Annotated in this window: 57 protein-coding genes, 1 pseudogene and 1 riboswitch (1 of these 59 only partly in view); of the genes and pseudogenes, 29 read left to right on the forward strand and 29 right to left on the reverse strand. The window is 75.8% G+C overall.

Annotation, left to right across the window (positions count from 1 at the left end; translation table 11 throughout):
- On the forward strand, positions 1-354 hold the final stretch of the coding sequence (locus ACYQBY_RS07840; protein ID WP_459643295.1) for an acetamidase/formamidase family protein. 942 nt of this gene lie to the left of the window's left edge; only the last 354 of its 1296 coding nucleotides appear in the window; its start codon lies off the left edge, out of view; the stop codon is at positions 352-354.
- Positions 355-362: 8 nt separating this feature from the next.
- Here ACYQBY_RS07840 and ACYQBY_RS07845 read toward each other — a convergent pair whose 3' ends face one another.
- Together ACYQBY_RS07845 and ACYQBY_RS07850 are read right to left on the reverse strand one after the other, a co-directional pair.
- Positions 363-512, reverse strand: a complete 150-nt coding sequence (locus tag ACYQBY_RS07845) for a hypothetical protein (RefSeq protein ID WP_459643296.1) — start codon at positions 510-512, stop codon at positions 363-365.
- A 183-nt stretch (positions 513-695) separates the two neighbouring features.
- Positions 696-2093: a TonB-dependent receptor gene (locus ACYQBY_RS07850; protein ID WP_459643297.1), complete on the reverse strand. Its 1398-nt coding sequence runs from the start codon at positions 2091-2093 to the stop codon at positions 696-698.
- 152 nt (positions 2094-2245) lie between these two features.
- Between ACYQBY_RS07850 and ACYQBY_RS07855 the strand changes: the two genes are divergently transcribed.
- Positions 2246-3373: an NAD(P)/FAD-dependent oxidoreductase gene (locus ACYQBY_RS07855; RefSeq protein WP_459643352.1), complete on the forward strand. Its 1128-nt coding sequence runs from the start codon at positions 2246-2248 to the stop codon at positions 3371-3373.
- On the opposite strand, the gene ACYQBY_RS07860 is transcribed toward ACYQBY_RS07855, so the two are convergent.
- The 5 genes from ACYQBY_RS07860 to ACYQBY_RS07880 form a co-directional block, all read right to left on the reverse strand.
- Positions 3357-4196 (reverse strand): anti-sigma factor, encoded by an 840-nt coding sequence (locus ACYQBY_RS07860; protein ID WP_459643298.1) that lies wholly within the window; start codon positions 4194-4196, stop codon positions 3357-3359. The genes ACYQBY_RS07855 and ACYQBY_RS07860 overlap by 17 nt on opposite strands.
- On the reverse strand, positions 4183-4851 hold the full coding sequence (locus ACYQBY_RS07865; RefSeq protein ID WP_459643299.1) for an RNA polymerase sigma factor: 669 nt from the start codon (positions 4849-4851) through the stop codon (positions 4183-4185). Before ACYQBY_RS07865 ends, ACYQBY_RS07860 begins: the two co-directional genes overlap by 14 nt.
- Before the next feature lie 79 nt (positions 4852-4930).
- On the reverse strand, positions 4931-5647 hold the full coding sequence (locus ACYQBY_RS07870) for a class F sortase (protein ID WP_459643300.1): 717 nt from the start codon (positions 5645-5647) through the stop codon (positions 4931-4933).
- Positions 5644-6456: a DUF4397 domain-containing protein gene (locus ACYQBY_RS07875; protein ID WP_459643301.1), complete on the reverse strand. Its 813-nt coding sequence runs from the start codon at positions 6454-6456 to the stop codon at positions 5644-5646. The genes ACYQBY_RS07870 and ACYQBY_RS07875 overlap by 4 nt, the downstream gene beginning before the upstream one ends.
- A gap of 238 nt (positions 6457-6694) precedes the next feature.
- The gene (locus ACYQBY_RS07880) at positions 6695-7126 is read right to left on the reverse strand and encodes a pyridoxamine 5'-phosphate oxidase family protein (protein WP_459643302.1); all 432 of its coding nucleotides are present in this window, start codon (positions 7124-7126) and stop codon (positions 6695-6697) included.
- Positions 7127-7358: 232 nt separating this feature from the next.
- On the opposite strand from ACYQBY_RS07880, the pseudogene ACYQBY_RS07885 reads away from it, so the two are divergent.
- Positions 7359-8019, forward strand: a pseudogene (locus ACYQBY_RS07885) (thymidine kinase).
- A gap of 15 nt (positions 8020-8034) precedes the next feature.
- On the opposite strand, the gene ACYQBY_RS07890 reads toward ACYQBY_RS07885, so the two are convergent.
- Both ACYQBY_RS07890 and ACYQBY_RS07895 read right to left on the reverse strand, forming a co-directional pair.
- Positions 8035-8826 carry a GPP34 family phosphoprotein gene (locus ACYQBY_RS07890; protein WP_459643303.1) on the reverse strand — a complete coding sequence of 264 codons (792 nt, stop codon included), beginning with the start codon at positions 8824-8826 and terminating at the stop codon, positions 8035-8037.
- Between the two features lie 27 nt (positions 8827-8853).
- Complete coding sequence (locus tag ACYQBY_RS07895) at positions 8854-9618, reverse strand: SDR family NAD(P)-dependent oxidoreductase (protein WP_459643304.1); 765 nt, start codon at positions 9616-9618, stop codon at positions 8854-8856.
- A gap of 87 nt (positions 9619-9705) precedes the next feature.
- Here ACYQBY_RS07895 and ACYQBY_RS07900 point away from each other — a divergent pair, with 87 nt between their 5' ends.
- The 3 genes from ACYQBY_RS07900 to ACYQBY_RS07910 all read left to right on the forward strand — a co-directional run bounded on the left by ACYQBY_RS07900 (position 9706) and on the right by ACYQBY_RS07910 (position 13448).
- On the forward strand, positions 9706-10305 hold the full coding sequence (locus tag ACYQBY_RS07900; RefSeq protein WP_459643305.1) for a DUF1802 family protein: 600 nt from the start codon (positions 9706-9708) through the stop codon (positions 10303-10305).
- Positions 10306-10454: 149 nt separating this feature from the next.
- Complete coding sequence (locus tag ACYQBY_RS07905; RefSeq protein WP_459643353.1) at positions 10455-13055, forward strand: MGH1-like glycoside hydrolase domain-containing protein; 2601 nt, start codon at positions 10455-10457, stop codon at positions 13053-13055.
- 48 nt (positions 13056-13103) lie between these two features.
- On the forward strand, positions 13104-13448 hold the full coding sequence (locus ACYQBY_RS07910; protein WP_459643306.1) for a bifunctional 3-phenylpropionate/cinnamic acid dioxygenase ferredoxin subunit: 345 nt from the start codon (positions 13104-13106) through the stop codon (positions 13446-13448).
- A 42-nt stretch (positions 13449-13490) separates the two neighbouring features.
- Here the strand turns inward: ACYQBY_RS07910 and ACYQBY_RS07915 are convergent, their stop codons facing one another.
- Positions 13491-14369 (reverse strand): hypothetical protein, encoded by an 879-nt coding sequence (locus ACYQBY_RS07915; protein ID WP_459643307.1) that lies wholly within the window; start codon positions 14367-14369, stop codon positions 13491-13493.
- A gap of 443 nt (positions 14370-14812) precedes the next feature.
- Here ACYQBY_RS07915 and ACYQBY_RS07920 point away from each other — a divergent pair, with 443 nt between their 5' ends.
- The gene (locus ACYQBY_RS07920) at positions 14813-15214 is read left to right on the forward strand and encodes a hypothetical protein (protein WP_459643308.1); all 402 of its coding nucleotides are present in this window, start codon (positions 14813-14815) and stop codon (positions 15212-15214) included.
- A 194-nt stretch (positions 15215-15408) separates the two neighbouring features.
- Positions 15409-18003: a putative bifunctional diguanylate cyclase/phosphodiesterase gene (locus tag ACYQBY_RS07925; protein ID WP_459643309.1), complete on the forward strand. Its 2595-nt coding sequence runs from the start codon at positions 15409-15411 to the stop codon at positions 18001-18003.
- Positions 18004-18031: 28 nt separating this feature from the next.
- Here the strand turns inward: ACYQBY_RS07925 and ACYQBY_RS07930 are convergent, their stop codons facing one another.
- Positions 18032-20032 carry a M13 family metallopeptidase gene (locus ACYQBY_RS07930; protein ID WP_459643310.1) on the reverse strand — a complete coding sequence of 667 codons (2001 nt, stop codon included), beginning with the start codon at positions 20030-20032 and terminating at the stop codon, positions 18032-18034.
- 67 nt (positions 20033-20099) lie between these two features.
- Between ACYQBY_RS07930 and ACYQBY_RS07935 the strand changes: the two genes are divergently transcribed.
- The 7 genes from ACYQBY_RS07935 to ACYQBY_RS07965 all read left to right on the forward strand — a co-directional run bounded on the left by ACYQBY_RS07935 (position 20100) and on the right by ACYQBY_RS07965 (position 25129).
- Positions 20100-20504, forward strand: a complete 405-nt coding sequence (locus ACYQBY_RS07935; RefSeq protein WP_459643311.1) for a tetratricopeptide repeat protein — start codon at positions 20100-20102, stop codon at positions 20502-20504.
- Positions 20505-20603: 99 nt separating this feature from the next.
- The gene (locus ACYQBY_RS07940; RefSeq protein WP_459643312.1) at positions 20604-21122 is read left to right on the forward strand and encodes an EXLDI protein; all 519 of its coding nucleotides are present in this window, start codon (positions 20604-20606) and stop codon (positions 21120-21122) included.
- 125 nt (positions 21123-21247) lie between these two features.
- Entirely contained in the window at positions 21248-22255 is a 1008-nt protein-coding gene (locus tag ACYQBY_RS07945; protein WP_459643313.1) for an ATP-binding cassette domain-containing protein, read from the forward strand.
- On the forward strand, positions 22252-23055 hold the full coding sequence (locus tag ACYQBY_RS07950) for an ABC transporter permease (RefSeq protein ID WP_459643314.1): 804 nt from the start codon (positions 22252-22254) through the stop codon (positions 23053-23055). The genes ACYQBY_RS07945 and ACYQBY_RS07950 overlap by 4 nt, the downstream gene beginning before the upstream one ends.
- A gap of 75 nt (positions 23056-23130) precedes the next feature.
- Positions 23131-23625 (forward strand): GNAT family N-acetyltransferase, encoded by a 495-nt coding sequence (locus ACYQBY_RS07955; protein WP_459643315.1) that lies wholly within the window; start codon positions 23131-23133, stop codon positions 23623-23625.
- A 43-nt stretch (positions 23626-23668) separates the two neighbouring features.
- On the forward strand, positions 23669-24505 hold the full coding sequence (locus ACYQBY_RS07960; RefSeq protein ID WP_459643316.1) for an aldo/keto reductase: 837 nt from the start codon (positions 23669-23671) through the stop codon (positions 24503-24505).
- Between the two features lie 45 nt (positions 24506-24550).
- Positions 24551-25129, forward strand: coding sequence for a TerD family protein (locus ACYQBY_RS07965; RefSeq protein ID WP_459643317.1), 579 nt, complete (start codon positions 24551-24553; stop codon positions 25127-25129).
- A gap of 47 nt (positions 25130-25176) precedes the next feature.
- Here the strand turns inward: ACYQBY_RS07965 and ACYQBY_RS07970 are convergent, their stop codons facing one another.
- Both ACYQBY_RS07970 and ACYQBY_RS07975 read right to left on the reverse strand, forming a co-directional pair.
- Positions 25177-25380 (reverse strand): PIN domain-containing protein, encoded by a 204-nt coding sequence (locus ACYQBY_RS07970; protein ID WP_459643318.1) that lies wholly within the window; start codon positions 25378-25380, stop codon positions 25177-25179.
- Positions 25381-25707: 327 nt separating this feature from the next.
- Complete coding sequence (locus ACYQBY_RS07975; RefSeq protein WP_459643319.1) at positions 25708-26346, reverse strand: TetR/AcrR family transcriptional regulator; 639 nt, start codon at positions 26344-26346, stop codon at positions 25708-25710.
- Between the two features lie 87 nt (positions 26347-26433).
- Here ACYQBY_RS07975 and ACYQBY_RS07980 point away from each other — a divergent pair, with 87 nt between their 5' ends.
- The 4 genes from ACYQBY_RS07980 (at position 26434) to ACYQBY_RS07995 (ending at position 29452) form a co-directional block, all read left to right on the forward strand.
- A complete protein-coding gene (locus ACYQBY_RS07980) occupies positions 26434-27102 on the forward strand; it encodes a flavodoxin family protein (protein WP_459643320.1) in 669 nt (222 codons plus the stop codon).
- Positions 27103-27128: 26 nt separating this feature from the next.
- Entirely contained in the window at positions 27129-28130 is a 1002-nt protein-coding gene (locus ACYQBY_RS07985; protein WP_459643321.1) for a DMT family transporter, read from the forward strand.
- A 389-nt stretch (positions 28131-28519) separates the two neighbouring features.
- Positions 28520-28885 (forward strand): hypothetical protein, encoded by a 366-nt coding sequence (locus ACYQBY_RS07990; protein ID WP_459643322.1) that lies wholly within the window; start codon positions 28520-28522, stop codon positions 28883-28885.
- 78 nt (positions 28886-28963) lie between these two features.
- Positions 28964-29452, forward strand: a complete 489-nt coding sequence (locus ACYQBY_RS07995; RefSeq protein WP_459643323.1) for a hypothetical protein — start codon at positions 28964-28966, stop codon at positions 29450-29452.
- Here the strand turns inward: ACYQBY_RS07995 and ACYQBY_RS08000 are convergent.
- Entirely contained in the window at positions 29449-30393 is a 945-nt protein-coding gene (locus ACYQBY_RS08000; protein ID WP_459643324.1) for a hypothetical protein, read from the reverse strand. The two genes, ACYQBY_RS07995 and ACYQBY_RS08000, sit on opposite strands and share 4 nt — an antisense overlap.
- A 61-nt stretch (positions 30394-30454) precedes the next feature.
- On the opposite strand from ACYQBY_RS08000, the gene ACYQBY_RS08005 reads away from it, so the two are divergent.
- A complete protein-coding gene (locus tag ACYQBY_RS08005) occupies positions 30455-31168 on the forward strand; it encodes a hypothetical protein (protein ID WP_459643325.1) in 714 nt (237 codons plus the stop codon).
- Between the two features lie 125 nt (positions 31169-31293).
- On the opposite strand, the gene ACYQBY_RS08010 is transcribed toward ACYQBY_RS08005, so the two are convergent.
- From ACYQBY_RS08010 to ACYQBY_RS08020, 3 genes are all read right to left on the reverse strand, one after another.
- Positions 31294-31659, reverse strand: a complete 366-nt coding sequence (locus ACYQBY_RS08010) for a hypothetical protein (RefSeq protein WP_459643326.1) — start codon at positions 31657-31659, stop codon at positions 31294-31296.
- 26 nt (positions 31660-31685) lie between these two features.
- Positions 31686-32597 (reverse strand): DMT family transporter, encoded by a 912-nt coding sequence (locus ACYQBY_RS08015; protein WP_459643327.1) that lies wholly within the window; start codon positions 32595-32597, stop codon positions 31686-31688.
- A gap of 89 nt (positions 32598-32686) precedes the next feature.
- Positions 32687-34234 carry an APC family permease gene (locus tag ACYQBY_RS08020; RefSeq protein ID WP_459643328.1) on the reverse strand — a complete coding sequence of 516 codons (1548 nt, stop codon included), beginning with the start codon at positions 34232-34234 and terminating at the stop codon, positions 32687-32689.
- A gap of 158 nt (positions 34235-34392) precedes the next feature.
- Between ACYQBY_RS08020 and ACYQBY_RS08025 the strand changes: the two genes are divergently transcribed.
- Positions 34393-35439 (forward strand): LLM class flavin-dependent oxidoreductase, encoded by a 1047-nt coding sequence (locus tag ACYQBY_RS08025; protein ID WP_459643329.1) that lies wholly within the window; start codon positions 34393-34395, stop codon positions 35437-35439.
- A gap of 63 nt (positions 35440-35502) precedes the next feature.
- On the opposite strand, the gene ACYQBY_RS08030 is transcribed toward ACYQBY_RS08025, so the two are convergent.
- From ACYQBY_RS08030 to ACYQBY_RS08050, 5 genes are all read right to left on the reverse strand, one after another.
- The gene (locus ACYQBY_RS08030) at positions 35503-36093 is read right to left on the reverse strand and encodes a universal stress protein (RefSeq protein WP_459643330.1); all 591 of its coding nucleotides are present in this window, start codon (positions 36091-36093) and stop codon (positions 35503-35505) included.
- A complete protein-coding gene (locus tag ACYQBY_RS08035; RefSeq protein ID WP_459643331.1) occupies positions 36090-37610 on the reverse strand; it encodes an MFS transporter in 1521 nt (506 codons plus the stop codon). The genes ACYQBY_RS08030 and ACYQBY_RS08035 overlap by 4 nt, the downstream gene beginning before the upstream one ends.
- Before the next feature lie 300 nt (positions 37611-37910).
- Positions 37911-39122: a hypothetical protein gene (locus ACYQBY_RS08040; protein ID WP_459643332.1), complete on the reverse strand. Its 1212-nt coding sequence runs from the start codon at positions 39120-39122 to the stop codon at positions 37911-37913.
- Positions 39112-39660 (reverse strand): SigE family RNA polymerase sigma factor, encoded by a 549-nt coding sequence (locus ACYQBY_RS08045; RefSeq protein ID WP_459643333.1) that lies wholly within the window; start codon positions 39658-39660, stop codon positions 39112-39114. Before ACYQBY_RS08045 ends, ACYQBY_RS08040 begins: the two co-directional genes overlap by 11 nt.
- Positions 39661-39850: 190 nt before the next feature.
- Positions 39851-40162, reverse strand: coding sequence for a hypothetical protein (locus ACYQBY_RS08050; protein ID WP_459643334.1), 312 nt, complete (start codon positions 40160-40162; stop codon positions 39851-39853).
- Between the two features lie 299 nt (positions 40163-40461).
- Here ACYQBY_RS08050 and ACYQBY_RS08055 point away from each other — a divergent pair, with 299 nt between their 5' ends.
- Positions 40462-41397, forward strand: coding sequence for a DUF4349 domain-containing protein (locus ACYQBY_RS08055; RefSeq protein WP_459643335.1), 936 nt, complete (start codon positions 40462-40464; stop codon positions 41395-41397).
- 14 nt (positions 41398-41411) lie between these two features.
- On the opposite strand, the gene ACYQBY_RS08060 is transcribed toward ACYQBY_RS08055, so the two are convergent.
- Positions 41412-42140 (reverse strand): DUF72 domain-containing protein, encoded by a 729-nt coding sequence (locus ACYQBY_RS08060; RefSeq protein ID WP_459643336.1) that lies wholly within the window; start codon positions 42138-42140, stop codon positions 41412-41414.
- A gap of 38 nt (positions 42141-42178) precedes the next feature.
- Between ACYQBY_RS08060 and ACYQBY_RS08065 the strand changes: the two genes are divergently transcribed.
- Positions 42179-43069, forward strand: a complete 891-nt coding sequence (locus ACYQBY_RS08065; protein WP_459643337.1) for a DUF1353 domain-containing protein — start codon at positions 42179-42181, stop codon at positions 43067-43069.
- A 3-nt stretch (positions 43070-43072) separates the two neighbouring features.
- Here ACYQBY_RS08065 and ACYQBY_RS08070 read toward each other — a convergent pair whose 3' ends face one another.
- Positions 43073-43417 carry a VOC family protein gene (locus ACYQBY_RS08070; RefSeq protein WP_459643338.1) on the reverse strand — a complete coding sequence of 115 codons (345 nt, stop codon included), beginning with the start codon at positions 43415-43417 and terminating at the stop codon, positions 43073-43075.
- Between the two features lie 242 nt (positions 43418-43659).
- Here ACYQBY_RS08070 and ACYQBY_RS08075 point away from each other — a divergent pair, with 242 nt between their 5' ends.
- The 3 genes from ACYQBY_RS08075 (at position 43660) to ACYQBY_RS08085 (ending at position 46081) form a co-directional block, all read left to right on the forward strand.
- Positions 43660-45006: a vanadium-dependent haloperoxidase gene (locus tag ACYQBY_RS08075; protein ID WP_459643339.1), complete on the forward strand. Its 1347-nt coding sequence runs from the start codon at positions 43660-43662 to the stop codon at positions 45004-45006.
- Positions 45007-45074: 68 nt separating this feature from the next.
- Positions 45075-45773, forward strand: a complete 699-nt coding sequence (locus ACYQBY_RS08080; RefSeq protein ID WP_459643340.1) for a hypothetical protein — start codon at positions 45075-45077, stop codon at positions 45771-45773.
- Positions 45774-45910: 137 nt separating this feature from the next.
- Positions 45911-46081, forward strand: a complete 171-nt coding sequence (locus ACYQBY_RS08085) for a hypothetical protein (RefSeq protein WP_459643341.1) — start codon at positions 45911-45913, stop codon at positions 46079-46081.
- A gap of 47 nt (positions 46082-46128) precedes the next feature.
- Here the strand turns inward: ACYQBY_RS08085 and ACYQBY_RS08090 are convergent, their stop codons facing one another.
- A complete protein-coding gene (locus ACYQBY_RS08090; RefSeq protein WP_459643342.1) occupies positions 46129-46617 on the reverse strand; it encodes a C40 family peptidase in 489 nt (162 codons plus the stop codon).
- Between the two features lie 4 nt (positions 46618-46621).
- Positions 46622-46776: riboswitch (cyclic di-AMP (ydaO/yuaA leader) on the reverse strand.
- 133 nt (positions 46777-46909) lie between these two features.
- Here ACYQBY_RS08090 and ACYQBY_RS08095 point away from each other — a divergent pair.
- Positions 46910-47035: a hypothetical protein gene (locus tag ACYQBY_RS08095; protein ID WP_459643343.1), complete on the forward strand. Its 126-nt coding sequence runs from the start codon at positions 46910-46912 to the stop codon at positions 47033-47035.
- A gap of 89 nt (positions 47036-47124) precedes the next feature.
- Positions 47125-47901: an alpha/beta fold hydrolase gene (locus ACYQBY_RS08100; protein WP_459643344.1), complete on the forward strand. Its 777-nt coding sequence runs from the start codon at positions 47125-47127 to the stop codon at positions 47899-47901.
- Between the two features lie 3 nt (positions 47902-47904).
- Here ACYQBY_RS08100 and ACYQBY_RS08105 read toward each other — a convergent pair whose 3' ends face one another.
- On the reverse strand, positions 47905-49275 hold the full coding sequence (locus ACYQBY_RS08105) for a VWA domain-containing protein (protein WP_459643345.1): 1371 nt from the start codon (positions 49273-49275) through the stop codon (positions 47905-47907).
- A gap of 69 nt (positions 49276-49344) precedes the next feature.
- Positions 49345-50028, reverse strand: a complete 684-nt coding sequence (locus ACYQBY_RS08110; protein WP_459643346.1) for a hypothetical protein — start codon at positions 50026-50028, stop codon at positions 49345-49347.
- 118 nt (positions 50029-50146) lie between these two features.
- On the opposite strand from ACYQBY_RS08110, the gene ACYQBY_RS08115 reads away from it, so the two are divergent.
- Positions 50147-50656, forward strand: coding sequence for an N-acetyltransferase family protein (locus tag ACYQBY_RS08115; RefSeq protein ID WP_459643347.1), 510 nt, complete (start codon positions 50147-50149; stop codon positions 50654-50656).
- Between the two features lie 191 nt (positions 50657-50847).
- On the opposite strand, the gene ACYQBY_RS08120 is transcribed toward ACYQBY_RS08115, so the two are convergent.
- On the reverse strand, positions 50848-52152 hold the full coding sequence (locus tag ACYQBY_RS08120) for an aldehyde dehydrogenase family protein (RefSeq protein WP_459643348.1): 1305 nt from the start codon (positions 52150-52152) through the stop codon (positions 50848-50850).
- A 238-nt stretch (positions 52153-52390) separates the two neighbouring features.
- A partial coding sequence (locus ACYQBY_RS08125) for a SpoIIE family protein phosphatase (RefSeq protein WP_459643349.1) occupies positions 52391-52691 on the reverse strand: 301 nt, incomplete at its 5' end.

The raw sequence follows: 52691 nt of genomic DNA on the forward strand, positions 1-52691 counted from the left end.
ACCGCGATGGAGGGTTCGCTGCGCGCCACGTTCCGCCTGTCGGTGGTGCGCCCGGGTGCGGGGGCGCCGGCCCAGACGGCGACCTACCCGTTCGCGGAGACGGCGCGGCACTGGATCCCGATCGGCCTCAGCGACCCGGACGGCCCCGAGGGCGGCGTCAACGGCACGGACCTCGACGAGGCGATGCGCACGGCGGTGCGGCACGCGATGGCGTTCCTCACCGAGGACCTGGGCATGGAGGGGCCGGTGGCGTACGCGTACCTCAGCGCCGCCGCGGACTTCCAGGTCTCCCAGGTGGTGGACCGCACCACGGGCGTGCACGGGCTGATCCGCAAGGCGGACTTCGGGCGCTGAGCCCTCCGTCAGCCGGCCGCGGGGCCGTCGAGGAGGTCGTCCGCCTCGGCGGCCTCCTCGGCGCTCGCCACCTCCGCGGCGGGCTGGTCGACGCCGGGCCGGAACGCCGAGGACGGCTCGTCGTCGGGCTCGGCCGGGGGCAGGGGCTCCTGGGACACGGGTCCTCCTCGGTGCGGGACGGGGTCGCGGGCGTGGGCGCCCGGCCCGGGGACGTCGCTCGCGTCGCGGGGACGTCCGGTCGCGCGACACCGGCACGTCGCGCGCACGACGTCCCCGCCGAGAGGGGGCACCCGCGCGCACGACGTCCCCGCCGAGAGGGGGCACCCGCGGGCCGGGCCGCCCTAGCGCTTGTACCCGAAGAACGCCCGCTTGACGATCATCGCGGCGACCTCGACGGGCACCATCGACTCCCAGGTGTCGTCACCGCTCGCGATCCGCCGCAGGACGTCGCGGCTGAAGATGGGCAGGTACTCCTCGCGGAAGTTGTCGAGGTGCACGAAACTGCCGCGCCGCGCCATGAAGTCGTACAGCGGCTGCAGGTCGGGCCCGACCTCCACGTCGTCCACGGTCAGGACGGTGCCGTGCGGGCTCTGCATGGGGTACACGAACAGCTTCAGGTCGTTCTTGAACAGCCGGCCGAAGCTCTCCAGGATGCCGCCCTGCATGTGGGCGTGGTTCTCCTCGCGGAAGAGGTCCAGCAGGCTGGGCACGCCCATGACGATGCCGATGCGCTCGCTGGTGCGCTGCGCGATGTACGCGGCCAGGCGGTTGTAGTCGGCGTAGTTGGAGATCAGCACGGGGATCCCGCAGGCGCCGAGGAGGTCGGCCCGGGCGAGGAAGTCGCGCCGGTCCACCTTGTCGCTGTCGGCCATGAGGTTGCGCATGGTGAGCTCGGCGAGGGTGAGGACGGGCTTGCCCTGCACGGCGGGGTCCTGCGCGAACTTCTCGCAGGCGCTCTCCAGCATGTCGATGTTGACGACGGTGGGCGGGCGGAAGCTGCCGCGCTCGACGAGGACGGCGTGCTTGCGCAGGGCCTCGCTGGGCTGGAGGACCTCCCCGTCGGAGCCGAACATCGCGACACCGGACAGGCCGAGCTGCACGAGCTGCAGCGCCATGATGCGGTTGTCGACGCTGCGGAACTCGATGCCGCGGAACTGGACGAGGTCGATCTCGATGCGGCCCGTGGACAGCCTGTCCAGGAGGGCGGCGAGGATCTGGTCGGGCTCGTGCCGCTGGAAGAAGGCCGCGTGCAGGAGGTTGACCCCGACGATGCCGAGGGCCTCCTGCTGCTGGGCGGCGGACTCGTCGAGCATCCGGACGTGGATGACGATCTGGCTGGGCTCGTCGTGCGGGTGGGCCTGGAAGCGGACGCCCATCCAGCCGTGGCACTCGTTGCCGCCCTTGTAGCTGCGGGCGACGACGGTGTCGGCGAAGGCGAAGAAGCAGGTGTCGTCGCCGCGGCTGTCGGACAGGCGCTCGATGTTGAGGGACAGCTCGTGCTCGAGCATCGCCTGCAGGCGCCCGCGGGAGACGTACCGGTCGGACTTGCCGTAGACGGCGTCGCTGACGGCCATGTCGTAGGCGGACATGGACTTCGCGACGGTCCCGGCGGCACCTCCGGCGCGGAAGAACCAGCGCGCGACCTCCTGCCCGGCGCCGATCTCGGCGATGGTGCCGTACCAGCGGGGGTCGAGGTTGATGCGCAGGGCCTTCTGCAGGGTGTCGGCGGCGATCTCCATCGGGGTCCCGTCCTCTCGGTGCGCCGGTGCGGAGCGGCGGAGCACCTCCATCCTGCTGAACGCTGCTCCATTCTGCTACGTGGCGACTGCGCTGGGTCGTGAAATGGCCGCCCGGGGCCGTCGGCGGCAGGATGCGGCGCGTGCCGGAGCAGATGTGGGACGTGGCCGTCGTAGGGGCCGGTCCCGCCGGCAGCGCCGCCGCGCTGGCGGCGCTGCAGGCGCGCCCCGGTGCCCGCGTGCTGCTGCTGGACCGTGCGGACTTCCCCCGCGACAAGCCCTGCGGGGACGGCATCGCCCCCCACGCCCTCGACGTCCTCGCCGGCCTGGGCGTCCCCCACGCCGCCGCCGGCTACGCGCCGGTGCACCGCCTGGAGCTGGGCTTCCCCGGTGGGCCGGTCGCCGCGGGCACGATGGCCCGGCCCGCGCACGTGGTCCCGCGGCGGGTGTTCGACGCCCGCCTGGTGGAGGCGGCCGTGCGCCGCGGCGCCGTGCTGCGCCGGCACCGGGTGCGCGAGGTCGAGGTCCACCCGGACCGGGTGGTGCTGGACGGCACCGCGGCGCGGGTGGTGGTGGGCGCCGACGGGGCGCACTCGCTGCTGCGGCGGGTGGCGGGGGCGCCGGCGCCGCGCCGGGTGGCCTTCGCGATCCGCGGGTACGCCCCCGCCCCGGACGCCGCGGCGCAGGTCATCGCGTTCGGCACGGCCCGCTGGCCCTCGTACGCCTGGTCCTTCCCCGTCGGCGACGGCCGCGCCAACGTCGGCTACGGGGAGCTGCTGGCGCCGGGGCAGACGCTGAGCCGGGAGGTGCTCGTCGCGGGCGTGGAGGAGCTGCTGCCCGGCGCGGGATCGGGGGCCGGGGACTGGCGGGCGCACCACCTGCCCCTGTCGACGGGCCGCTCCCGCCAGCCGGACGGGCGGGTCCTGCTCGCCGGGGACGCCGCGTGCCTCATCAACCCCGTCACGGGTGAGGGCATCTACTACGCGGTGCTGTCGGGGTCGCTGGCCGGGCGGGCCGCGGTCGCGGCGGAGGACCCCGGCGCCGGCTACCGCCGCGTCCTGTCGGCCGCGCTCGGCGGGCACCTGCGCTCCACGGACGCGGCGGCCGCCCTCAGCCGCTCCCCGCGCGCCCTGACCGCCGCGGTGCGGGGGGCGCGCGCGGACCCGGGGGTATTCGCGGACCTGGTGGAGCTGGGGCTGGGCGCCGGGCTGCTGACGCCCCGTGCGCTCGGCGGGCTGGTGCGCGGTGCGGTGGCCGGCTCGCGCCTCAGCCCTCGAGGGTGAGGGTGCCCCGCAGCACGCTGTCGCTGGAGTGACCCGGGTCCCCGTCCAGCGGCTCGCGCGAGACGTCGACCACGGCGAAGCGCTCCAGGTCGACGCCCGCGGGCAGCGGCACCCGCGCCGAGGGGCCCACGACGGCGCCGAGCGACACGAGCCCGCCCTCGGGCGAGAGCAGCCACACCTCGTAGAAACCGCCGTCCGGGTCGGGCAGGTCGCGGACGTCGACGGCCAGCTCGCGGTGGTCCCCCACCGCCAGCACCCGGGCCGAGCCCGCGCCCGCCCGCGCGAGGGGGGCCAGGTCGGCCCGGGCCAGCGCCACCGGCCCGGGGGCGTCGCGCTCCGGCGTGCGCCCGCCCAGGGCGAGCCCGGCACCGAGGCCGCCGGCGAGGCCGGCGAGCAGCGCGGCGGCGACGGGCAGCCAGCGGCGGCGCCCCGCGGTGCGCGGGGCGGGGAAGGCCACGACCCGCCCCCCGGGTCCGGGTGCGGCGGAGGTCGCCTCGTCGGCGGGCGCGACGGGAGGTGCCTCGTCCGCGGGCGCGACGGGAGGTGCCGCCTCCGCGGGCGCGGGGTCGGCGGCGGCCTCCCAGGAGGTCCCGGTCTGCGCCGCGATCGCCTCCCACGTCCCGGCCGGGGGCGGGACCGGCACCGGCTCCGCGCCGCGGCCCGCGCGGACCACCCGCCGCCACGCGTCCAGCTCCGCCGCGCAGCTCCCGCAGGACGTCACGTGCGCGGCCGCCCCCGGGCCGGCGTCCTCGCCCAGCGCCAGCAGCACCAGGTCGTCCTCGGGCACGTGGAGGGACGGGGCGTCCCGCTCAGGAGGTCGCATCGCCGGCCTCCAGACGGTCGCGCAGGCGCCGCAGGGTGCGGCGCAGGTGGCTCTTGACGGTGCCCACGGGGAGCGCGGTCCGCTCCGCGATCTGCACGTGGGTGAGGTCCTCGAAGAATGCCATCCGCACCAGGGTGCGCTGCGGCTCCCCGATCCGCTCCAGCTCCTCCAGGACGAGCATCCGGTCCAGCAGCTCCTCCTGCGGCTCCGTGCCCCGCCCGTCCGAGGCGTCGCGGGCACCGGTGAGGGTCACCGGGTCGGTGGCGACCTCCTCGTGCACGTGCCGGGCGCCGAGGGCGTCGGCGATGCGGTGGCGGGTGATGCCCACCAGCCAGGCGGGCAGCGGGCCGCGGGACGGGTCGAACCCGGCGCGCGACTGCCACGCGGAGACGAACACCGCCTGCACGACGTCCTGGGCGTCGGCCGGCCCGAGGGCGCGCAGCGCCAGCCCGTGCACGAGGGCGCCCCACCGCGCGAAGGCCTCCGCGAGGGCCTGCTCCTGACCGGCGCGGAAGGCCAGGGCGACGGCGGCGTCGTCGTCGGGTGCGCCGCCGGCCGGTGCCCCCGGCGCGGACCGGGCCGCACCCGGGGGGCCGGCGCGGAAGGCGACGACCTCGCCGTCCTCGCCCGGCAGGTGCGGGGAGGGCGGCGGCATGGGCGAACCGTACGGCAGCCTCGCGGCACCCCGGGGCGGGCCCACCACACCGGCTCGCGACCCGTCGAGCGGCACCGGGTCAGCCGAGGGGCTCGGCGACCACCACGACGTTGTCGCTGTAGGTGCGCTGTGCCGCATCCCAGTCGCCTCCGCACGTGACGAGCACCAGCCGGGCGGGGCCGGTGCGGCGGAACAGGTCCGCCGCCGGCAGCCGGTCCTTGGGGAACGACTCCCGCGCGGTGATGCCGAACCGGCGTTCGGAGCCGTCCGCGTACCGGATGCGCACCACGTCCCCGCGCCCGGCGCGGGCCAGGTCGAACAGCGCACCCGGACCGTCGGCGTAGGTGTCGACGTGCCCGGCGAGGACCGCGGAGCCGGGTGCGCCCGGCACCGGTCCCCACCGGTACCAGCCGACGTCGTCGCCGTCGGCCGGCACGTCGAGGGCGCCGTCACCGCGCACGCCCACCGGGACGACGTCCGCGTCCAGCCCGAGGGCGTCCACGACCACCGCCACGGGCAGGGGCAGGGGCACAGGAGGGGGCACGGGAGGAGGCGCGGCGGAGGGTGCGGGTGCGGACGGGGTGGGCCCGGTGCCCGCCGGGAGGGGGTCGGCGGGCACCGGGAGCAGGGGCGCGGTAGGGGCGGGGGCGGCGGCGGGCGCGGCCAGCGCCGCCCGCACGTCCCCGTCGGCCGGGGCGTCCCCCCGCCACGACGACAGCACGAGCACCGCCCCCGCGAGGGCCGCCGCCGCCGGTGCGGCGCGCCGGGCGCGCCGCACCGCGGCGGAGCGGCTCACGCCCGGACGCGGGACGCCCTCGCGCGGCCGGCCGCCACGGCCGCACCGGCCAGCAGCAGCACGCCCGCGGCGGTGGTCCAGCCCACCGGTCCGTCCGCCAGGCCCCCCTCGCCGGCGGGCACCCCCGTCGGGGCGGAGCCGACGCCGTCGACCGTGCGGGTGAGCAGGGCGAGGTTGCCGTCCTGCGCGGAGCCCCACGCGTACACGACCGTGCGGGTGCCCTCGGCGAGGGTCAGGTCGGCGGGGCCGATGGCGACCTGGTCGGTCCCGGCGAGCACGACGTCGGCGCTCACGGTTCCCGCCGGGACGGTGGCGGAGGCCTCCCGCGGGTTCTCCAGGCCGGGCAGCACCGGCTGCCCGCCGGCGCGCACGTCGACGGCGGGTGCGGCGGCGACGTGCCGCACGGTGAGGCCGGCCTGGCCCGCGGGGACGGCCGAGGTGTCCTCCACGAAGGGCGTCAGGGTCGGCTGCCCGGAGGCCGACAGGTGCGCCGCGACGGTGATCGTCGCCCCCGCGGGCACGGCCACGTCGTCGGCGGAGACCGCGGGCTGCGCGGTGGCGGGGTCGGCGCCCGCCGGGAACACGGCGAGGTCGTAGGAGCCGGCGGGCAGGCTGAGGGGGCCGGCGGAGGTGCCCGGGCGGAAGTCGCCGGCCACCTCCTGGCCGTTGGCGTACACGTCGACCGTCAGCCCCGGGACCGCGTGCAGGACCGTGACGCTGGCGTCGCCCGAACCCGCGGCCGAGGCGGGGGCGGCGGCGAGGAGCAGGGGCAGTGCGGCGGCCGCAGCGGCGGCGAGCGTGGTGCGCATGGTTCCTCCTGGTGACGTGGCGGGTCCTGGTGGACCGCCTCGCCCCTCCTTCCGGCGGGAGGCCGTTCCCGGATGCACCGCGGCGCCACCGGGTGCTGTGGTCCCCGTCACACCGGCGGGGCCGCCGCGGACGGTACCGGCGCGACCGCCGCGGGCGGCACCGGCGGGACGCCCGTGGACGGCGAGGAGGGCCCCGCTCGGGTGAGCGGGACCCTCCTGGCGACCGGGGCGAGGGAGGTCAGACGCCGAGCAGCGCCTCCGGGGTGCTCGGGCTGGCGGCGCCGGCGAGCATGCGGCGGCCGGTCAGCTTCTGCAGGCGCAGGTGGATGACCTGGCTGCTGTCCTCGGGAGCCCAGGTGCCGAGCTCACCGCTGAGGCGCTGGGAGTCCTCCAGGGGGAGGATCCGGGCGCGCCCCACGGCGGTGACGCTCCAGCCGGTGCGCTGGTCCACGTCGACGACGTGGACGTTCAGCGCGATCGTCGCGTTGGCCACGGCACGGGCGAAGATGCTGTCGGCCGTGGTGCGGATGAGGACCTCGTCGCCGTCGACCAGGTAGTTGACGGTGCGGATGGCGGGCAGGGCGTGCTCGGTGTACGCGATCACGCCTACGCTCCGCGACGCGAGCAGCTCCTTGCACTCCGGTGTGCTGATCTCCTGCGTGCTCCCCATGTCCGGTTCCTTCCCTCGCGCCCCGACGCGCCGGGCCCGCCCGGTGCGGGACAGGTCGTTACCGACACGTTAAGTACCCCACCGTAAGCGGAGAGGTACCATTCTGACTAGATCCGCTACCGCCCGCGCACCCGCCCCGACCTGCGGAAACGCTTTTCTCCACCCTGCACCGAACGCTCCGGCAGGCGCGCCGTGACGGCCCGGCCGCCGCGGCTGCGGCAGGATGGCGCCCGTGGCGGAGCTGGTGTTCTTCTCGGGGACGATGGACTGCGGCAAGTCGACCCTCGCGCTGCAGATGGACCACAACCACGCCGCCCGGGGCCGCCGCGGGCTGCTGTTCACCCGCTTCGACCGCGCCGGCGACTCCGTGATCTCCAGCCGCCTCGGGCTGCGCCGCGACGCCGCCGAGGTCCACGACGGCACCGACTTCCTCGCCGAGCTGACGTCGCGCTCGGCCCGCGGCGAGCGCGTCGACTACGTCGTGTGCGACGAGGCGCAGTTCTACTCCCCCGAGCAGGTGGAGCAGCTCGCCCACCTCGTGGACGACCACGACGTCGACGTGTTCGCCTTCGGGATCACCTCGGACTTCCGCACGCGCCTCTTCCCCGGCTCGGCCCGGCTCGTGGAGCTCGCGGACCGGGTGCAGGTCCTCCAGGTCGCCGCGCTGTGCTGGTGCGGGGCCCGCGCCACCCACAACGCGCGCACCGTGCACGGGGAGATGGTCGTCGAGGGCGAGCAGGTCGTCGTCGGGGACGTGCACGCCGACGCCGCCGAGGCCCCCCGTGGAGTACGAGGTGCTGTGCCGGCGCCACCACATGCGCCGGCAGAGCGCGGCCTCGGCGCCCGTCGCCCGGCAGGCGCGGCCCGCGGACGCGGTGGGCGCGGGGGCCTGAGCGCCGCCGGCGGCCTCAGCCACCACCGTCCCCTCCACCCCCTCCTCCGCCGTCGCCGCCACCACCACCGTCGCCGCCGTCGCCCCCGCTCCAGCCGCCGCCGTCCCAGCCGCTCCCCCAGTCGCCGGAGCCGGAGTCGTCGCCCGTCCACCGCGCGCCCCGGCACAGGTGCCGCACCACGTCCTCGAGGTCCTCCAGGGCGGCGAGCACGCCGGGCGGCACCTCCCGCGAGCGGCCCAGCAGCGCCACCACCTCCGCGGCGGGGAGCCGGCCCGTCGCCTCCCGCACGTATGGCCCCGCACCGGCCAGGGCGCCGGCGGCCGCGAGCAGGCACACCAGGGTCGCCGCGCGGGGCTCGGCGGGCCGGCCGGCCGTCACCAGCGCCGTCGCCAGGCGGCGCTCCACGCCGTCGCGCGCCGCGGGCGCGCACACCGGCCAGCGCACCACCGGGAACAGCCCCAGCACCCTCCGCCGCCGCTCCTCCAGCACCCCGGCCGCCGCGAGGGCGTCCACGGCGGGGCGCCACTGCCCCGGCGCCGCCAGGGTGGCCACCTGCCGGGGCAGGACCTCCCGCGACTTCGGGGTGCACCGCTCCCACGCACGGTGCAGCCGCGGCGCGGGCGGCTCACCCGCGCCGGGCGCCCAGCGCAGCCTGCGCACGGCCGGGTCGGGCACCACCGCACCGTCCAGCAGCAGCCCGGCCAGCAGCGCCCCGGCCAGCAGGGCGTCCGCGGACCGGGCCGGCAGCCAGCGGCGGCCCGTGGTGGCGTGGACGAGCAGGACGGCGGCCTCGTCGGCGAGGATCACGGCACGGACGCTAGCGCCCGGCGGTCCTCACCAGAGGGTGTAGCCCCCGTCCGCCACGAGGACGGAGCCGGTGATGAAGCTGGCGGCGTCGCTGGCGAGGAACACCACGCTCGGGGCGATCTCCTCCGGCGAGGCGTAGCGCTGCTGCGGGGCGTCCTCGATCCAGTGCCGCCGGAACTCCGGGCGGTCGACCGGCGCCATGTCCGTCTTCACGTAGCCCGGGGCGACCGCGTTGACCCTGATGCCGAGCGGTGCCCACTCCGCCGCCAGGGACCTCGTGAGCTGGTGCACCGCGGCCTTGGAGGCGTTGTACGCGGGCTGCATCTGCGGCCGGTTCACGATCATGCCGGAGATGGAGCCGATGTTGACGATCGAGCCGCGCCCGGCTTCCCGCATGACGCGGCCCACCGCCAGGCTCGTCCTCCACAGCGCCCGCACGTTGAGGTCCATCACCGCGGCCCACTCCTCGTCCGTGACCTCCCACGACGGCGCGTGGTAGCAGGTCCCGGCGTTGTTCACGAGCACGTCCAGGGACCCCAGCGCCTCGTGCGCCTCGGCGACCGCGCGCTCCAGCTGCGCGTCGTCGGTCAGGTCCGCGTCCACCCGGACCAGGTCCAGCCCGGCCGCGCGGGCCTCCTCCACCACGGCCTGGGTGCGCTGCCCGTCGCGGGCGAGGACCGCCACCCGCGCCCCCGCCTGCGCCAGGGCCGTCGCGAACGCCTTGCCGAGACCCTGGTTGCCGCCCGTCACCAGGGCGGTGCGGCCGGAGAGGGAGAACACGTCGTAGCTCATGGGACCTCGCTTCGTCGCCGGATCCGTCCGCTCGCGCGGCGCGCGGGCAGTCTCCACCCCTGCCGCGCCGTCCTCCAGACTGGGGTGGTGAGCACCACCGGGACCCTCGTGCCGGCCCTGAAGGAGTGGGGGGCCGTCGCGCACGCCCTCCTCGACGGCCGGCAGGCGCTGCTGCTGCGCAAGGGCGGCATCCACGAGAAGCGGTTCGAGGTGGGCGCCTCCCGCTTCCTGCTGTTCCCCACCGTCGCGCACAGCCACGCGGGGTCGGTGCGCCCGGAGCACCACGACCTGCTGCCCCTCGGCGAGGCCGACGCCGGCACGGACGAGCTGGTGCTGCGGGTGGGCCTGGAGGTCTTCGCCGTGGTGCCCGTCGAGCGGCCCGAACAGGTGGACGACCTGGTGGACCTGCACATCTGGACCCCGGAGTCCGTGCGCGCCACCCGCGTCGACTTCCGGCCCCGCCACCGCCTCACCGCCCTCGTCGTGCGCGCCGTGGAGCTGGGAGTACCGCCCGCGCGGAGCGCAGGGGGAGGGGCACCGCTGCGGCTGCGCCGCCTGCCCGAGCACGGCGGCTGCCGCAGCTGGCTGGAGCTGCCCCTGGCGTGGCCGGAGGGCGGCGGGCGCGTCGTGCACGACGACGGGCACCTCGCCTCGGTCGCCGCGCGGGTGCGCGAGCGCGTCGGCTGACGCACCTCGGGAACACACCGTTCACACCGACGGGGCAGGATGGGCACGTGAGCTCCCGTCGCTGGCCCGACCAGTCCGGCCCCGGCCGCTACCCCAGTGCCGAGCACGCCCGCCTGGCCGCCTCGGCCGGTGACGACGCGCCCTGGCGGATGTGGGGGCCGTACCTGGCGGGCCGGCAGTGGGGCACCGTGCGCGAGGACTACTCCGCCGACGGGGACGCCTGGACCTCCTTCCCCTTCGACCAGGCCCACGCCCGCGCCTACCGGTGGGGCGAGGACGGCCTGGGCGGCATCTCCGACCGCTACGGCTTCCTCAACTTCTCCGTGGCCCTGTGGAACCGCCGCGACCCGGTCCTGAAGGAGCGCCTCTTCGGCCTCACCAACGGCGAGGGCAACCACGGCGAGGACGTCAAGGAGTACTGGTGGTCCGTGGACGGGACCCCCACCCACTCCTGGATGCAGTGGATGTACCGCTACCCGCAGGCGGAGTTCCCGTACCAGCAGCTGCGCGAGGAGAACGCCCGCCGTGGCCGGGACGAGCGCGAGTACGAGCTCGGCGACACGGGCGTGCTGGACGGCAACCGCTTCTTCGACGTCATGGTCAGCTACGCCAAGGCGTCCCCGGACGACGTGTGCATCACCGTCAGCGCCACCAACCACGGCCCGGACCCCGCGCCGCTGGACCTGCTGCCGCAGATCTGGTTCCGCAACACGTGGGCGTGGGGCTGGGACCCGCGGCAGGGCACCATGAGCCAGATGCTGCCCCCGACGCTGTCGGTGGCGGGCGTCGAGGCCGTCGAGAGCGAGCACGCCCACCTCGGGCGGTACTACCTGGCCGCCGAGGGCTCCCCCGAGGTGCTGTTCTGCGACAACGAGACCAACCGGGTCGGGCTGTTCGGGGCGCACCGCAACCGCACCCGGTACACCAAGGACGGCATCAACCAGCGCGTCGTGTTCGGCTCGCGCACGTCCGTCAACCCCGCGCGCAGCGGCACCAAGGCCGCGTTCTGGTACCGGTTCGACGAGGTCGCGCCGGGGGCGACGGTGACGGTGCGGCTGCGGCTGTCGCACCTGCCGCCGTCGTCGTCCACGTTCGGCCCCGGCTTCGACGACGTGCTGGAGGAGCGCCGCACCGAGGCGGACGAGTTCTACGACCACGTCATCCACCCCCGGGTGCAGGGCGAGGACCGGCACATCGCGCGGCGCGCCTACGCGGGGCTGCTGTGGTGCAAGCAGCTGTACCGCTACGACGTGCGCCAGTGGCTCGACGGGGACCCGTCGGGCGACCCGCCGCCGGAGGAGCGCGCCGAGCCCGGGGCTCGCAACACGGCGTGGCGGCACCTGTCCATCGCGGACGTGATCTCCATGCCGGACGAGTGGGAGTACCCGTGGTTCGCCGCGTGGGACCTCGCCTTCCACGCCATCCCCCTGGCGCACGTCGACCCGGACTTCGCCAAGGAACAGCTCGTGCTCATGTGCCGCGAGTGGGCGATGCACCCCAACGGGCAGCTGCCGGCGTACGAGTGGGCCTTCGGGGACGTGAACCCGCCCGTGCACGCGTGGGCGGCGTGGCACGTGTACCGGATCGACGGCTACCGCGACCAGCAGTTCCTCATCCGGGTCTTCACGAAGCTGCTGCTGAACTTCTCGTGGTGGGTGAACAACAAGGACGCCGACGGCTCGTACATCTTCGAGGGCGGCTTCCTCGGGATGGACAACATCGGCCTGTTCGACCGCTCCGCCCCGCTGCCCCCGGGCTTCCGGCTGGAGCAGTCCGACGCGACGAGCTGGATGGCGTTCTACTGCCAGCAGATGTTCAAGATCGCGCTGGAGCTGTCCCGGCACGACCGGGCGTGGGAGGACGCCGCGACGAAGTTCCTGGAGCACTTCCTCTCGATCGCGCAGTCGATGAACTCGTTCGGCTCGCACAGCCGGTCGCTGTGGCACGAGGAGGACGGCTTCTTCTACGACGTGCTGGTCCGCCCCGACGGCAGCGCCGAGCCGATGCGGGTACCCTCGATGGTCGGGCTGCTGCCGATCCTGGGGGCCACGGAGGTGCCCTCCTGGATCGCGGAGGAGTGCCCGGACCTGACGCGGCGGCTGCGCTGGCTGCAGCACCGCCGCCCGGACGTGACGGGGCCGCTGATGTCGCGCTCCACCCCGGAGGGCCGGCGGATGCTGCTGTCGCTGCTGGACCCGGAGCGGCTGCGCTCCATCCTCACCCGCATGTTCGACCCGGGGCAGTTCCTGTCGCCGTTCGGCATCCGGTCGCTGTCGGCGGCGGTGAAGGACACGGTGCACACGGAGGTCGGGGGCAGGAGCTCCTCCATCGAGTACGAGCCGGGTGAGTCCCGCACCCCGCTGTTCGGCGGCAACTCCAACTGGCGGGGGCCGGTGTGGTTCCCGGTGAACGTGCTGCTGGCGGACAAGCTGCGCACGTACGGGCGGCACTTCGGGGACTCCTTCACGGTGGAGGTGCCGGCGGGGTCGGGGATGCACCTGACGCTGACGGAGTGCGCCGACCTCATCGACGACGGCCTGGTGTCGCTGTTCCGCCCCGTGGACGGGCGCCGTCCGACCGACGGGAACCGCATCGAGGCGAGCGACGACCCGCTGTGGCGGGAGCACCCGACGTTCAGCGAGTACTTCGACGGCGACACCGGCGAGGGGCTGGGCGCCACCCACCAGACGGGCTGGACGGCGCTGGTGGCCCACCTGCTGAACCCGCGCCTGCCCCCCGGCCCCGTCTGAGCCCGACCGGGCCGGAACGAGGCCCCGAGCACCACGAGGAGGATGCCCATGCCCGCGCAGACGACCCCCGGGGACGGCGACGTCGTCGCCTGCACCCTGGACGAGCTGCCTCCCGGTGAGGTGGTCCGCCTGGACCTGGAGGTCCCGGTGGCGGTGTTCAACGTCGACGGGGAGCTGTACGCCATCGACGACACCTGCACCCACGCCGAGGCGTCGCTGTCGGAGGGCGAGGTGTGGGAGTGCGCGGTGGAGTGCCCCCTGCACGCGGCCGAGTTCGACCTGGTCACCGGGAAGCCGTCCGGGCCGCCGGCGATCCGGGCGGTGCGCACGCACGCGGTGTCCGTGGTGGACGGCGACGTCGTGGTGCACGTCGGGACGCCCCGCCCCCGCTGAGGCGGCACCGGGCTCCCTCGCGGGGGAGCCCGGTGCGGGGTCTCAGGCCGCCCGCAGGCCCGCGTCGCCGGGGGTGGTGAGGGCGAGCAGCAGGTCGCGGCCCTGCCGGCAGCGGGGCAGCGCCCGGGAGGCGGGCCGGGAGGGACCGGCTCCGGTGCCGGCGCAGTCGGCGGCACGCAGGGTGAGGTCCTCCCAGCGGCGCGCCGGGTACAGCGCGTCCAGGTCGGCCCCGCAGCCGGTGGCGGAGCGGCTGAGCAGCCGGCGCTGGGCCGAGGCGTCGAAGGCGAGGACGGACCGCCCGCCCGTCACGGCCAGCAGCCGGGGCGCGACGTCCCGCAGGGAGGCGGTGCGGGGCACGTCGGTGCCGGCGGGACAGCAGCAGAGGTGGCCGGACACGCAGGGGTGCAGGTCGACGAGGACGTGCAGCAGGGCGGCGCCGGTGGCGGCGTCGAGCACGGCGATCTCGAGGGCGGGGCTGCCGGGGTCGGGGGTGCAGGCGGCGAGGAGGACGGCGGCGCCGGGCGCGGTCACCCGCCGCGCCCAGCGGCGGGTCTCCCCGGCGAGCTCGCGGGCCTGCCGGCGCTCGGCGCCGAGCAGGTGCCACGCCCGCTCCAGGGGGCGGCGGGAGGTGTCGGCGGCGGCGGCCAGGTGCTCCCGGACGGTGCCGGGCACCTCCGGCGTCTGCGGACGGGATCCCTCCAGCGCCTCGAAGGCGGCCCGCAGCTCGGCGAGGGCCTCCTGCCGGGCGACGCCGAGCACGTTGCCGCAGCGCCGCGCCTCGGCGGCGAGACGGCGGTGGAAGGCGGCGTCCTGGTGGGGTTCACCGCCCCACCACTCGGCGGTCCCGGCGGGGCTGAGCAGGACCCGGCCGCTGCGCCGGTCGCGCGAGCCGAGGACCACGGGTACGTCCGCGGCGATCACCCAGGGCCGCCCACCCCGGTGGGTGGGGGTCGCAAGGGTCCGCACGGGAGCGATCCGAACGTCCATCGTGCACCTCCGTCGGTGCTGTCCGTCGTGCTGGTGCCGGGCCGTGTCCTCGACGCCGACAGGAGCGACGCTACGCCCCGCCGCCGACACTCTCGCGCCGGCGCCACGGTGTGCGTCACCCCTCCGGAGAGGCTTCCCCACCCCCCGGATACGCCGTCCGGAGGACCGGATCGACCAAGGGGTCACGTAGAGCGACCAGAGGGGCCCGATCGGGCGGAGCCGTCCGACGCCTGCCATATTTGGTGACTCTCAGCTACCTCGATCGTCGGACAAGCGCCCGAACGGGTGACGGGGAGGCGAATGGCGTTTAAGGAATCTCGCTCTGTGCCGATGACTACACCAGGTTGCTAGTCCGGCACAGTCAGTAAGGAGCAGACATGTCGCACCGCGGTGTCACCTGGAAGGGCCCTCGTCTGGCCGCCCTCGCGCTCGGCGCCGTCATCGCCGCCGCGCCCGTCGCGACCGCGACCAGCGCGCTGGCAGCACCTTCCGGGACCACGGTCGGCACGGGCACCAGCGCCCAGGACTCCACCACCGACCGCTCCCGCTGGGCGAGCACCACGGACCGCTCCCGCTGGGCGAGCACCACGGACCGCTCCCGCTGGGCGAGCACCACGGACCGCTCCCGCTGGGCGAGCACCACCGACCGCAGCCGCTGGGCGAGCACCCCGACGTCCGCCACGGTCTCCACCACCGGCTCCACCGCGGACCGCTCCCGCTGGGCGAGCACCACGGACCGCTCCCGCTGGGCCAGCACCGAGCGCTCCCGCTGGGCCTGAGCCCGCGGCACCACACCTTCCCGGCAGGCCCCACCGCGCACCGCGCGGTGGGGCCTTCGTCGTCGTGCGGGACCGATCTGCCGCGCTCCGCTGTGTGACGATATGGCTACGCGGGTAGGACTGGAGCGAACCGGCCACCGACTGCGCCCCACCCGGGGACCGCACCGGCAGCCGGCCGCGCGCGAGGAGGTGCCATGGCTGCTGGCGGCGAGGCGCCGACGTCCGGGCACGTGCCCGGCGAGGAGGAGGCCGGCAGGCGGCGCGGGGGTCCGTTCACGAACCCCACCGCCCTCACCGTCGCCCTCACGCTCGCGCTGGCGAGCGTCGGTGCCCTCCTCTCCTCCCGGCTCCCGCACGAGGCGCTGCTGCCCGGCCCCAGGGGCACGGCCGGGCTGCTCGTCCTCCTCGGCCTCGGTCTGGCCTTCTACCTCACCGAGCTCGGCCAGGCGCTGGTCGAGATCCGCCGTCAGGCGTACGCCTTCTCCCTCGCGGGCATCCCCCTGCTCCTCGGCCTGCTGTACGTGCCGCCCCACGAGCTCGTCCTCGTCCGGGTCCTGGCCACGAGCATCGCCTTCGCCGTGCAGCGGGCACCGGCGCTGAAGTTCGCGTACAACACCGCCGCCTACCTGCTCGACACCGCCCTCGTCCTCACGCTGGTCCACGCCCTGCTCCCCGAGGGGGCGGGGCTCGACCTGCGCACCGCCCTGGTCTGCTACGCCAGCCTGGCCGTCATCGACCTGCTGATGGCCGGTTTCGTCATGCTCGCCATCCTCATCAACCAGGGACCTCCCCAGCGCGAGGAGGTGCTCGAGGCGCTGATGTCCGCGGCCGCCTTCGTGGGCATCACCACCACCCTCGGCTTCATCGCCGCCGCGCTGTTCAACGCCGGGCCCCTCGGCCTGGCGCTGCTCACGGTGTTCGTGGTCGTGACCGCCCTCGTCTACCGCGGCTACCTCGTCCTGCGCAGGCGCCACCAGTCCCTCGTGCTCGTCCAGGAGTTCATCGAGCAGGGCGAGGGCCCCGGGACCGCCGAGGAGGTGGCCCAGCGGCTGCTCACCCACGTCCGCACCCTCGTGCGCGCCACCCGCGTCCAGCTCACCCTCACCCCCACCGGCACCGGGCGCGGCACCGGCCCGGCCACCTGCACGAGCGTCGACGAGAGCGGCACCGTGCTGCTGCGCGCCGGTGAGGACGTGGCGGCCGAGTGGCCCGCCCTCTACGCCTCGCACGGGGGCGAGGCCGTGCTCCTGGACTCGCGCACCCACTCCCCCGGCGCCCGCCGGTGGCTGGACGAGCACGGGATCCGCGACGCGCTCGTCGTGCCGCTGGCGCGCTCCGAGACCCACGGCGTCCTCGTCGCCGTGGACCGGCTCGGCGACATCCCCAGCTTCACCCTCGACGACCTGTCCCTCCTGCAGGCCCTCGCCGGGCACCTCGCCGTCGCCGTGCACAGCCGCCACCTCGTGCAGCGGCTGCGGGACGACGCCACCCACGACTCCCTGACCGGCCTGCCGAACCGGGCCCTGCTCGCCGAGCGCACCGGTGAGGCCCTCGCCGGTGGCGGCACCGACACCGGCCCCGCGATCGTGCTGCTCGACCTCAACCGCTTCAAGGAGGTGAACGACGCCCTCGGCCACCACGTCGGCGACCAGCTCCTGCAGGTGGTCGCCCGGCGCCTGCAGGACACCGTCCGCCCGGACGCGACCGTGGCGCGCCTGGGCGGTGACGAGTTCGCGGTGCTGCTGCCGCGGTGCGAGAGCCCCGAGCTGGACGCCCTCTCCGTCGCGCAGCGCATCGTCGACACCCTCAGCCCGCCCGTGGACCTCGACGGGGTGACCGTCAGCACCGACGCCAGCCTCGGCGTCGCCGTCGCCACCGAGGGGCAGGACCACACCGACCTGCTGCGCCACGCCGACACCGCCATGTACGCGGGCAAGACCGCCGGCACCCGCGTGATGCTCTACACCCCCGCGCTGGACCGGGGCCGGGCCGAGCGCCTGGCGCTGCTGACGGACCTGCACGCGGCGCTGGAGCGGGGGGAGCTGCACCTGAGGTACCAGCCGAAGCTGGACCTGGCCCGTGGCGCGGTGACCAGCGTGGAGGCCCTGGTGCGCTGGGCGCACCCGGCGCTGGGGCCGCTCACCCCCGACGCGTTCATCCCGCTCGCGGAGTCCACCGGCCTCATCGACCAGCTCACCAAGGTGGTGCTGGCGCAGGCCCTGGAGCAGTGCCGCGCCTGGCAGGCCGCGGGGCTGGACCTCGCCGTCGCGGTGAACCTGTCCGCGCGCAACATCAACGACGTGTCGCTGCCGGAGCACGTCGCCGGCGCCGTCGTGGAGGCCGGGCTGCCCGCGAGCAAGCTCATCCTGGAGATCACCGAGAGCAGCGTGATGGGCGACCCGGAACGCACGGTCCCCGTGCTGGAGCGCCTCGCCGCGATCGGGGTGACCCTGTCGCTGGACGACTTCGGGACGGGGCACTCCAGCCTGTCGTACCTGCAGCGCCTGCCGGTCCGGGAGCTGAAGATCGACCGCTCGTTCGTGCGGGGGATGTCGCTGCCGCGGGAGGCGCAGGCCAGCGCGATCCTGGTGCGCAGCATCATCGGCCTGGGCCGCAGCCTGGACCTGCGGATCGTGGCGGAGGGCGTGGAGAACGCCGAGACGCTGGAGCAGCTGCGCGACTACGGCTGCGACGTCATCCAGGGCTACTACGTGGGGCGGCCGCTGCGCGCGGAGGACGTCGAGGCGGCCGGGCCCTTCCCCGTCCTGACGAGGAAGGGCCGCGGCTGACCGGGCCCGCGCACGGGCCCGGCCGGGCTCACCAGATGCGGACGCGCTCCGCGGGGTCCATCCACAGCTCGTCGCCCTCGCGCAGGCCGAAGGCCTCGTGGAACTCGTCGAGGTTGCGCACGACGGCGTTGCAGCGGAACTCCGGCGGGGAGTGCGGGTCCACGGCGAGGCGGCGGGCGGCCTCCTCGGGGCGGACCTTGCCGCGCCAGACGGCGGCCCAGCCGAAGAACAGCCGCTGCCGGCCGGTGAGGCCGTCGATCACGGGCGGCTCCTGCCCGTCGAGGGCGATCTCGTACGCCTTGTGCGCGATGGTCAGGCCGCCGAGGTCGCCGATGTTCTCCCCGACCGTCAGGGCGCCGTTGACGCGCTGGCCCGGCACCTCCTCCGGCTCCAGGGCGTCGTACTGGGCGATGAGCGCGGCGGTGCGCTTGCCGAACTCCTCGCGGTCGGCGTCGGTCCACCAGTCGGAGAGGTTGCCGTCGCCGTCGTACTTGGCGCCCTGGTCGTCGAAGCCGTGGCCGATCTCGTGGCCGATCACGGCGCCGATGCCGCCGTAGTTGGCGGCGTCGTCGGCGTCGGGGTCGAAGAACGGCGGGCGCAGGATCGCCGCGGGGAAGACGATCTCGTTCATGCCCGGGTTGTAGTAGGCGTTGACCGTCTGCGGGGTCATGAACCACTCGTCGCGGTCCACCGGCCCGCCGAGCTTGCCGAGGTCGTAGCGCAGGTCGAACTCGTTGGAGCGGCGCACGTTGCCCAGCAGGTCGGCGCGGTCCACGACGAGGTCGGAGTAGTCCCGCCACCTCGCCGGGTGGCCGATCTTGGGGGTGAACTTGCCGAGCTTCTCCAGGGCGCGGGTCTTCGTCTCCTCCGTCATCCAGTCCAGCGCGGCGATGTCCTGCCGGTAGGCCTCGATGAGGTTGGCGACGAGCTCCTCCATGCGCGCCTTGGCCACGGGCGGGAAGTGCCGCTCGACGTAGAGCCGGCCGAGCGCCTCCCCCAGGGCCCCCTCCACGAGCGCGACCCCGCGCTTCCACCGCTCCCGCAGCTGCGGCGTCCCGGACAGGGTGGTGCCGTAGAAGGCGAAGTTCTCGTCGACGAACGCGGAGGACAGGTAGGGGGCGGCCCCGTGGACGATGCGCCACTGGAGCCACTCGCGCCACTGCGGCACGCGCTCGGGGGTGAGCAGGCCCGACAGCCCGGCGAGGAAGCCCGGCTGGCGGACGACCACCTCGGCGAGGGCGGACTCCTCGATGCCGGCGGCGTCCAGCCACGCGGCCAGGTCCACGGTGGGCAGCAGCTCCTGCAGGCCGGCGCGCTCGACCCTGGTGTAGGTGAGGGTGGCGTCGCGGTTCTTCACGCGGTCCCAGTGGTGGGCGGCGACGGCCGTCTCCAGCTCCAGGACCCGCGCGGCGGCACCCTCGGGGTCGGGCAGGCCCGCCAGCTCCAGCATGCGCCGGACGTGCTCGCGGAACTGCCCGCGGATCTGCGCGTACTGCTCCTCGCGGTAGTAGGACTCGTCCGGCAGGGAGAGCCCGTACTGGGTGAGGTGGAGCAGGTAGCGGTCGGACTGCTTGGAGTCGGTGTCGACGTAGAAGGCGAAGGGGCCGTTGACGCCGACCCGCTGCAGCCGGCCCCAGGTGCGGACCAGGCCGGCGACGTCCTCCACCTGTGCGGCGAGGGCGAGCTCGGGCTCCAGGGGGGAGGCGCCGAGCGCCTCGACCGCGTCGGTGTCCATGAAGCTCGCGTAGAGGTCGCCGATCCTGCGTGCGTCGCTGCCCTCCGGGGCGCCGGAGGCGGCGGCCTCCTCGACGATGGCGCGGACCTCCTCCTCGGACTGGTCGCGCAGGCGGATGAACGCCCCGTCGAGCGCCCGGTCGGCCGGGATCTCCGCGGTGCTGAGCCAGGCGCCGTTGACGTGGCGGTAGAGGTCGTCCTGGGGGCGGGTGCCGGGGTCGAGGGCGCTGAGGTCGATCCCGGACGGGCGGGTGGCGGTTCCTGTCGGGCCGATCACGTCGGTGCCGGAGGTCATGGTCCGAGCATAGGTCGACCACCGGAGCACGGCCGGGCGGGAAGGACGCGCACCCCGCGGATGTTGTGTGAGCGATCACCTACACCGGGAGGACGCCGTGGACACCACCCTCGACCTCTACCGCGCCGCGCAGGGCTGGCTGCGGGAGGGGCAGCCCCGTGAGGCCGTCCGGCTGCTGGAGCTCGCCGAGGAGCGCTCCCCCGGCGAGCCCGCCGTGCGCCGGCTCCTGGCCCGCGCCCTGTTCGACTTCGCCGCCCTGGGCCGCGCCGAGGAGCTGGCCCGCGGGCTCGTGGCGGCCGACCCCTCCGACGCGGGGGCGGCCCTGCTGCTCGGGCGGACCCTGCAGCGCCGCGGTGACGCGGAGGCCGGCCGGTGGCTGCGCCTGGCCGCGGCGATGGACCCGGTGCTGGCGGGCGCCGGGACCGGGGTGCTGCGCAGCGGTGAGGGCGTCGTGAACCTCGTCGACGGCTGAGCGGGCGCACAGGAGGGCCCGGCGCACACCGGGCCCTCCCGCGGCTCTTCCGATATACGTATATGTATGTTTATATGGGCGCGGAGGTTACGATGAACCGTGCCCAACAAGACGATCTACGTCGCCGAGGGCGACCTGCCCCTCTTCCAGCGCGCCCAGGAGCTCACCGGCGGCAACCTCTCGGCGGCCGTCAGCACCGCGCTGCGACGCCTCGTCGACGCGGAGGAGGCGAAGATGGAGGGCTTCGAGGAGATCACCGTGCGGGTCGGCCCGGGCCCCGGCCGCCGCCAGCGCTTCACCGGCGTGCTCCTCGTGGAGTGGAGCCGCTCCACCGCCGAGCGCACCGAGCGGTTCCGCGTCTACCGCACCCGCAGCGGCAGGTTCGCCGTCCACCTGGAGAAGTCGCCCGAGACCCTGTGGAGCGCCGGCCCCGACGGCCAGGCGCGCGGCTGGCGCAAGCACTTCAGCAGCGACCAGCAGTGGGGGACGACGGCCGCCACCGCCACCCTGGAGGTCGTCGACGACCTCGACGCCCTGCGCGCGGTGGTCCCCGAGGAGCTGCACGTCCACGTCGCGGCCCTGGCCGCCGAACCCGTCGTCGAGGACCTCGACATCTGACGCCCGCCGGCACCTGACGCCCACCGGGCACCCGCACACCTCACACCCCGCGCCGCGGCGCGGCCCCACCCGCCCGAGCCGCCGCGCGCCGCGCCCCGGTGGCCCCGCCCTGCCCGGAGGCAGCCGTGCACCCCCAGCCCACCCCACCCCCCCGGTCCCCCTCGCCCGTCCCCCGCACCGCCCTGCGCACCACCGGGCTGCGCAAGGCCTACGGCGGGCGCACCGTCCTCGACGGCCTCGACCTCACCGTCCCCGCCGGCAGCGTCCTGGCGCTGCTCGGGCCCAACGGGGCCGGCAAGACCACCACCGTGGACGTCCTCTCCACCCTCGTGCCCGCCGACGGCGGCACCGCGCAGGTCGCGGGGCACGACGTCGCCACCGAGCCGGCCGCCGTGCGCGCGGCCATCGGCGTCACCGGCCAGATCTCCGCGGTCGACGACCTGCTCACCGCCCGGGAGAACCTCGGGCTGATGACCCGCCTGCTGCACCTCGGCCGGGCGGCCGGGCACCGCCGCACCGCGGAGCTGCTGGAGCGCTTCGACCTCGCGGACTCCGCCGACCGGCCGGTCTCCACGTTCTCCGGCGGCATGCGGCGCAAGCTCGACCTCGCGATGACCCTCGTCGGCGAGCCGGAGGTCGTCTTCCTCGACGAGCCCACCACCGGGCTGGACCCCCGCAGCAGGCGCGCCCTGTGGGACGTCGTCCGCGCGCTCGTCGCCGGCGGCACGACCGTCCTGCTCACCACCCAGTACCTGGAGGAGGCCGACGAGCTGGCCGACTCCGTCGCCGTCCTCGACGCCGGGCGGGTCGTGGCCTCCGGAACCCCCGCTGAGCTCAAGCGCCGCGTCGGCGGGGGCAGCACCCGCGTCCACCTGCGCGACGGCGCCGGGCTGGCCGCCGCCGTCCGCGCGTTCCCCGAGGGCGTGCCCGACGAGGCCGCGCTCGCGCTCGTCCTGCCCGGCGGCGGGGACCCCCGCGCCGTGCGGGCGGTGCTCGACCGCCTCGACGCCCACGACGTGCCCGCCGAGCACGTCGAGGTCCGCACCGCCGGCCTCGACGACGTCTTCCTCGCCCTGACGGGTGGCGCCCCCGCCCCCGCCGCGGGCGCCGTGCGCGAGGAGGTGGCCCGGTGAGCGCCGCCACCCTCGCCCTGACCGACTCCGCGACGATGCTGTCGCGCTCCCTGCTGCGGATGCGGCGCTACCCGAGCCTGACCGTGATCCTCGTCGCGATGCCCGTGGTGCTCCTGCTGCTCTTCGTGTACGTCCTCGGCGGCACCCTCGGGGCGGGCCTGCCCGGCGGGGCCGACGCCGGCGCGGACGGCCGTGCGCGGTACCTCGACTACGTCACCCCCGCCCTCGTCGTGGCGGCCGCCGCGGGCGCAGCCCAGGGCACGGCGATCTCCATCGCCATGGACCGCACCGCGGGGATCGTCGCCCGCTTCCGCACCATGGCGATCGCCCCCTCCTCGGTGCTCGCCGGGCACGTCCTCGGCAGCGTCGTGCAGTCGTTCCTCGCCATGGGGGTCCTGCTGGGGGTGGCGGTCGCGCTGGGCTACCGCCCCGCCGCGGGGGTGGCCGGGTGGGCGGCCCTCGTGGGCGTGCTCCTGCTCCTCGCCCTCGCCCTGACGTGGCTGTGCCTGGCGCTCGGTCTCGTCAGCGACAGCGTGGAGACGGCCAGCAACCTGCCGATGCCCCTGGTGCTGCTGCCCTTCCTGGGCAGCGGCTTCGCTCCGGTGGAGTCGATGCCCGCCGGGCTGCGCTGGTTCGCCGCCCACCAGCCCGCCACCCCGGTCATCGAGACCGTCCGGGGGCTGCTGGCGGGGAACGCCGACGGGAGCACCGCGGCCACCGCGGTGGCCTGGTGCGCGGTGATCGCCCTGGCCGGGTGGGCGTGGGCGCTGCGCGCCTTCCGGCGCAGCGCCGCACGCTGACCGCGACCCCGCCCGCCACCCGGCGCGGGGCCCCCCCCCCCCCCCCCCNGGGCGCGTCGCCGCTACCGTCGGCCCGTGCCCTGGCTCCCGGAGGACTTCCGCCACCCCGAGCGCGTCGAGCTGCCCACCGGGCACCACCTGCGCCCGATCCGCGCCGACGACGTCGGCCTCGACATGCCCGCGGTGACGGGCTCGCGCGAGCGGCTGTGGGCCCTGTACGGCGAGGCCTGGGGATGGCCCCCGGAGGGCATGACCCACGAGCAGGACCGCGCCGACCTCGCCCGCCACGAGGCGGAGATCGCCGCGCACGAGTCGTTCAACTACGCCCTCTTCGACGAGGGCGAGACCGCGCTGCTGGGCTGCGTCTACGTCGACCCCACCCGCAAGGAGGGCCACGACGCCGAGGTGTCGTGGTGGGTGGTGGACGAGCTCGCCGGCTCCGACGTCGAGGCGGCCCTGGACGAGCTGGTCCCGCGCTGGCTGGGCGAGGCGTGGCCGCTGCGCGCGCCCGCCTTCGTGCCGCGCGACGTGCCGTGGGCGGAGTGGGCGCGCAGGCCGGAGCGCGGCTGAGCGAGGTGTTGCGGGCAACCGCTTGCCGCAGCAGGGTGGGGACGTGAGCGCCGTCCCCGCCCTGCGCCTCAACACCGGCGCCACCATCCCCCGGCTCGGCCTCGGCACCGCCCGCGCCGACGACCCCACGACCCGCCGCACCGTCGCCCGCGCCCTGGAGCTCGGCTACCGCCTGCTCGACACCGCCTCCCGCTACGAGAACGAGCGCGGCGTCGGGCAGGGCATCGCCGACTCCGGCCTCCCCCGCGAGGAGGTGTTCGTCTCCACGAAGCTGCGCGGGGACGACCAGGGCTACACCTCCGCCAAGGAGGCCCTGCACGGCAGCCTGGAGCGGCTCGGCCTCGACCACGTCGACCTCTACCTCGTGCACTGGCCGCTGCCCCGCCTCGACCGGTACGTGGAGTCCTGGCACGCCATGGAGGAGCTGCGCGCCGAGGGCCTGATCCGCGCCATCGGGGTGTCCAACTTCCTGCCCGAGCACCTGGACCGGCTGGAGCGCGAGTCCGGCACCGTCCCCGCGGTCAACCAGGTCGAGATGCACCCGCGCCTGCCGCAGGAGGCCCAGCTCGCCGACGACGCCCGCCGGGGCATCGTCACCGAGGCGTGGTCACCGCTCGGCGCCGGCAACGACCTGCTGGAGGAACCGGCCCTCGTGCGCACCGCGGAACGCCTCGGCGTCACCCCCGCGCAGGTCGTCCTCGCCTGGCACCTGCACCGCGGCGTCGTCACCTTCCCCGCCGCGTTCGAGGAGGACCTGCTGCGGCAGAACCTCGCCGCCCTGGACGTGCGGCTCGACGACGAGGCCCTCGCGGCGGTCGCCTCCCTGGAGAGCGGGGAGCGGGTCTCCGGCCAAGACCCCGCGACCTTCGAGGAGTTCTGAGGTCGGGTAGCGTCGCCCCACCGGAACGGCACGAGGGAGCACGACATGGGAGTCAGCCTCGCCAAGGGCGGCAACGTCTCGCTGACCAAGGCCGCCCCGGACCTGCGCGCCGTGAGCGTCGGCCTCGGCTGGGACGTGCGCACCACCACCGGACAGGCGTTCGACCTCGACGCCTCCGCCCTGCTGCTCGGCGCCGACGGCCGGGTCCTGTCCGACGCGCACTTCGTCTTCTACAACAACCTCACCAGCCCCGACGGCTCCGTCGTGCACACCGGGGACAACCGCACCGGTGAGGGCGAGGGCGACGACGAGGTCGTCGAGGTGGACCTGTCCCGGGTGCCGCAGCAGTGCCAGCGCATCGTGTTCGCCGTGTCCATCCACGAGGCGGACGCCCGCCGGCAGAACTTCGGGCAGATCCACAACGCCTTCATCCGGGTCGTGAACCTCGACGACGGCGAGGAGCTCGTGCGCTTCGACCTGAGCGAGGACGCCTCCACGGAGACGGCGATGGTGTTCGGCGAGGTGTACCGGCGCGGGGTGGAGTGGAAGTTCCGTGCGGTGGGCGCCGGCTACGCCAGCGGCCTGCGCGGCATCGCGGGCGACTTCGGCGTCAACGTCGAGTAGGGCGCGCCCGGCGGTGCGGCCGCCGCCGACCCGCCGCGGGCGGCACGTCAGGGCCTCGTCACCGCGAGCAACGCCTCCAGCCCTCGGTGGTCGTCGGGGTTCGAGGTGACCAGCGCGAGGTCATGAGCCCGGGCGGTGGCGGCGATCATGAGGTCCAGGCGGCGAGGCCCGGGCTCGCGACCGTTGGCCACGGCTGCTGCGGCGATGTCGTGGCGGCGCTGTCGGACCGCCCGCTCCACCGGGTCGGTCACGCTGTCGATCCCCCCTGCCAGTGGCTGGTCGTCCTCACCACGCCACTGTGGGAACGAACTGCTACGGGTGGTCGGCTCCACCGTCCCCGGGAGGATGATCAAACGCTCCCGCGCCCTGCGGGCGCGATCATGGGCGACCCGAACGCACTCATCTCACGGGTGGTGTCGGGTCTGCCGGTGAACGGATGCTCAGCCGGACACCACGACGCAGATCTCGGGTTCAGCTCCCACCTGGCTGAGCCGGCGGCGAGCGGCGCGGGTTGCCGGCCTCCTGCGGCCCGGCTTCCGGGACGGGGCGGCGCGTGGGGCGGGTGGCGCTGAGCGAGGTCAGGAAGTGGTCAGCGCGCCGGTGGTCGCGCCGGTCAGCGCGTCGGGTACGCCCAGGAGAGCGCCTACTGCAGCGTGCAGGCCGACGAGGACGCTGGTGTCGTCGTGCAGGCGAGCGAACAGCACCAAGCCCTCGATCTGGGCGACGACCGCCCGGGCGGTGGTCGTCGAGGCGACGTGGCCGGGCACGTCGCCGGCGGCGGCGGCCTCCTGCAGCACGTGGAGGACCTGGGCGACCTGGGCGTCGAAGATGTCGCCCAGCCGGGCGCGCAGGTCGCCTTGTTCGGCGTCGAGCTGGAGGGTGATGTTGGCGAGGGTGCAGCCGCGCACCGTGCCGGTGGCGTACTTGGTCTCCTCCTGCGTGCGCACGTAGTAGTCGAGCAGCTCCCGCAGCCGCCGCAGCGGGGGCTGTTCCGCGTGGAGGATGCGCAGGCAGTCCGCTTCCTGGGCCGCCCAGTGGGCGTCGATCGCGGCGCAGGTGAGGGCCTGCTTGGACTCGAAGAAGTGGTAGAAGCTGCCCTTGCGGACGCCGGCGTGGGCGCAGATGTCGCTGACACCGACCGCGTGGTAGCTGCGAGCTGCGATCAGGCCACGTGCCGCGTCGACGAGCCGTTGCCGTGCATCGCTGGTGCGTCCCATGTCTCCAGAGTAGACGGTCGGTCAAGTATTGACGGCTAGTTGACCGACCGTCTAGCTTGCTCGGCACCTGCCACCCGAGGAGAGACCATGACGCCCACCGCGTCCCCCGCCGTCCCCGCCCAGACCACTCGCGGCGGTGACCGCTCGACCTCCGTGGTCATCGCGTACCACAGCGGTTACGGGCACACCGCCCGCCAGGCCGCGGCGGTGCGTGACGGAGCCGCCTCCGTCGCCGGCGTCGCCGCCGAGCTCCGTGACGTCGGCGTCCTCGACGAGGACCTCTGGGCCGCACTGGAGGCTGCCGACGCCATCGTCTTCGGCTCCCCCACCTACATGGGCAGTCCCTCGGCCGTCTTCCAGGCCTTCGCCGAGGCCAGCGGTGGTGTCTGGGCCCGGCAGGGCTGGAAGGACAAGGTCGCCGCCGGCTTCACCAACTCCGCCGGGATCAGCGGCGACAAGCTCAACACCCTCACCTCCATGGCAGTGCTCGCCGCCCAGCACGGCATGCACTGGGTCAACCTCGCGCTGCCGCCCGGCTGGCTCTACCGCAGCGACGGCGACATCGACGATCTCAACCGCCTCGGCGGGTTCCTCGGGGCGATGGCCCAGTCGCCCTCCGACGCCGGGCCCGACACGTCCCCCTCCTCCGGTGACCTGCGCACCGCTCACCACCTCGGCCGGCGCGTCGCTGAGGTCACCGCGCAGCTCACCCGCAACCACCGGTCCACGGACCTCGCGGGCACGGCCGCGGGATGACGGCCGTTCCGGCGCATCCCGGCGCGGTGGTCGACACCGCGCCGGGGCCGGGCGCTCCCCGCACCGGGCGGACCGGCACCGCCACCGGCGTCCTGGCCGCCCTCTTCTCCGTGATCGTCTGGGGCGCCATGTTCCGCGTCTCGGCCGGGATGCTCGACGCGATCGACCCCTTCCACCTGACCCTGATCCGCTACGGCACCGCGGCAGTGCCCTTCACCGCCCTGCTGGTGTGGAGGGAGGGCTGGTCGGCGCTGCGTTTCGAGGGGCGGTTCGCCCATCTCGTCGTGCTGGGCGGGGCGGGGTTCGCCGGCTTCAACTTCCTCGTCTACCTCGGCCTGCAGTCCTCCCGCCCGCAGAACGCCGCCATCATGATGGCGACCTTCCCCCTGCTGACGAGCGTCGTCGTCTGGCTCCGGTTCCGACACCGACCCTCCCGGGCCACCACGGTGGCGGGGCTGGCAGCCGTGGCCGGGGCCCTGCTGGTCATCACCCGCGGCCACCCGTCGAGCCTGGTCGACATCCTCGGCCGGGGCGATGTGCTCATCCTCGCCGGAGTCCTCTGCTGGGTCGTCTACACCATGGGTCCTGCCGACCTTCCCGGCCTCTCGCCGCTGCGCTACACCACCCTCGCGGTGCTGGCGGGCCTGCTCCCCGTCGCTGCCGGCACCGCGGTCGCCACCTGGGCGGGCCTCGCCACCACGCCGGGCGGCGCCGAGCTGCGTGCGCATCCGGCGCAGCTGCTCTACATGGTCCTGCTGGCTGCCGTCCTCGCGACCAGGTCGTGGTCGTCGGCGAGCAGGATCCTCGGCGCGCACGACACCGCGCTCTTCATGAACCTGGTGCCCGTCACCGCCTTCACCGTCGAGATCGCCCTCGGCTATCGACCGAGCCCACTGGAGATCACCGGCGGACTCCTCGTCCTGGGCGCACTGCTGGCTCACAACCTGCACGGACGCCGCCGCCCCGACCCGCAGGTCACCACGGAGCGGGGACATCCTCCCCGCCGGGATCCATCACCGCGGCCGTGACCGGACCGTGCCCCGCCCGCGTCGCCTCCGCCTGCCGGAACACCCCCACCGGCACCTCCGCCACGACCGTCTCGTCGACGCCCACACGACACCATCGCTCCACGGACCGCTGAGGAGCGGACGATCCACCGGATCCGCCGATGTGCGGACACGAGCTGGGCCGGTGGAGACGAGCGAGACGCACACCTGCCCTGCTTGCCGCGTCTGCGGTGCGCCGGCGCACGGAGGAAGCGATGAAGTCGCCGGCGACGTGTCGGGCCGCGATCGCGGCCGCGGTGCTCCTGACATGCACCAGTGCCGTGCCAGCGGTTGCGACGGACGGCAGCACGTCCGCGAGGATCCGCGCAGACGCCCGGTCCGCACCGCTGTGGGTCGGGCGGGAGTGGCGCGTGCGCACGGTCCGGGTCGACGAGGTCGAAGTCCACGTGTCCCCGCGCGGCGAAGCGCGCGTGACCTTCAACCGGGACGGCACCTTCATCTTGAACGACGGCTGGACCGGCTGGTCCGGTCGCTACCGCAGGACGGCAGATGGCTTCATCGTGGACCCGGAGGTGAGCACGAACTTCGGCCCATCCGGGCTCCGCAACGAGCACATGGCCGTGAAGACCGCCGTCCTGGCCCTCACAGGCCTCGACCACACCCAGGACCCTTCACGTACCGGCCCGCTCACGCCCGAGCCCACCCCGGTCGAGGCACGACCGCACCACGGCCCGCTCACCCTCACCACTGAGCGCTACCGGCTCCTGCTCACCTGACTGTCACGCCCGCTCACGCCGCGGGTGGTGCGCGAAGCTGACGTTCGACGCATCCACCCGGAGCTGAGGAGCCTGCTCGTGGACGAGCCCGAGGACCTCTCCGCTGCGGCCGCCCCGGGTGACGAGCAGCCTCCGAGGACGTCGCCGGAGCACGCCGAGGGCCCGGCGGGCGTGGCGCCCTCCTGGCACGGGCAGCGCGAACGGATCGTCAGCGCCCTCGGCGGGGACGAGTACGCCGGCGTGCTGACCCAGCCCGGCGAGCACCTCGTGGTGCTCGTTCCCCGGGCGCAGGACCCCGGACGAGTGCTGGCCAGGGCGCGGGCGGCGTCGTCGAGGCCGGCGCCGGTCCGGCCGGCGCCGGGGACCGCGCCCCGGCGCCGCGGCGGAGGCCGCTGCTACTGGCAGGCCTCGCAGTCCGGGCCGGCGTCGATGGCGCAGGCGCTGACACCGGAGAGGAAGTCGTCCTCCTCCTCGACGGCGGGCGCGGTGGTGGTGGGGTCGGCCACGGGGATCTCCTCGGGTCTCGGGCCGGTGCGGGCCCGGCGCTGGTGCGGGTGGACAGGCTAAGCGCCGCGGAGCGCGGGGAATTCCGCCACGCCGGTGCCGGCCCACGTGAAGCCGGCGCCCGCCTCGGCCACCGGCTCCCCGCGCACGCCCGCGGCGAGCAGCGCGAGGTACGCCGCGCCCGCCTCGTCGTTCACGGCCCGCTCGGGGACCAGCACGGGGTAGGCCCGCGGCGGCAGCGCCCCGGCCGGGCGCACGTCGACGTGGGCGACGTCGAGGCCGCGGGCGTGCAGGAGGTCGGCCATGGCGTAGTCGGTGCGGGAGTCGCCCACGGTGCGCCAGCGCAGCGGCAGCTCCCCGTCCGCGGCGAGCAGCTCCAGGGCGCGCTCGGCACCGAGGTCCTTGCCCAGGCGCACGGACTCCACGTCCACCGCGATGATCGTGGGGTCGACGCGGTAGGGCACCCGCCCGGCGGCGTCGGGCCGCACGTCGTCGTCGAGGCGGACCCCGAGGCCGGCGGCCGCGCAGGCGTCGAGGACCTCGGCCTGGAAGCGCTCCTGCGCCGGGGCGTACCCGTCGGCGCCGACGTCGACGCGCTGCTCGACGGAGACCATGGCGCGCTTGGTGCGGTCCACGAACATCGTGCCGGTGTACCGGGCGGCGACGATCCCCTCCACGAGGTCGTGCACCTGCCGCGGCACGGCGAGGGTGTCGTCGACGGAGACCTCCCCGGGGCCCGCGGCGCCCACGCCGAACCAGACGGCGCCCTTCTCGCAGACGGCGTGCACCCGGGCGTGGGCGGGCAGGCCCGCGGCGAGCAGCGGCGCGACGACCTGCTCGCGGCAGAACGCGTCGGAGCGGCCGGTGTTGAACACGAGCGGGACCCCGGCGGCAGCGAGGGCGACGAGGGAGGCGAGCAGGCCCGGCTCGCGCACGGTGCGGGTCAGCGGGCTGGAGACCGGCCCGTCCACGTCGAGGAGGAGACCGAGGGGAGGTGGGGGCACGCGCCGATCATCCCGGACGCCGTCCGCGTGTGGCGCACGCGTGCCCGGGTACGGGCGGGGCATGCCGGACCAGCAGAGCGCCGTCCCGTTCGTCTCCACCCTGCCGCCCGCTCCCGCGCCGGGGGCCGCGGAGCGCCCGCTGCTGGCCGCGGTGGGCACGGCGATGGGCGCGGCGATGGCGGTGGCGGGGCGGCTGCGCGGGGACAAGGCCGTGCACGCCCGGGGCCGCACCGTGTCCGGGACCGTGCACCGGCACGGCCTGGCGGAGCCGGCGGGGGTGCCGTGGCTGGACGTGCCGGGGGAGGACGCGGCGGCGGTGCGCTTCTCCCGCGGCGGTGGGCTGCCGGAGCACCTGCCGGACCTGCTGGGCCTGGCGGTGCGGGTGAGCGGCGCCGACGGCTCCCCGCACGACGTGCTGATGTCCTCCAGCGCGGGGCGCTCGCCCGTGGCCCGGCACCTGCTGGCCCCGGGGCGGGACCCGCTGGCGGCGGTGTACACGAGCGTCGTGGCGTACTCGTGCCCGGCCGGGCCGCTGCTGCTGGGGGCGCTGCCGGAGGGCGGTGGCTCGTTCACGCTGGCGGTGGCGTCCCCGCGGGGGCCGTGGCGGTCGTTCGCGCGGCTGGAGGTGGACCGCTCGGCGGTGCTGCCGGACGTGGCGTTCGACGCGGTGGTCAACCAGGTCCCGGGGCTGGTGCACGGGCCGCGGATGGCGTCGCTGCGGCGGCCGGCGTACGCGGCGAGCCGGCGGGTGCGCCGGGCGCGGCTGGACTCCTGAGCGCGACCGGGCGCGCGGCTGACCCGCCCGGGTGACGGGTACCCGCCGGACGTGGATTCCGCTGCGGTGCCCCTGCCCGCCTGCCGATCCCTCTCCTGAGGGGTCGGCAGACCACCGAACCATGATCACGCGTCACCTGCGGTGACGTGGTGGCCCGGCAGGGTGATCGCTTCTGCAACGTTGCCGGAAACGGGCGAACGGGCGGTGGTGAACGGGTTAACGTCGTCCTGTCCGACCCGCGGCGCACGATGCCGCGGGCGGTCGCGGAGCGCAGGACGCAGGGCGGAGGAGACGGCATGAGCAAGGCGGTGCGGCAGCTGTCGCGGCACGTTCCCGGGGTCGGCGTGGCCGTCGGCGTCCTGGTCTTCGTCTCCGGCGTGCTGGGCCTGGCCGTCCGGGGCGGCCCCGACTCGGCGGACGCCAGCCTCCTGCCCGCGCTGCAGCTCCTCCTCGGCACCGCCCTCGTGGTGCGCTTCACCGTGGGCGCCCACCGCACCCGCGGCGCCGGGGACGCTCCTCAGCGCGCGCGGCGGGTGAGCGCCACCCCGCCCAGGGCGAGCGCGCCCCCGGCCAGCGCCAGCGGCGGCGGCACCTCCCCCAGCAGGGGCCACGCGGCCAGGACGGTGAAGGGCGGCACGACGTACGTCGTGACCCCGAGGCGGCCGGCGTCCGTGCGGGAGAGGGCGTAGGCCCACGTGACGAAGGCCAGCGCGGTGGGCACCACGCCGAGGTAGACCAGCCCCGCCGTGGCGGCGGCCGGTGCGGCGAGGAGCTGCCCGCCCAGGCCACCCGCGAACGGCAGGCAGGCGAGGGTCCCGACGGCGCAGGCCAGGAACGTGACCTGCAGGGCGGGCAGCCGGCGCAGGACCGGCTTCTGCGCCAGGACCCCCACCGCCCAGGTGGCGGCGGCCAGGAGGCAGAGCAGGGCCCCGGCGAGGTCGGTGCCCGACCCGCGGCTGGTGGCGGCCCCGATGACGAGGGCCCCGGCGAACGCCACGGCGGCGCCGGTGAGCAGCCGGCGCGGGAAGCCCTCCCCGAGGAACGCACCGGCCAGCAGGGCGATGAGGACCGGCCCGACGCTGACGAGCATCGCGGCGGTGCCCGCGTCGAGCCGCTGCTCGGCGGCGTTGAGGGCGACGTTGTAGACGGCGAACCAGGAGACCCCGCAGACGGCAGTGAGCGCCCACTCCCGCCGGGTGGGCCGGACCCACCTGCGGCGGGCGGCCACCACGAGGCCGAGCGCGAGGGTGCCGACGGCGAGGCGGCCGAGGGCGAGCTCACCGGCTCCGAAGTCGTCGCGGACCGCGCGGATGGCGAGGAACGCCGAGGCCCACGCCAGCACGGTGACCAGCACGGCGGCGAGGACCGCGGGTGCTGGGCCGGCGGGAGGGGGTGCCGTCTGGCGGCGGGTCGGGGCCGGGGAGGTCATGCCCCGACGCTAGGCGGGCCGGGACCCGGCTGTCGCCGCGGTTCTCGCCACATGCGCCACGGATCCTGCCGTCTCAGGGGCGTACCGGCTCAGAGCCCGCCGATGGGCGGCTCACCGGTGTCCGGCACGAGGATCGGGGTGTCCTCCCGCAGGGTCCGGCCCTGGAAGAACGCCCGCAGCCGCAGCGCGCACAGCGCCATGAGCGGCACCCCGAGCACCAGCATCCCGACCCCGATGACGAACACCCCGCCGACCGGCCCGAACGTGGTGTCGCCGTAGTCGGCGGCGGCCATGTCGACGGCGCTCTGCACGAAGGCCCACAGCATCGCCAGGCCCCCGAGCAGCGGCAGGACACCGCGCAGCAGCAGGTCGCGCACCGAGCGGGTCAGGGTGCGCCGGAAGTACCAGACGCACGCGAACGCGGTGATGCCGTAGTAGAACGCCACGGCCAGGCCGAGGCTGGCGATGGTGTCGGCCAGCGCGTCCTCGCTGACGAGGGAGAGCACGAGGTAGAAGAAGACCGCCGCCGCGCCCATCACGACCGTGGCGAAGGAGGGGGTGCGGTAGCGCGGGTGGACGCGGCCGAAACGCTCGGGCAGCGCCCCGTAGACCGACATCGCCAGCGCGCCGCGGGCCGTGGGCAGGATCGTGGTCTGCGTGGACGCCGCGGCCGAGACGGCCACCGTCAGCAGCAGCACCGCCGAGACCACGGGGCCGCCGACGGGCCCGCCGAGGACGGTGAGCACGTCCTCCTCGTTCTCCTCGTTGCCCAGGCCGATGCCGGTGTCGCCGAACCCCGCGTACGCCTGCACGGCGACGGCGACGAGCAGGTACGTGGCCAGCAGGAGCACCGTGGCGAGGAGGGCGGCCCGGCCGGGCGTGGAGTCCGCGTCGCGGGTCTCCTCGGTGACGGCCAGGCAGGCGTCCCAGCCCCAGTAGATGAAGACGCAGAGGATGACGGCCTCGGCGACGGCGGAGGCGCTCAGCCCGAGCGGGGAGAACCACTGCAGCCGCGGGTACACCGCCTGCTCCCCCGCGGCGCCGCTGTACACGAGGTACAGGGCGCCGAGCGCGACGAACCCGAGGACGACGAACTGCACGATGACGAAGACGTTCTGCAGCCGCTCGGAGATGACGATGCCGCGGTAGGAGACCCAGGTCATCGCGACGATGACGAGGACCCCGAGGCCCACCTTCACCGCGGTGCTCTCGGCGGCGTCGCCCAGGCCGAGGACGCGCAGCGTGTAGACCCCGGCGACCTCCGCGACGTTGGCCAGCACGATGATCGCGGAGACGGCGACACCCCAGCCGCCCATCCAGCCGACCCAGGGCCCGAAGGCCTTGGTGCCCCAGGTGAAGGTGGTGCCGCAGTCGGGTGCGGCGCGGTTGAGCTCCCGGTAGGCGACGGCGACGAGCAGCATCGGCAGGAACGCGAGCAGGAACATCGCCGGGGCGCGGTCGCCGACGGCCGCGACGACGAACCCGAGGGTGGCCGCGAGGCTGTACGCGGGTGCCGTCGCGCCGAGGCCGATGACGGTGTTGCCCCAGAGGGTCAGCGCACCCGGGGTGAGGCCCTTGCCGGGCGCCGGTGGCGGGGCCTGGCTCTCGGAGCCGCTCGTCGTCGGTACCTGCGTCATGGACGTCCCGCCCTCCCTGCCCGCGACGGCCGTCGTCGCACCGGGACCAAGCTTCGCAGCGCCCGGGCGGTGGGGTGGTGCGGGAACAGCCCGGCACCACCTATCGTTGAAGGCTCAAGCAGACGGGAGGGTCCCGGGCTGCGAGGAGGCGGGACGTCGTGGAGATCGGCATCAGCTCGTTCGCGGAGACCACCCGCGACCCGGTGACCGGCGTGCAGCTGGAGCACCCGCAGCGGCTGCGGGAGGTCGTCGAGGAGATCGTCCTCGCCGACCAGGTGGGCCTCGACGTCTACGGCCTCGGCGAGCACCACCGCCGCGACTACGCGGCCTCCGCGCCCGCCGTCGTCCTCGCCGCCGCCGCCTCGCGCACCGAGCGCATCCGGCTGAGCAGCGCCGTGACGGTGCTCAGCAGCGACGACCCCGTGCGCGTCTTCCAGGACTTCGCCACCCTCGACGGCCTCTCCGGCGGCCGCGCCGAGATCATCGCCGGGCGCGGGTCCTTCATCGAGTCCTTCCCGCTGTTCGGCTACGACCTCGGCGACTACGACGAGCTGTTCGCCGAGAAGCTCGACCTGCTGCTGCGCATCCGCGCCTCCGAGCGCGTCACGTGGAGCGGGCGGCACCGCCCCCCGATCCGCGACCTCGGCGTCTACCCGCGCCCCGTGCAGGACCTCCTGCCGGTGTGGATCGGCGTCGGCGGCACCCCGTCCTCGGTGGTGCGCGCCGCGACGCTGGGCCTGCCGCTCGCGGTGGCGATCATCGGCGGCATGCCCGAGCAGTTCCGCCCGCTCGTGGACCTCTACCGCAGCACCCTCGCCGAGGCCGGGCACTCCCCGCAGCCCGTCGCGGTGCACTCCCACGGGTTCCTCGCGCCCACCACGCAGGAGGCCGTGGACATCAACTTCCCCTCCACGGCGGTGGCGATGAACACCATCGGCCGTGAGCGCGGCTGGCACGAGTACAACCGCCTCAGCTACGACGCCGCCCGCAGCCCCCGCGGCGCCCTCTACGTCGGCAGCCCCGCCGAGGTGACCGACAAGCTGCTCCGGCTGCACGAGACCCTCGGCCTCGACCGGTTCATGCTGCACGTCAGCGTGGGCACCATGCCGCACCGCGACGTGCTGCGCGCCATCGAGCTGCTCGGCACCGAGGTGGCGCCGGCGGTGCGGGCGGAGCTGGCCCGCAGCGCGGCCCCCGCCCGCTGAGGCGGCACGCACGGGCGCCCCCGGTCCGGTCGGACCGGGGGCGCCCGTGCGCGTGCGGAGGTGTCAGGACGGGCTCAGCGGGGGACGGCCCGGCCGCCCCGCCGTGGCCGCCGCGACGGCCGCCGCACGCCCCAGCCGGCGCCCGGCGCGCCGCACCGCGGAGAGGCCCTCCTCCACCGGCGGGGGCATCACCACCACCGGGCAGGCCGCGGAGAACACCAGCTGAGGGGCGAGCAGCTTCGCGCCCGGCGTCACCAGCTTCGCCGCGCGCGGGGAGTCCAGGACCAGCAGGTCCGCCTCCCGCGACTCGCGCAGCAGCACCGGGCGCGCCGCGCCCCGCACGGCCACCGCCTGCACCGCGTGGTCCTCCCCGAGTGCCGCCCGCAGCAGCCCCTCCAGCCTCTCCTCCGCCGCCCGCTGCGGGTCCTGGTCGGCCAGGGTGGACACCGCCGGCGGCCGGTTCCCCGACGTCACCGGTGGGCGCGGCGGCCGCCACGCCAGGACGGCGCGGACGTGGCCGCCGACGGCCGCGGCGTGCTCGGCCGCCCACTGCAGCGCCGACGGGGAGCCGCTGCGCGAGCTGACGCCCACGACGACCAGCGGGATGTGCTCCACCGCCGCCCGCTCGGCGGCGCCACCGGGCTCGGCGCTCACTTCCGCCCCGTCCCCGGGGTGACGCCACCGGCGGGCAGGCCGGCCGCCGACAGCGGCGTGGCGATGTCCTCCAGCGACTTGCGCTCGGCGTCGACGCCGATGAGCCGGGCCACGATGCCACCCGTCATCATCATCACGGCACCGATGACGTAGCCGACGGTGAGCGGCCCGGCGTCCAGCACCGCGGCGTCCTCCCCGCCCGCCGCGTCGATCAGCCGGCCGAACAGGTACGGGGCGATGACGCCGCCCGCCGCCTGGGAGATGGCGAAGAAGTACGAGATCGCCTGGCCGCGCAGCTCCAGGGGGAAGATCTCCGAGACCGTCAGGTAGGCGGAGGACGCACCGGCGGAGGCGAAGAAGAAGATGACGCACCACAGCGCCGTCTGGGTCACCGCGCTGAGGATGCCGGCGTTGAACAGGAAAGCCGTGACGAGCAGCAGCGCGCCGGAGCCGAAGTAGGTCGCGAAGATCATCTTTCGCCGCCCGACGGTGTCGAACAGCGGCCCGAGGACCAGCGGCCCGAGCAGGTTCCCGAACGCGAACGGGATGAAGTACCAGGGGATGTCGCCCTTGTCGATGCCGTAGAACGTCGCCAGCACCGCCGCGTAGGTGAAGAAGATGGCGTTGTACAGGAAGGACTGCGTCACCATCATCGTGAACCCGAGGACCGAGCGCTTCGGGTAGGTGCCGAAGAAGACCTTCGTGAGCTGGCGGAACCCCAGCGGGGGCAGCTCCTTGATCTCCATGGCCTTGGAGTCCGGCACCGGTTCCAGGTGGGCGCCGGAGGCCCGGACCCGCTCCTCGATGTCGTCGATGGTCCGCTCGGCCTTCTCCACCTGGCCGTGGGTGACCATCCACCGCGGGCTCTCGGGGATCGTGCGGCGCAGGAAGATGACGACCAGGCCGAGCATCGGGCCGATGAAGAACGCGATCCGCCAGCCCCACTGGACGGGCACCGACTCCGAGTACAGGTACAGCCCGAGGATGTTCCCGAGGAGCGCGCCGGCCCAGTAGGTGCCGTTGACGGCGATGTCGACGCGGCCGCGGTAGTGCGACGGGATGAGCTCGTCGATCGCGGAGTTGATGGCGGTGTACTCGCCGCCGATGCCCATGCCGGCGATGAACCGGAACGCGGCGAGGGACCAGAAGTCCCAGGCGACGCCGCCGAGGCCGCTGCCGATCAGGTAGATGAGCAGGGTGGCGATGAAGAGCTTGCGCCGGCCCAGCTTGTCGGTCATGCGGCCGAACACCAGGGCGCCGAGGACCTGCCCGGCGAGGTAGGCCGAGCCGAGCGCGCCGACCTGGCCGGTGGTCAGGCCGAGGCCGCCCTCGGGGTCCTGGAGCGACTCGGTGTTCAGCGCGACGACCTGGATCTCCAGGCCGTCCAGGATCCAGGAGACGCCGAGACCGACCACGACGAGCCAGTGGAACTGCGTCCACGGCAGCCGGTCGATGCGGGCGGGGATGGTGCTGCGCACCTGGACCGGCGTGGTGCCGCGCCCTGCGGGTGGGGTCACGAGTTCCCCTCCCCGTGGTGGCCGGTGCGTGCTGCCGGGGTGCCGGGGAGGGCTCCGCCGCCTCGCGCGGATCCCCTCGTGGAGTGCTCCATCGCCGTTGGCTCCGATCCGGAGGTGAGGGCGGCGGGAACCTTCGTGCCCGCCGTTCTGCTCGTCCTGGTGCGCCGCACGGTTTACCACCGGGAACGGGGCGCGGCGAGTCGGTGGGACGGGAGGAGCGGTTCCCCGCGGTCCGCGCCGGCAGGAGCCCGGGAACCGGTCCGGGCAGTTCCCGGCGGGGGTACCGGGCGGGTTCCGCCGTCAGCGCGCCCCGGGGGCCGCGCCGCCCAGCTCGCCCACCGCCGCCCGCAGCAGCGCCTCGAGGCGGCCGCGGCCCTCGGACCACTCCAGGCCCCGCACCGACACCCCCACGACCACGTCGCCGGTGCGGGCCGCGCCCACGAAGGCGGTCGCCCCGTCCGGCGAGGTCGTCGTCGCCGCCCAGCTCTCGTCGGCGGGCACGTCCACGGGCAGCGTCTCCCCGAGGGCGGGGAACCGGCACGGCCCGGAGTTCCCGTCGACCTGCGCGAACGCCTCGCCCGCCGTACCGGGGGCCCAACCGGTGACGTGCACCCCCACGCCCGGGCGGCCCGGGCTCCCCGAGGGGTGCGCCCAGGTCCACGACCGCCCCACCACCGGCTCCGGCCCCGCCCGGCCGTCCGCGGTGCACTCCTGCCCGTCGACGACGGGGATGCCGGCGTGCTCGAGGTCGGTGAGCTCCACGAGGCCCTCCGGCAGCGCCGCCCACGTCCGCGGCAGGTCCGGCACCGGGGCGGGCGCGGCGCCCGGGGTGCCGGGCGGCGGCACGAGCCGGGCGTCCTGCGGGGTGTCCTCGCCGCCGGGCGCGGGCGGGGCGTCGCCCTCCCCGCCGGGCACCGCACCGGGCGCCGCGGGCGCCGTGCCGGGGCTCGTGGGCACCGCGCCGGGCGCCGCGGGTGTCGTGCCGGGGGTCGCGGACGCCGTGGGCGCGGGCGCCGACCGCGGCTGCGGATCCCTGTCCCTGCGGTCCTGCGGAGCGCCCGGCGCGACGGCCGGCGCGGGCGCCGCCGGGGAGGTGGTGGGCCGGGGGGCCGGGGTGCCCGGGCGGGGTGCCGCGGTGGTGCCGGCCGCCGGGCGCGACGGGGTGCCCGCGCTCGCCGGCGGCGGCACCGGCCCGGGCGGCGGCTCGTCCGCCGGTGCGGTGCTGGGCTCCACCGGCGCGGGCGCGACCTCGGCGTGGTGCTGCACGCCGCGCTCCTGCCCGGGCAGCAGGTCCGGCGCGAAGGGCAGCACGGCCAGCGTCGTCAGGGCGAGGGCCACGGTCGAGCTGCGCAGGGCGCGGCGGCGGCGGCGCAGCACGACCGCCCGCGCGCGGGTGCCGTCCAGCAGCCCGAGCACGTCCACGGGTGCGTCGTCCGCACCCCGCCGCAGGGCGCCCGCCAGCCGCTCCCCCAGCTCCCGGTCCCCGCCGGGCCCGCGCTGCTCAGCGGCCACCGCGCCCCTCCTCCCCCAGCAGCGCGCGCAGCGCCGCCAGGCCCCGGAACGCGTTGCTGCGCACCGTGCCCTGCGAGCAGCCCAGCAGGTCGGCGATCTCCGCGTCCGCCAGGCCCTCGTAGTGCCGCAGCACCAGGACGCTGCGCTGCTTCACGGGCAGCGTCCGCAGCAGCGCGAGCACCTGGTCGCGGTCGCCCACGTGGCCGGAGTGGTCCACCACGCCGCGGTCCGGCAGGGTCGCCGGGTCGTCGGGGCGCTCGCGGCGCCACGCCCGCCGCCCGGAGGACACGCAGGCGTTGACCACCATCCGCTTCACGTAGGCGACGGGGTCGTCGGCCCGCTGCACCACCGCCCACTTGACGACGACGCGTGCGAGGACGTCCTGCACGACGTCCTCGGCGGCGTGCGGGTCGCGCAGCAGCGCCCGCGCCAGGCGGACCAGCGCCGAGCCCTGCGCCACGACGAACGCCTCCACGTCGAGGGCCTCGCGGGACTCCACCTCCAGGCCGGGGGCCTGGCCGGGACGGAGCACGGTCACGGGGTCATCGTGCCGCCCCGGCGTCCCCGCGGGGGGCGGTACGCGGAATCCGACGACCAGGGGCCCTGCGCTCACCGGTCGCTCCCCGCGCTGTCCACGACCTCAGGACGCTCACCGGGGCCCCGGCGTTGCACCCGCCGCGCAGGTGCCCCGCGCCGGCCCGCCGGCCACGGCTGCGCGGGCCGCGGCGTCAGCCGGGGACGACGATCCCCGACCGGCGCCGCACCACGACGAGGACCAGGCCGTGCAGCAGGACGTTGAGCACCGCGGGGCCGTAGAGCACCACGTCGCGGGCCGAGGGCGGGGCCTGCCCCAGGGGGTAGGGGTCCACCACGGCCGGCAGCGACCCGGGCAGGCCGAGCAGCAGCAGCGGCAGCGCGGCCAGGCCGCTGCCGTGTCCCGCGCCCGCGCCCGCGCCGGGGGCGCCGACCAGGGTCAGCAGGCCCAGCACGAGGACCGCGTGCGCGGCGAAGACCCACGGCCACACCCGGCCGTCGTGCATCCCCTCGCTCTCCACACCTGTGTAGATGCGGTGAGGGGCCGATCCGTTGCACGCGGGCCCGGATCCGTTGCCGATCCGTTGCCCGGCCCCCCGGAACCGGGCGGGCGGGAACGGCGTCCCAGGGCGCACGGGCACCCGCCCGTCCCCGATCCCGTCCCGCGTCGCCGCGGGCGTCCCCGCGGAGGTGGCGAGTGCCCACGGCACCCGGAACCCAGCCCGTCCCCCAGCCCGCTGCCCACCCGGTCTCCTCCGCGAGCCGCCACCCGGGCCCCCACCGCGGCCACCACCGGGGGCGCCCGGTGGCGGCGTCCCTGCTCGCCGCGGCCCTGCTCCTCGGGAGCGCCGGGTGCTCCGGCGGCGGCTCGGAGGCCACGGGCGGCGCCGCCTCGCAGTCGGCGGCGGACGCCCCCGCCGGGCTGCCCGCCGCGAGCGGCGGGGGCGGTCAGGGGATCGCCGACACCACCGGGGTCCAGGGCACCTCCACGGGCGGCACGGCCCCCGCCCCCGGTGACGAGGTCGGCCCCGGGGTGGCGCGCGCGGTGGTCTCCACCGGCACGGTCGCCGTGGAGGTCGCCGACGTCGACGCGGCGGCGGACGAGGTGACCCGCCTGACCGCCGCGGCGGGCGGGCTGGTCACCGCCAGCAGGTCGGGCTCCGGCAGCGGCCCCGGTCAGGACGCCGGGGCCGGCTCCGGGCAGGCCCGGATGACCCTGCGCGTCCCCGGGGACCGGTTCGCCGCGCTGCTGCAGGACGTGGCCGCCCTCGGGAGGCGGACGGAGCTGTCGACGACCTCCACGGACGTCACCGCCGAGGTCGCCGACGTGGACAGCCGGGTCACCTCCGCGCGGGCGGTCCTGGAGACGTTCCGCGGGCGGCTGCCGCAGACCGCGTCGATCCCCGACGTCCTCGCCCTGGAGGGGGAGATCGCCCGCCGCCAGGCCGACCTGGACGCCCTGCTGGCGCGGCAGCGGGTGCTGCGCGACCAGGTGGCCCTGGCGACGGCGGAGGTGACGCTGACGGGCCGCACCGCCGTCGCGGCGTCCACCGCCACGCCCACGTTCACCGGCGGGCTGGGCGCGGGCTGGGGCGCGCTCGTCGCCACCTCCCGCTTCGTGGCCCTCGCCCTCGGGGCGCTGCTGCCGTTCGCGGCCGTCGCCGCGGCCGTCGGGATCCCGCTGGTGGTGTGGCGCCGGCGCCGGGCCCGGGTGGCGCCCGCGGGCGGTCCGCCGGCGTGAGACGCGGCCCGCGCTCAGCACCCCAGGGCCGCCCGCAGCGCCCGCGCGTCGCGGACCGCGTTCCCGCCGCCGTCGTTGTTGAAGTAGGCGTACACGTCCAGCCCGGCGGCGTCCCACTCCCGGATCCGCTGCGCCCACCACGCCAGGTCCGCCGCGGGGTAGGACCCCGCGTACAGGTGCCCGTGGTCCGGGCCGTGCAGGCGGACGTACACGAACGGGGCCGTGGCCCGCAGGACGCACGGCAGGTTCGCACCGCTCATCACGCAGTACGCGGCCCCGTGCTCCGCGAGCAGGGCGTACACCGCCTCGTCGTGCCAGCTGGGGTGCCGGAACTCCACCGCGACCCGCACCCACGGCGGCAGCAGCGCGAGGAACCAGCGCAGCCGCTCGTCGTCGCGGGCGTGGTCGGGGCGCAGCTGCACCAGCAGCACGGCGCGCCGGTCGCGCAGCTCGTGCCAGCAGGCGGTGATGCGCTCGACCCAGCGCTCGGGCGCGTACAGCCGCTTGGCGTGGGTGAGGCCGCGCGGCGCCTTCACGGACATGGCGAAACCCTCCGGCAGCCGCCGGTTCCACGACGCGAACGCGGCCTCGCGCGGCCAGCGGTAGAAGCTCGCGTTGAGCTCGACCGTGCCGAACTCCCGCGCGTAGTGCGCCAGCCGCTCCCGCGGCGGTGTCCCCCGCGGGTAGAGCACGTCCTCCCAGTGGTCGTAGCTCCAGCCCGACGTGCCCACGAACAGCCCCACTCCACCTCCCGGTCCCCCGCCGTGGCACGCTACGGCCCGTGCCCGCGCCCCGCGCCCCGGAACTGCCCGCGCTGCGGCCGGCGCACCTGGTGCGCAGCGGGTTCTTCTCCCCCGCCGACCCGGGCGCTGTCTGGGCGGGGGACGTGGTGCTGCACCGCCACGTCGAGGACGGGGACCCGGCGCGCGAGCGGTTCCGGCTGCCGGAACCCCTGGGGTACTGGGACGAGCACGTCGGGCCGGTGGTGGTGCCCGCTGATCCCGCGACGTTCTCCTCGGACCTGACGTCGGTCCCGCGCCTCCTGACGTGGCTGGTCCCCACGACGGGGCAGCACCTGCCCGCCTCCCTCGTGCACGACGGCCTCGTCGCGGCGCAGGGCGAACCGGCGTCGTACCTGGCGCGCCGGCCCGTGGACCGGGTCACCGCCGACCGGGTGTTCCGCGACGCGATGCGCGACCTGGGCGTGCCGTGGTTGCGCCGGGAGCTGATGTGGGCGGGGGTGTCGGTGGCGACGATGCTCACGGGGCCGCCGTCCCGGACGTGGCGGGCGTGGGTGGCGGTGTCGGTGATGGCCGCGACGATCGCGGTGTTCGGCACGCTCGCGACCGTGGACCTGGTGGACCTGGCGGCCCCGCTGCCGTGGATGGGGCGGCGGCCCTGGTGGGCGGAGGTCCTGAACGGGGCGCTCGCCGCCGTCGTCGTGCCGCTGCTGCTGGCGGCGACGTGGGGGCGGCGCCGCCGGGCCGGTGCCGTGGCCGGGGTCGGCACGGCGCTGGTGTTCCACGCGACGGTCGCGGTGGTGCTGGTGTTCTCGGCGTTCAGCGCCGCGGAGAACCTGCTGTCGCGCCGGTTCCTGCCCGCCGCGGCGTGGGGGGCGCTGACCGGGGCGGTCCTCGCGGTGGCGGGGGCGGTGGTGGCGCTGGCGCGCTGAGGTTCAGCCCGCCACGAAGCAGAACTCGTGGCCCTCGGGGTCGGTCATGACCTGGAACGAGCCCTTCTCGTCGGTGACGGTCCGCCCCACCGGCGTGGCGCCGAGCGCGACCGCGGCGGCGACGGCCGCGGGGATGCCGTCGACCTCGATGTCGAGGTGCACGCGGTTCTCGGTGGTCCCCGCCCCGGGGACGGGCTGGAAGGACAGGCGCGGGAAACCCGGGGGCTCGACGTGCGACCAGCCGCGCTCCCGGTCCACCGGCACCCCGCCGAGCAGGCCGGCCCAGAACCTGGCGAGGGCGGCGGGGTCCGCGCAGTCGACGACGATCTGGTCCAGGCGCGGCCGCACCGGTGCAACGTAGCGGATCGCCGGCCCGGGCGGACCGGAACCCGGCAGGACGGGCCGCGGTGCGGGTGGGGGGTTGCGCGCGGATCGGAGGGGAACCCGGTCCCCGGGTGCGGTTCCGGGAAACCCGCACGGCGGGAGGCCCTGCGCTGCAAGACTCCGCTGGCGGCCGGCGACGGGGCGGGCCGCCGGACGGGGGGCGGTCGGCGATGGGCGGTACGGGTTCCGGCGGGAGCCGGACGGGTGTGGGCGGCGTCCTGTCCAGACGGCGGCTCCTGGGTGCGGCGGCGGCCGGGCCCGCGTTCCTCCTCGCTCCCGGGAGCCCGGCGCGGGCGCAGGCGGGTCCCGGTGCGACGTTCACCGCCGGGCACGGCCCCGAGGTGGCGGCCGCCTGGCTGCGCACCCTCTACCGGGTCACCGCCACCGAGGGCCTCACGCCACCGTCGGCGGCACGGGCGTACGCGTACTGCTGCGTGGCGATGTACGAGGCCGTCGTGGCGGGGATGCCGGGCTACCGCTCCACGGGCGGCCAGCTGAACGCCCTGCCCCGCCTCCCCCGCCCGGTGCAGCGCTCGGGCACCGACTGGCCGGCCGCGCTGAGCGCCGCCGTCGCCACCACCGCGGCGGCCCTGCACGCCGGGGCGTCGGCCGCGTCGCTGGACCTGCTGGCCCGCACCCACGAGGACGTCGTGGCCTCGCGCCGGGCGGCCGGCGTGGAGGCCGGCCCGCTGCGGGCGTCGCTGGAGTTCGGGCGCGGGATCGGTGCGGCCGTGGCGGGCTGGGCCGCCGGGGACGGTGCCGCCGAGGCGGGGCGACTGCCGTACACGCCGCCCGTCGGGGAGTCGCTGTGGGTTCCCACGCCGCCGAACTTCGGCACCGCCGTGGAGCCGCACTGCGCCCGGGTCCGCACGATGGTCCTGCGCTCGCCCGACGAGATCGCCCCGCAGCCACCGCTGCCGTTCTCCGCGGAGGTGGGTTCCGCCTTCTGGCTGCAGGCGAAGGCGGTGCACGAGCAGGCGGCGCTGAACACCGACGAGACACGCGACGTCGCCCGGTTCTGGACGGACAACCCCCGCTTCTCCGGGATGCCCGCCGGCCACTGGCTGCACATCGCGCTCCAGGCGTGCGAGCAGCGCGGCCTGGCGCTGGACCGGACGGTGGACGCGCTGGTCCGCACCGGCGTCACCCTGCACGACGCGTTCACGAACTGCTGGACGTGGAAGTACCGGTACAACCTGCTGCGTCCCGTGACGTACGTGCGCCGCTACGGCATCGACCCGGGGTGGCAGACCTGGGTGAACTCCCCGCAGTTCCCGGAGCACACCTCGGGGCACTCGGTGGGCTCGTGTGCGGCGGCGACGGTGCTGACGTCGTCGCTGGGCGCGCTGGCCTTCGACGACACGTCCCTGGCCACGACCGTCGGCATCGTGCGGCGGACCCGGCACTACCGGAGTTTCCGCGAGGCCGCGGACACCGCCGCACAGAGCCGCATCTACGGGGGGATCCACTACCCCCACGGCGTCGCCAGCGGCAAGACGCAGGGCGACGCCATCGGGGAGCTCGTGGACGCCCGCCTGCGCACCGCGCCCTGAGCGCGACCCCGGCCCCTTCCGGAGCCCGGCGCGCCCGCGCCGGGGAGACGACCACGAGGAGATCAGCCATGCCGTCCCACCCGCTCCGCACCGCGCTGCTGCGCACCGCCGCGGCCCTGACCGTGCCCGGGGTCCTGCTCGCCACCGCCGGTCCGGCGGCGGCCGCGCCGAAGGACTCCACCAGCACCAAGCGCTCCGGCGCCTCGGCGTTCGTCAAGTGGACGGAGTACGACTTCGAGAACCTGCTCCCCATCCCGGACAGCAACGTCCACGTCGGGTTCCTGTCCGTGTCCAAGGAGGCGCGCGGCACGTTCCTGCACGGGCAGATCACCGACTGGCAGTGCGACCCGGGCGAGGTCCCCGGTGGGCACGCGGAACCTGGGACCCCGGGGACCTGCGACTACGTCCGTGACCGCATGCTGGGTTCCGAGGCGATGACGCTGATCGTGGACGCGCGCGCGGGGACCGCGGTGGCGACCGGTGAGGTCATCGTCAGCAACGGCGGCCACGGCGGTCCGGGGACCGAGCTGGGCCGGGTGCCGGCCCGGGTCGAGCTGCGCGGCAGCGGGCCGATGGCGTCCTACACCAGCACCGAGACCTGGAACGACGGGACGTCCACGTACCGGAGCAGGATCCGCGGGGTGGCGAGCGGCGACGCCGTGGTCACCGGCGCGCTCGGGGCGATGGGCTTCACCGACGACCGTGACGACGTCTCCTACGGGTCGTTCCGCACCTACACCGAGGTCAGCCGGGAACGCATCGGCTGACGCCCACCACCGGGTGGCGGGGGCCGGGGCGACACGTCCCGGCCCCTGGTCGCGTCCGCGGCCTTGTCCGCCGCGGACCCCGGGTGCACGCTGGAGGAGCCGCCCGCCGGGGCGGCCGGAGCGGGAGGAGTGCCACCGTGGCGGATGAGGAGGACCCGCGCGAGCGGTTCCGCGTCCTGCCGGAGCCGGTGCGGCTCGGGCAGACGTTCGCGGTCCACGACATGTCGACGGCCGCCGCCGTCGGGATGCTGGGAACGGGTGTGTTCCTCGCACCGGACGGCGCGGGCGGCGACGGCGGGAGCGACTGACCTGCGGGGCGGCGGTGCGTGGGCACCGCCGCCCCGGGGGGCCGGCCTCAGACGCGGTGGAACACCACCGCGGACGTCCAGATCTTCCGCTTGCTGATCGAGCGGCCCGAGCGCGGGGAGTCGTACATGAACCCGTCGCCGGCGTAGATGCCCACGTGGTAGGCGCGCCCACCGCGGGTGGGGAAGAACACCAGGTCGCCGGGTCGGGGGTCGGACACCCGGCGGGTGGCGTGCATCTGCTGGGTGGCCGTGCGGGGCAGGTGCACCCCGAACTGGCGGTACACGTAGCCGGTGTAGCCGGAGCAGTCGAACCCGGCGGGGGTGGTGCCGCCGTACCGGTACGGCAGGCCGACGAACCGGTGGGCGACGTCGAGGACGGCGCGCGCGTCCACGACGGCCGCGGCGGCGGGCGCGGCGGCCAGCACGGGCGCGGTGAGGCCCGTGCTGATCCCGGCGGCCAGGAGCAGCGCGGCGGGGGCGGTCAGGAAGCGGGGACGACGGCGCGCGGGCGCGCCGGAGGACATGCGCTCGGGCATGGCGGACTCACCTCTCGACGCCTGCGAGGTGAGCTGTCGGGTTCGGGTGGAAGGTTCACCCGGCTCAGGTCGTGAGCTTCACCCCGAGGACGCGGCTGGTGCCGCGCCCGGTAAGTGGGTCCCCCGCCCTCTGCCGTGACGGTCTCGCGTCGCCCCCAGCGCCGGCAGAGGCTCGGCGCACGCTGGGAGCACCCCGGAGGGATCTCCAGGGCAGCCGGAGCTTACTGTGCGGAGTGAATCGTGCCAACCCTGTGACAGTGCTGTGCATGTGGGTGTGGCGCCGGATCACCCTGTGTCCTCACCCCCGGACGGGGGCCGTCAGGTCGTCCACGGGGCGGCGGGTGCCCCCGGTGGCCACCGCGCGCAGCGCCGCCGCGTCAGCCCCACGGCGTACCGCCGCAGCTTCCGCACCGCCTGACGCGTGCCCACGGCGAACACGGCTCCCGCGGTCCGCCGCCGCCCTCCACACTCGCCGGGACAGCGCTGCGCACCTCCGGGAGGCACACCGTGGGCGAGGTCCTCGGGCACGACCTGCTGGGCGACGGGCCGCGCCGGGTGGTCGTCCTCAACGACTGGCTGAGCGACACCGGCGCGTGGGACCCCGTGCGCCCCTCCCTCGACGGCGGCACGTCCACGTGGGCGTTCGCGGACGTGCGGGGGTACGGGCGCTCCCGGCACCTCACCGCGCAGCCCTCGGCGGCGGCCGTCGCGCGGGACGTGGTGGCCCTGGCCGACACCCTCGGCTGGGAGCGGTTCGCCGTCGTCGGGCACTCCATGACCAGCCTGCCCGCCCTGCACCTGGCGCAGCACTCCCCCGGCCGCGTCGAGCGCGCCGCCGTCCTGACCCCGCCGCCACCCGGGGGTCTCGGCGCCGACGCGGCCGCGGTGGACCGGATGCGCGCGCTGGCGCTCGCGGACGACGAGGGCCGCCGGGGGGCGCTGCGCTCGATGTGGGGCGTCCGGCTGACCCCCGGGTGGCTGGAGTTCAAGCTCGCCGGGTGGCGTGCCGCCGCGGACCCGCGGGCCGTCGCCGCGTACGTCGAGATGTTCGCCCGCGACGGGGTCGCGGAACCGTCGGCCCCGGCCCGGGTGCCGGTGCTCGCGGTGACCGGGGAGGAGGACGGCGAGCCCCTGCGCGCCACCGCGGTGCGGGCGGGCTGGGAGCCGCTGTGCCCGCGGTTCGCGCTGGAGGCGCTGCCCCGGTGCGGGCACTACCCGATGCAGGAGATGCCGCCCCTGCTGGCGGCGGTGCTGGAGCGGTTCCTCGGCGAGGCGGAGAGCTGACCCCTACGGCAGCAGCCCGTTCGCGCGCGCCTGCACCAGCCAGCCCGGGTACTCCGTCATCAGCAGGTCGAACAGCTCGTCGTCCCCGATCGCCGCGGGGTCCTCCACGCTGAAGAAGTCCGCGTTGTCCACCAGGCGCCCCGGCATCTCGTCGAGCTGCTCGAGGAACTCGAACTCCCCGCCGGACGTGCGGCCCCAGCCGCGCCGGGTGGACCGCTTGGCCGCCAGGTCGCGCGAGGAGCGGCCGATCGCCATGAACTGCCAGAACAGCGGCTCGTAGCTGCTGGAGCGGACCTGCTCGGCGGTGACGTCCTGGTCGAACGTCTGCCCGTCGGTGACGAACATGACGTACACGGGCACGTCCGCGCGCAGCGGGGTGCGGCGCTCTGAGTCGGAGCCGAAGTAGTGCCGGCGCAGCAGCTTCATCGCCTTGCCGTAGTAGGTGGAGGGCTCCAGCCTGCTGCGCAGCGGGTCGGTGAAACCCGTGACGGTGCCGAGGTCCAGGGCACCCGCGGCGTGCCCGTCGCGGCCGAACAGGAACACGTCCACCGCGCCGTCGTCGTCGAAGCGCAGGCCGAGCGCGAGGATCCGCTCGCACAGCTTCTGGATCTTCCCGCTGAGGTAGAGGCGGGCCATGGAGCCGCTGATGTCCAGGCACAGCGCGACCCGGGCGGTGTGCTCGCCGAGGCCCTTCTTCTCCAGCGACAGCGCGGCGGTCTTCACGAGGCTGACGATGTGCGGGGCCTCGGCCTCGGCGCGCTTCTCCAGGCTGAGCTGACGCTGCTTCTTCAGGCTGAGCGCGGGCGCCGCGGGGGCGGGGTCCGCCGGTGCGGGGCTGCTCTGCGCCGGGGCCGGCTCGTCGTCCACCGAGATGCCGAAGTCCGTGGCCAGGCCCCCCAGGCCGCTGGCGTACCCCTGCCCCACGGCGCGGAACTTCCAGGCACCACCGCGCTGGTACAGCTCCCCGAACACGAACGCCGTCTCCGTGGAGGCGTCCGCGATGTCGAAGTGCGCCACCACCGCGCCCGAGGGGTCGAGGACGTCCAGCGCGAGACCCGCGACCTGCCCGAACGTTCCTCCGTCGGCGGAGGCGGCGAGCACGACCCTGGTGATCCCCGCGGGCAGCGCCGCGAGGTCGACCTCCAGCGCCTCCGTGCCCGGCCCCGCGCTGTCCTTCCCGAGGTGGACGACGGACCCGCTCGCGTGCCGGGGTGCGTTGTAGAACACGAGGTCGGCGTCGTCGCGCACCTTGCCCGCCTCGGTGAGCAGCAGCGCCGAGGCGTCCACGTCGACCGGGCCGGGGCTGCGCCGCAGCACCGCGCGCAGCCGGGCGGTGGGGACGGGACGGTTGGCGCCCTTGCTCAACGTGGTCATGCCCGCATCGTGCCGCAGGTGCCGACCGCCCCGCTCCCCCGACATGCCGCTCCCGGCCGGCCGGTCCCGTCAGCCGCCGAGGGGACGCGCCCTGCCCGTCTCGACGCTCTTGAAGGCGGCGATGCGGGGGGCGGAGGCGGTGAAGTCGGCCGTCGTCAGGGTCCGCCCCGCGAACGTCGCCGTGACCTCCGCGGCCGTGGACGCCCCCACCGCGACGGACTGGCAGGAGAACTCCCCGCCCAGGCAGGCCGTGCCGTGCGTGGCGGAGCGCTGGACGTCCCCCACCGCGGTGAACACCACGTCGACGTCCGTCGTGCCCGGGTCCACGCCGTACACCCAGCCGCGGTGCACGCCGGAGCGGTCGTAGTACTCGCCGGTGACGTGCCCCCGGTTCTCGACGTCCTCCAGGTGCACGGTGGCGGAGGACAGGTTCGCGGCGATGCCGCCCGCGGCCACCGGGACCTCCGCCCGCAGGTCGACGTGGTGCCAGCCGCACACCGTGCCCCCGTCGGCCACGGGCAGGCAGGTGTCCGGGAAGGTGCCGTAGACGTACAGCGTGGCCGGGCGCGCCGGCGACGCCCCCCGGTGCAGGCTCACGGACGCGTACGCGCCGCCGTCGGAGGACATGTGCGCGGCCGCGAGCGCTCCGCTGTCGTGCATGTGGAAGACCCACGCCTGCGCCTGCGCAGAGGTGGGAACGGTGACGACGGCGGCGGCGCAGACGGCGGCCACGCCCAGGGCGCGGAACTTCACGGGGTTCTCCTCACAGGTTCTGGTCGAGCGCTCAGCACGCTAGGTGCGGGCACCCGACCGCGCGGGGGAACGCCTGACCCGTCAGCCGTTCGGGTCACCCGAACTACGCTGACGCCCCGTGAGCGCAGCGCACCCGTTCGCGGGCACCGTCCGCACCGCCGCCGACGACGACTGGCCGCGGATCTGGCCGTTCCTCCGCGCGATCGTCGCCGCCGGGGAGACGTACGCCTACCCGGAGGACCTCACCTCCGCGCAGGCCCGCGCGCTGTGGATGGAGGAGGCACCGGGCACGGCCGTCGTCGCCGTCGACGGGGACCGGGTGCTCGGCTCGGCGAAGTGCGGCCCGAACCGGCCCGGCCGCGGTGCGCACATCGCGACGGCGAGCTTCGTGGTGGACCCGTCGGCCGCCGGGCGCGGCGTCGGGCGGGCGCTCTGCGAGCACGTCCTGGCGTGGGCGCGGGAGCAGGGGTACCGCGGCGTGCAGTTCAACGCCGTGGTGGAGACGAACGCCGCCGCCGTGCACCTGTGGCGGTCCCTCGGGTTCCGCATCATCGGCACCGTGCCCGGTGCGTTCGACCACCCGGTGCACGGGTACGTCGGGCTGCACGTCATGTACCGGGAGCTCTGAGCCCGCCCATCTCCGGGTTCGGGCGCACCCACGCCCCTCCTCGCCCACCCATCTCCGGGTTCGGGCGCACCCACGCCCCTCCTCGCCCACCCATCTCCGGGTTTCGGCGCGGCAGGAGGGCGCTGGGTGCGCCGAAACCCGGAGACGGGCGGGGAGAGACGGGCGGGGAGAGACGGGCGGGGACGGGAGCGTCAGCCGCCGAGGGCGCCGACCACGCCGTCCTCGCCGGGGGGCACGACCACGAACTGGCGCAGCGCCAGGTCGGGGAACGTCACCGGACCGCGGGGCCCGGGCACCCGGTCGACGCTGATGCCGGTCTCCGGCACGCCGAGGAGCTTGTAACCGTCCAGCACGCGGGTGGTGGTGTTCCAGAAACCACCCGTGCCGTCCCACGCGCCGAGGAACGCCGCCGCCGCGGCCTCGTCCTCCGCGCACACCGTCGCGGCGATCCCGCTGGTCTCGGCGCTGGCCAGGGCCGCGGCCTGCACCGGGCCGTCGGCGGGGGCGACGGTGACGCTGGCCTCCCGGCCGGAGTCCAGCGCCCACTCGTGGCCGAGGCGCTGCTCGTGCGGGGGCAGCAGCGCGCGCACCCCGGACGCGGCGAGCGTCTCGGTGGCCACGGCGGTCAGCTCCTCCCAGCGGTCGCGGTGCACGAGCAGCAGGTTCAGGCGGTTGCAGACGCCGAGGCGGTCGACGCCCGCGGCGAGCAGCGCGCGGAACCGGTCGACGTCGGTGGAGGCGTCGGCGTAGAGGACCCCGCCGCCGTCGGCGTGGGCCAGGACCCGCACCCCCGCGGCGGCACCGAGGGCGCTGAGCCGCCGGGTGGTCTCCCCGCTGCCGCGCACGATGACGAGGGGCAGCAGGTCGGGCTGGCTCACCAGCGCCTCAGCGGCGGCGTGACCCGGCTCGCGCACCAGGGACACCGCCCCCGCGGGCAGCCCCCCCTCGGTGAGGGCGGGGGTGAGGACCTCGTCGACGAGGACGCCCGCGGTGCGCAGGGCGGCCGAGCCGGTGCGCAGGACCGCCGCGCTGCGGGCCCGCAGCACCTGCCCGGCCACGTCGAGGGTCACGGCCGGGCGCGCCTCGTAGGTGGCGCCGATGACGCCGACGGGCACGCGCCGCTCGTAGACGCGGGCACCGTCGGGCAGGTCCCGCACGTAGCGCAGGCGGGGACCGGGGACGGTGCCGGCCAGCTCGACGAGCTGCTGCGCGGCGCCGCGCATGCGGGTGGGGTCGAGGCGGAGGCGGTCCAGCAGGCCGGCGGACATGCCGTTCGCCTCGGCTGCGGCCACGTCCTCCGCGTTCGCGGCCAGCACCGCGTCCGTCGCCTCCGGCAGGCGCGCCGCGGCGGCCGAGAGCACCGCGCTGACCTGCTCGTCGGACGCGGTGCGCAGCACGGCGCTGGCGGCCGCGGCGGCGGTGGCGGCGCGGCGGACGGCGTCGCGCGCGGCGTCGGCCGCCTGGCCGGGGGTGGTGGGGGTGGAGGTCGTGGTCACGGTCCAACTCTAGGCAGCGCACCCCCGGGCCCGGGGCGGGGACGTTGCGCGCCGGACACGCCGGCGCGGCGCGACAGGACGTCCCCACCCGGGGGCGCACCCACCCTGACGGGGACGTTGCGCGCGCGGCGCGCGGGCGTGTCGCGGCAGAACGTCCCCGCGAACGTCCCCGCAGAACGTCCCCGCGAACGTCCCCCCGGACGTCCCCGAGCGCGCCTCAGTGGGTCAGGCGCGCGGGTCAGGCGCGCGGGTCGGGGGTGGGCGGGACGCGGCCGGGGCCGGCCTCGGCCGGGCGGGGGCGGTCCTCGGGGTGCAGGCGCACCGCGACGAGGGCGACGTCGTCCTCGGGGGAGGGGGGCAGCAGGTGGGTGAGGATGCCGTCGCACAGCTCCTCCAGGCCGCTCCCGGCCCGGGCGAGGTCGGCCACCGCCGAGCGCAGCCGCTCCAGGCCCTCGTCCAGGGACTGCCCGCGCCGCTCCACCAGCCCGTCGGTGTACAGCAGCACCGTCGAGCCGCGCTCCACCTCCAGCACCTCGTCG

Source organism: Kineococcus anabasis, from assembly GCF_054590795.1.

Bases quoted from the DNA above. Each gene is read 5' to 3' on its own strand.
- ACYQBY_RS07850 (WP_459643297.1), bottom strand. From the start codon at position 2,093: ATGGAGATCGCCGCCGACACCCTGCAGAAGGCCCTGCGCATCAACCTC.
- ACYQBY_RS07855 (WP_459643352.1), top strand. From the start codon at position 2,246: ATGTGGGACGTGGCCGTCGTAGGGGCCGGTCCCGCCGGCAGCGCCGCC.
- ACYQBY_RS07860 (WP_459643298.1), bottom strand. From the start codon at position 4,196: ATGCGACCTCCTGAGCGGGACGCCCCGTCCCTCCACGTGCCCGAGGAC.
- ACYQBY_RS07865 (WP_459643299.1), bottom strand. From the start codon at position 4,851: ATGCCGCCGCCCTCCCCGCACCTGCCGGGCGAGGACGGCGAGGTCGTC.
- ACYQBY_RS07875 (WP_459643301.1), bottom strand. From the start codon at position 6,456: ATGCGCACCACGCTCGCCGCCGCTGCGGCCGCCGCACTGCCCCTGCTC.
- ACYQBY_RS07880 (WP_459643302.1), bottom strand. From the start codon at position 7,126: ATGGGGAGCACGCAGGAGATCAGCACACCGGAGTGCAAGGAGCTGCTC.
- ACYQBY_RS07895 (WP_459643304.1), bottom strand. From the start codon at position 9,618: ATGAGCTACGACGTGTTCTCCCTCTCCGGCCGCACCGCCCTGGTGACG.
- ACYQBY_RS07905 (WP_459643353.1), top strand. From the start codon at position 10,455: ATGTGGGGGCCGTACCTGGCGGGCCGGCAGTGGGGCACCGTGCGCGAG.
- ACYQBY_RS07910 (WP_459643306.1), top strand. From the start codon at position 13,104: ATGCCCGCGCAGACGACCCCCGGGGACGGCGACGTCGTCGCCTGCACC.
- ACYQBY_RS07920 (WP_459643308.1), top strand. From the start codon at position 14,813: ATGTCGCACCGCGGTGTCACCTGGAAGGGCCCTCGTCTGGCCGCCCTC.
- ACYQBY_RS07925 (WP_459643309.1), top strand. From the start codon at position 15,409: ATGGCTGCTGGCGGCGAGGCGCCGACGTCCGGGCACGTGCCCGGCGAG.
- ACYQBY_RS07930 (WP_459643310.1), bottom strand. From the start codon at position 20,032: ATGACCTCCGGCACCGACGTGATCGGCCCGACAGGAACCGCCACCCGC.
- ACYQBY_RS07965 (WP_459643317.1), top strand. From the start codon at position 24,551: ATGGGAGTCAGCCTCGCCAAGGGCGGCAACGTCTCGCTGACCAAGGCC.
- ACYQBY_RS07975 (WP_459643319.1), bottom strand. From the start codon at position 26,346: ATGGGACGCACCAGCGATGCACGGCAACGGCTCGTCGACGCGGCACGT.
- ACYQBY_RS07980 (WP_459643320.1), top strand. From the start codon at position 26,434: ATGACGCCCACCGCGTCCCCCGCCGTCCCCGCCCAGACCACTCGCGGC.
- ACYQBY_RS08005 (WP_459643325.1), top strand. From the start codon at position 30,455: ATGCCGGACCAGCAGAGCGCCGTCCCGTTCGTCTCCACCCTGCCGCCC.
- ACYQBY_RS08015 (WP_459643327.1), bottom strand. From the start codon at position 32,597: ATGACCTCCCCGGCCCCGACCCGCCGCCAGACGGCACCCCCTCCCGCC.
- ACYQBY_RS08020 (WP_459643328.1), bottom strand. From the start codon at position 34,234: ATGACGCAGGTACCGACGACGAGCGGCTCCGAGAGCCAGGCCCCGCCA.
- ACYQBY_RS08050 (WP_459643334.1), bottom strand. From the start codon at position 40,162: ATGCACGACGGCCGGGTGTGGCCGTGGGTCTTCGCCGCGCACGCGGTC.
- ACYQBY_RS08080 (WP_459643340.1), top strand. From the start codon at position 45,075: ATGCCGTCCCACCCGCTCCGCACCGCGCTGCTGCGCACCGCCGCGGCC.
- ACYQBY_RS08090 (WP_459643342.1), bottom strand. From the start codon at position 46,617: ATGCCCGAGCGCATGTCCTCCGGCGCGCCCGCGCGCCGTCGTCCCCGC.
- ACYQBY_RS08105 (WP_459643345.1), bottom strand. From the start codon at position 49,275: ATGACCACGTTGAGCAAGGGCGCCAACCGTCCCGTCCCCACCGCCCGG.